This is a genomic window from Prevotella sp. tc2-28 (assembly GCF_900107705.1).
GTDB lineage: Bacteria > Bacteroidota > Bacteroidia > Bacteroidales > Bacteroidaceae > Prevotella.
In genome coordinates this window covers 1-57,671 of record NZ_FNRE01000016.1, presented here as the reverse complement: position 1 = coordinate 57,671, position 57,671 = coordinate 1, and the positions used below count along the sequence as shown (strand labels likewise).

Here is a 57,671-nt window from a genome sequence, read left to right as displayed (position 1 = left end):
TTCAGCGGAGGTATGATAGGGATGATTACCTCGGAACCAGATTCAGAATGATCCTTCGTCTTATGGCGGTAGAAACGGAGCGCCTTATGCTCAGAGAAGTCATAGTAGTCTTCGTAGCGGAGCAAAGCCAAATCATAGAGATTGCAACCATTGCAAAGATATTGGGCAAGGAACATGCCAAGGCTCTGTTTCATCTGCTCAGGATGCTTATAAGTTTTAGGGATTATACCATCCGTATAAAACTCATATAGTTCTGTCATTTGCTCAACCGTCAAGAACTCTGCCTTGCGTGAAGAGCCAGACGGAATCTTCACTTTCATCGGGTCTGTAGCACTGAACGGATAGTCCTTCTCACGCATGTAGCCATTACTGATACAAGCCTTGAAGACCACTCGGATAGCACGGAGGTAGAAACCGATGGTCGTCTGCGTGTACCCCATCTCCTTCATATAGGCAATCCACGCCTTAATCATAGCCACATCTACATTATAGCCATCCTTAGCATCATAGACTTTGCTCTTGATGAAACAGTCTCGTGCATTACGATAGGTCTCTGCCGTACTGGCTTTCTTCTGCGATATAACTTCATTCCACAGTCCAATAAACGAATTGGCATAAGGTGTAGCACCTTCATCCGAATTGCCATAGGAGGAAATACGCCCGGTAATGACGGCACGGATATTATCAACAGATTTCAGTGTTCCCTTGTTATACATATCTCGTACAAGATCAACATACTGGTTGTAAAGCTCGACCAGCCTGTTCCTGTCGATGAAGTTCTGGCTCTGATTGCCACCACGTCCACGACCATCAGCTTTACTGATGGCATCAAATTCATCTACTGTATATTTGTTACCCAAATGGAAGAAGTATCTACTGCCATTCACGGTAAAACGGATGGATGCATGGTATTTGCCATTGTCGTCTCTATATCTTGTATCAAGAGTAAGCGAAATGGTGCAATTTCCCATTGTCAGCGACTCCATGTTGGGTACCTTTTCCCTCTTCTTTCTTTCAGTCATTTCAGTCATTTTTATCAAATCTGAACAAATTTTGGTTATCTCAATTCACTTAAATCTTCTGAAACCCCTTTATTTATTGACAATCCGTCTGAACAAATTTTGGTTATTTATTCTCGTAATTAAGCAAAATCATAGAGTATCATAAGATACCGCAAAATTACTAACTTTCTATGAATCAACCAAATAACTATAAAGTAAATATCACAAAATATTACATTTTTTAACTGTTAATCAGGGGGTCGTTGGTTCAAGCCCATCCTGAAGCGCCAAAAAGAAAAGGAGTTAGACAAAATCTAACTCCTTTTTCTTTGCTATCTAAACAAATTCGGTTATCTTTACTTTTTTTCCTTCTTTGGTTCATAACGTACTGTAAGCGTTGGTGTGTAAGTATTCTCCAGGATGACGGAGATGAAACCGTCTGAGGTATCAAAATTAGCAATCTTATGGTCGTCTTTCAAGATAGGACAGTCAGGCCATGCTCCCAACTCTTTCTCCAATCCGTCACGAATCTGTTGCCAAAGCATACGCGTACTGTCATTGCTACTAGCCAGGTAACTCTCTTGGATAACCTGCAGCTTGTCACCCGTAAAGGCTGCAAGCACACGAATGGGTTCCTGCGAGGTGGCGAAGACCACCGTGCGTCCACTGTCAGAAGCAGCACTGTCGATGGCAAAGCCACGTGCCGTCATGGAATCTACGAACTGAGCTACTGGCATCGTGAATGCCAGGCCGCGATAGTTAAAGGGAGTCTTCTGTTCCTTAGAACAGGCGACAAAGGCCACAAAGGCCAGAAAGAATAATGTAAGGTTCTTCATAACAATAACAATTTGGAGGCAAAGGTACGGAAAAAAAGAAAGAGCCCCAAATTTTCAGGGCTCTTTCTTCTATTTCTCCTCATGGAGATTATTTCTTCTCCTCTTCCTTACACTCGTGAGGTTTGGGCAGTGAGGCCTTGATGCCAGCCTGCTGGAGAGCAGACGACAGCTGTTCTTCAGAGACCGTCTCATGGTGATACTTCACAGCCAATGACTTGCGCAACTTGTTGACATTGGCATCCTGAACACCCTTGATAGCCTTTGTCTTGGCAATCGTCTCCGAGGTAGCCTGCTCTACGGGAATCAAGAAGTAAGCATAGGCCCCCTTTCCACAGCGGCAAGCGTTAACAGGAGTATAGCCAATCTTCGTCACGATGGCGCGAATACTGTCAGCTTTTGTCTGGTCGCCGTCGAAATGCACGGTGATGTTGTGATGACGGATGTCTGCATCCATGCTGTCGATGCCAGGCTTGGCCAGCAGTCTGCCTTGGATGCGGCTGGCACACTTCTTACAGTGCATATCGTCAATATGCAGCATAGCGGTTTCCGGCTTTCCAGAGAGCATGGTAACCTCGACACAGCGTTTGGCATTGAGCATACGCTGAGCCATCTGCTGCACCTGTTGGGGTGTCATAGCCTCGACCATCTTGCAGTAATCCTTGTCGAAGTCAGCATCATCATCCAACTCATGCCAGATGACATAGTCCCAATAGCCGTCATCAATGGTCAACTGGGCATACTGTTTGATAAGGTACTGCTTAACCTTGTCCATGCTGCTGGCTACAGGGCCGTTGTCAGCAATATTCTTCAGTTGCTGGTAGATGATGGGATTCAGTTCCTTGTAGCGGCTGGGGTCAGCATTGTAGGTGATGGTCAGCGTAGCATTAGGTTTCTCGTCTTTATCCAGGTCGGCATTGACACCAACACCATAAGTGCCACCCTTCTCCTCACGCACTGAGTCGGTATAGGCAATAGAGAGACAGCGCTTCAGGAAGTCAAGTTCCAAGTCGCTCTGTGGTGTGAAGGGCACGTCGGCAGTATAGTAGATGCCGACATTAGCCAACGGGGTGGCCTGCTGTTTGCGGAACACATGAGTAGACTCGCCGTCCACAATACGGGGAACATTGTCCCAGTTGGTCTGCTCCTGTTTTTTCGTCGAAGGCAGTGTGGCCAGATACTGACAGAGCAACGGACGCAACTCGTCGAGCGACACATGACCGATGATGACGGTCTTGAAGTTGGCAGCATCGCTGAAACGCTCCTTATATATCTGGAAGATGCGGTCGTAGTCAGCCTTGTCAATCACCTGCTGTGTGACAGGTGCCAAGCGGGGATGATGACCATAGAGGATGGCTCGAATAGAGTCGTTGTAGTCTACCTTGGGCGAGGCATTGCGATTGCTAAGGAACGAGCGCGTGCGGTTGATGAGGCTGTTGAATGCCGTTGTATCACGACGCGGCTGGGTGAAGTACAGATAGGTCAGTTCGAACATCGTCTTGATATCCTTCACAGAACCACTGCCACTGATGCTCTGTCCACGGGAACCGACAGACGGAGAAACGCGAACGGCCTTGCCTGTCAGCATCTTACGCAATGTCATGGCGTCGAAGTCACCCACACCGGCATCGGTGATGCTGCTTGAGATGAGCGAGAAGTTGGGAATGTCCTCGTCGCCGTAGAGCGACGTTCCACCATCGGCTCTCATCTTGAACTGCACCTGATCGGCAGTGAAGTCAGTGGTGCGGGCATAGACTTTCATACCGTTAGAGAGTGTCAACTCGGTGAAGCCGTGCTTATAGGGTTTCTCGCTGACAATCTTACCGGGCTTAGGCAGTTTGCTGATAAGGCGGTCAGCCAATTTCTGCTCCACATAGGGCTCGTACTGCTGTTGCTGGGCCTTCAGTACGGTCTGCTCCAGCTGAGCCTCCGTAGGCAGAGCAACACTCTCCTTGTCAGGAGCATAGAGCACACAAACCTGATTCTTGTCGGTGATGAGTTCGCGGGCAGCACGATTCACCTCATCCAGCGTCACCTCGCGATCCAACTTCTGTGTCATCTGCAGGTCAAACTCCTCCGAAGTCAAAGGCTCTGCCGTCAAGAAGTGGTTGACACATTGGTTGACAAAATAAGAGTTGCGACGGTCGTTGCGTTCCTTATAGTGACGCTCAGCAGCCGTCATAGCCAGTTTCTTGGCACGAGCAAGCTCGCCCTTCGTAAAGCCATGCTGACGCACACGCTCAGCCTCAGCAACTGCAGTTGCCAGACCACCGAGGATGTTGTCCTGCTTACAGCTGACGGACAGTGAGAAAGCCTCCTTGGTACGACTGACGAAGAAGGTGCCGCCACGTCCTGTAGCACTCATGAAAGGCGGATTAGGCAATTGGCGCAGTTCACTGAGACGGACATTCAACATCGATCTGATGAGATCGTCCACATAGTCAGCGCGAACATACTGCTCGTTGTTTTTCTGGTTGTCAGGAGTGGCATCGCGCTTCATGTAGAGATGTGCCATGACGATGGGTTGCTCCTTATCCTTCTGGATGGTGACAATCATCTTATCATTGTCGGGCACGGGATAATAAATGCGCTCAGCAGGATTCACCGCCTTGGGAATCTGCGAAAAGAACGTCTTGATTTTCTGTTCTACCTGGTTGACGTCAATGTCGCCCACCACGACGATAGCCTGCAAGTCGGGACGATACCACTTCTGGTAGTAGTCGCGCAAGTCCTGATAGGGGAAGTGGTCGACGATATCCATCGAACCGATGGGCAGACAGTCCTCATACTTGGAGCCTTTGTAGATGGCAGGCATAGCATCCTCCATCAGTCGCTGCATAGCCATTCCGGCACGACGGGTACGCCACTCCTCGTGAATGACGCCACGCTCTTTGTCTATCTCCTTGTCTTCTAACAGGATGAAATGGCTCCAGTCATTAAGCACCAATAGGCATGAGTCGAGGATGCCCTCGCGTTTCAACGGAGCAGAACCGATGTGATAGACCGTCTGGTCAACAGATGTATACGCATTGAGGTTGGCACCGAACTTAACGCCGATGGTCTCACACCAGGGCACAATACCCAGCTTACCATCCTTGCCAGGGAAGTGCTTCGTTCCATTAAACGCCATATGCTCCAGGAAGTGAGCAAGACCACGCTGGCGGGGTTCTTCCAAGATAGACCCCACACGCTGGGCAATGTAGAAATCGGCCAGTCCTGCCTCCTTGGCATTGTGGCGCAGATAGTAGGTCAGCCCGTTGTCCAAACGACCCACGCGAACCGCCGGATCCTGAGGAAGCGACTGTGCAAACGTGCACAGACCTACCAATGTAAAGAATGTACTTACAAGAATTTTCTTCATAACTATTGTTATTCTATATGATTAAATTGGGTGCAAAAGTACGAAAAATAATCAAAACCCACAAGGCCGTCAAGAAGAATACCTAAATTTGGGTATTGGGCAGAAGAGTGGAAAAGCGTACCTTTGCAGTCAAATTCTTGCGAAGAGAGAAACATTCAAAATGAAGATAAAAAATAGAACTATTCTGACACTATTTTTGTTGATGCTCATCACCCGAGTATCGGCTCAGGTAACCCTGTCCGGAAAAGTGGTGGAAGACAAGAACAATCACCCCATAGAATTTGCCAGTATCTTGATTGCCGAAAGTGGCCAATGGGCCGTTACTGACGGGAAAGGCCAGTTTTCCATCAAGGGTGTCGGGAAAGGTCAGTTGACCATCACCGTTCAGTGTCTCGGCTACCAAAAACGTAGCTGGACGATGAACATCAACAACAGCATCACAAACCTGAATCTGAAACTCAAGGAGGAGAACTTAAAATTGGACGAGGTGACGGTGACTGCCAAACGTAAGATGAACGAAAATACCACTTCGTATACCATCAACCGCTCGACACTTGACCAGCAGCAAATACTCAATATTAGTGATATTAACGCCTTGTTGCCAGGAGGAAAAACGACAAACCCGTCGCTTGTCGACGATAGCCGCATAGCACTTCGCAGCGGGACATCAGAGAAAGGCAATGCCTCGTTCGGTACTGCCGTCGAGGTGGATGGCGTGCGTATGAGCAACAATGCCGAGACAGGTGAGACACTGGCTGCATCAACCCGCACTATCAGCACATCAAACATTGAAAGCATTGAGATTATCACCGGCATACCTTCTGTTGAGTATGGTGACCTGTCGAATGGTGTTGTCAAAGTAAACACTCGCAAAGGCAAATCGCCCTTCATCATTGAAGGAAAGATTAACCAGCACACCCGTCAGATAGCCCTAAACAAAGGTTTCGACTTAGGAGAACAGAAAGGTGTATTGAATGCCTCCTTTGAACATGCACGCTCGTTTAGTAATGCCGTATCACCCCACACGGCCTATCAGCGGAACATCCTCTCGCTGAACTACATAAACATCTTTATGAAGGACCACATGCCCTTGACACTGAACATCGGGCTCAGCGGCAACATCGGAGGCTACAATTCAGAAGCCGACCCAGACGAAGAACTGGATGATTACGCTAAGGTACGCGACAACACCCTACGCGGACACGTTGATTTGCAATGGCTGTTAAACAAGTCGTGGATCACGAACCTGTCACTGAAAGGCTCCTTCACCTATACGGACCGTAAATCGGAAAATTACACGCATACCAGTAGCGCATCAACACAGCCTTATATCCACAGCACGGAAGAAGGCTACTTCATTGCCCAAGACTATGCAGTCAATCCTGATGCGTCCATCATCCTAGGACCTACTGGCTACTGGTACGTTAAAGGATACAACGACTCGAAACCACTTAACTGGTCGCTGAAACTGAAAGGAGACTGGACACACCGTTTCGGTCGTGCGCTCAGCAAATTGATGGTAGGAGCCGACTATACCGGCAATAAGAACAACGGACAAGGCACCTATTATGATGACATGCGCTACGCTCCCACCTGGCGCGAATACCGCTACGACGAGCTACCTGCCCTGAACAACTTAGCCCTCTATGCAGAGGAGAAAGTCAGCATCCCAACGACCAAACGGGCCATCCTGGAACTGACTGCTGGTCTGCGCAACGACCTCACGATGATCAGTGGTTCGGACTATGGTACCGTTAGGAGTCTGTCACCACGTTTTAACGGACGCTATGTATTCTGGCGCAACCAACATAAACGCTGGGTAACAAGCCTCAGCATACATGCCGGTTGGGGAAAGAGTGTCAAGTTGCCGTCATTCCAGGTGCTATACCCCACCCCGTCGTATGCTGACCGACTGGCTTTTGCCTCTACGTCGACAAGCGACAACAAATCATACTATGCCTACCACACCTACCCCTCGAAAGCTCTTTACAACCCCGACCTGCGTTGGCAGTACACCAACCAGACCGACCTGGGTATTGATATGACTATCAAGGGGACACATATCTCACTATCAGCCTTCCACCATAGAACACATAATCCTTACATGTCAACGGATGTATTCAGTCCGATGACCTATAAGTATACACCTCCCTCATCGCTGAACGTGATAGCTATCAGTACTGAGAACCGCCGTTTTGCTGTTGACCAGCAGACGGGCATTGTTACTGTTAGCGATGCTACAGGGGCAGGCACTCCTATCCAGCTGGCTTATCTGGAACGTAACACCTATGCAGTCAACAACCGGTTCATCAATGGCAGTGCTGTAGACCGCTATGGTCTGGAATGGATGATTGACTTTGCTCCCATCAAGCCACTAAGGACCGCTATCCGACTGGATGGCACCTACTATTATTATAAAGGTATAGACGATGTGCTGTTTGCCGACATCCCCCTGGGTGTCAGTTCCACGATGACAGGCAATCAGCCTTATAGCTACATTGGCTATTATCGCGGTTCCAACATTACCAGCACAGGATATAGCGCCAATGCTGCCGTTGCCAACGGTTCGTTATCGAAGAAGATGAACCTGAACGTCACACTGACCACGCATATTCCCAAGATACGAATGATTGTCGCCTTACGCATCGAGACTTCTTTGTACAACTATCAGCGCTCGCTGAGTGAGTTTGAAGACGGCACACGCGGCATTGTACTGAAACAGGCTGGCGACTATTTCGGGACACCTTACGACGGGAGCAGCGAGAACCAGTATCTGGCACTATATCCAGCATACTATTCCACTTGGGACAATCCTGACGAACGTATTCCCTTTGCAGAGAAATTCTTGTGGGCCAAGGACAACGACCCAGCGCTCTACAACGACCTAAGTAAGCTTGTCGTCCGCTCCAACTATCCCTATACCATGAATCCCAACAAGGTGTCAGGCTATTACTCTGCCAATTTAAGCATTACTAAAGAGATTGGCGACCACGTCAGCCTGTCGTTCTATGCCAACAATTTCTTCAACAACATGCGGACCGTGCATGCTTCGCAGACCGATCTGGAAACTTCGCTGTTCAGCAGCGGTTATATTCCCAGCTACTATTATGGATTATCACTTAAACTCAAATTATAAAACAAAAAACAGAATGAAAATGAAAAAGTATTTTGCTATGATGATGATGGCTGTCGTAGGCTTTTGCCTGACAGCTTGCAGTGACAGCGATGACGATGCTGTAAAACTAGTTAAACTGACTGTACAGGTCTCTGGAGTAGACGATTTGGAGGATTTCGATGTAGAACTGACCAATACCACTTCTACTTCCAGCTATACTGCTACCACCAATGCCAATGGCGTTGCGACCTTCTCGGTAACTCCCGGTGTCTATAATGCCACCGTTTCTGAAACTCGGTACGTTGAAGGCTATCGTTTTGTTTACAACGGGACAGCCAGCAATATCACCCTTACCGCTGACAAGGAAGCAACAGCCACGATTGTCCTGAAAGAAGCCATCAGCAGTCAGGTCATCATCAAGGAGGTCTATAACGGCGGATGCCCAAAGGATGAAGGAACAGGAGCGTTCCAGCAGGACAAGTGCATCATCCTTTACAACAACACATCGGAAACTGCATCGCTCAGCAACCTGTGTATTGCCTATGCAGCACCTTACAATGGCCATACGAATAACAAGAACTATGGTGAGAACGGCAAGCTGACCTACGAGAGCGAAGGATTCATCCCTGCCTATAATGGTATGTGGTGGTTCCAGGGCGAGCTCGTCGTTAAGCCCTACTCACAGGTTGTCGTCAACGTTGCCGGTGCTATTGACAACACACAGACCTACAGCCAGTCAGTCAACTATGCCAATGCAGACTACTATGCTATGTATGACCCTGAGAGCGGATTCACCAACTCGTCGTGGTACCCCACTCCCAGCGTTATTCCTACCTCTCATTACCTTAAAGCCAAGAGAATCGGACTGGGTAACGCATGGTCGCTCAGCAACACGTCCCCTGCTATCATTATTTTCCAGACCAACGGCACGACTCCCGCTGCTTTTGCTGAAGATGCAGACCTTTGGTATGATGGTGGCGGAACAGGAGCTGTCAACGCTTGTCATAAAGTAAAGAACGAATGGATTCTTGACGGTATGGAAGTTTATCAGACTGCTAAGATTGCCGACAGCAAGAAACGTCTTACCAGCGATATTGATGCCGGATATGTTGGGCTGACCAACCAAAAAGGCCACGTTCTCTACCGCAACGTAGACAAGGAAGCTACAGAGGCACTGGCTGAGAATGCCGGAAAACTGGTATATAACTATGCACTAGGTTTTGAGAGCTCTACCGATCCGAGCGGTATTGATGCAGAAGCCTCCATGAAAAAGGGTGCCCATATCATCTTCAAAGACACCAACAATTCTACTGTAGACTTCCACGAACGTCAGAAATGTTCTTTACGAGACTAACATACATCCTCTTACTCCTGTGTGCGGCAGTATGCTGTCGCGCACAGGATTCTCTATTGCTTCGCGACTATTCTTTCGTGAAGCAAAGCAATCCGTGGCTGACAAGCAGCAATGCGGCAGGTCTGACAACATATAAGTCAACAAATATAGCAGAAGCAGAATTAGGACTGGCTTATGAAAATGGTGGACTTATTGATTACTGGCAGGCTCCAAAGGTATTTCAGGTCAATGCCAGTGCAGAAGCCATTCAACGTCTTTCTTCACGAACCGTCGTTTTCGGAAGAGTCAGTTACGAAAACTTCTCGGGACGTGACATGGCTGGTTCAGCGTTTATCAATCCGACACGGAAACCTTTCGACATCGTTGAGGAGACAACTGAGAACACAGGCACCAAGCACCAAGACACCTACCAACTCACGGGGGCTATTGGTGTGGACCTATGGAAGGGAATCTCCCTGGGTGGCCGAGTAGACTATACGGCAGCCAATTATGCCAAATACAAGGATTTACGCCACAGCAACAAGCTCATGGACCTCCGTCTGAGTATCGGGTTAATGGCACGCGTATTGAACCAACTTCATTTAGGAGTCAACTACCAATACCACCGTAACACCGAAAGCATTACTTTCAGCAAATACGGAAAGGAAGATAAGGTCTATAAGTCGCTGATAGCCTATGCTGCCTTCATGGGGCGCCTAGAACAGTTGGGAACTTCCGGTTACACGGAGATGGGGCGTGAGATGCCGTTAGTGGAAGACCAACACGGAGGAAGCCTGCAAATAGTCTGGAAGCCCAGCAGTCAATGGTCATTCCATAACGAGTTCAGCTTAGCTCACGGTACGGGCTATTACGGACGCAAGTCCCCTTACACCATCACCTTTACGAATCATGAAAGAGACCTGCTGGCTTATCAGGGCACCCTGCAGTATGCACAGGCCTCAACGATACACCGACTCGACGTACAACTTCGTACAGAGAAACTGATCAACAACAATGAGACCTATCGTGAACTGACGAATAGCACTGGAGCCTACTACTACGAGTACTATGACCCCGTGAAGAGTGCTGACAAGAAGTGGACCAACTTGGGTCTCTGCTATACAGCCTATTTGAAGGTTCGACAAGAAATGCCAACCTGGATGCTGTCGGCTGGTGTCGACTGGATGCAACGTAAAGTTACTGGAATTCTGTATCCCTACTATCGGACCCAGAAGCTCAAAACGACGTTTATCCATGCTTCTGCCACACGAAATTTCCTGTTGCATCAGGGAGTATTGTCAACAACAATGAATGTCGGTTATCAGAAAGGAAGCGGCTCCCCTTATCAAGACGGCATCTACCAAATGCCCTCAAACAACCAACAGACACCACCTACAACCGACTGTTGGCTGTATCAGGAGTATCGTTACCTGACAGCTGCTCAATATCATGTCGGAGCAGAAGTCAAATACAGTTTCCTATTTCCAGGAACTCATCTGAACACCTTTGCACGAGGTGGTTTCAACTATCGAACAACCTCGACTTCCAATGAGTATACTGACGGGAACTACCGTCTTAGCTTACAATTGGCCATCGGTTGTCTGTTCTAGGCAACAGCCAACGAAATAACCCGCCCTTATTGTGCGATAAGGACGGGTTATTGTTTGATAAGGCAGGGTTATTGACCAATAACCCCGGGTTATTTCACATTACCTACTTTTATCAGGTACTCACCAATCTGAACGGCATTCAAGGCCGCACCCTTGCGAATCTGGTCGCCAGAGAGCCAGAAAGTAAGACCGTTCTCATCGCTGAGGTCCTTGCGGACACGTCCTACGAAGACATCGTCCTTGCCGGCAGTCTCCAACGGCATGGGATAAACGAGGTTGGCAGGATCGTCAACCAATGTACAGCCGGGAGCAGCAGCGATAGCCTTCTGAGCCTCCTCTACACTGATAGGACGCTCGGTCTCAATCCAAACGCTCTCGGAGTGAGAACGTAACGAACTGACACGTACACACATAGCTGAGCACTTGGCATCGGTATGCATGATTTTCTGCGTCTCGTTATACATCTTCATCTCTTCCTTGGTATAACCGTTGGGCTGGAAGACGTCAATCTGCGGAATGACGTTGTAAGCCAACTGGTGGGGGAACTTCTTGATGGTCTTCACCTCACCGGTCTCTACCATCTCCTTGTACTGCTGCTGCAGTTCAGCCATAGCAGCGGCACCGGCACCAGAAGCACTCTGATAAGAGCTGACGTGGATACGCTTGATGTGGCTGATGTTCTCCAGCGGCTGGAGCACGACAACCATCATAATGGTCGTACAGTTCGGATTGGCAATGATGCCACGGGGGCGATTCAAGGCATCCTCGGCATTACACTCAGGAACGACCAAGGGCACATCAGCGTCCATACGGAAAGCAGAACTGTTGTCAATCATGACTGCACCGTACTTGGTAATGGTCTCAGCAAACTCTTTTGAAGTGCCTGCACCTGCAGAGGTAAAGGCAATATCAACGTCCTTGAAGTCGTCGTTGTGTTGGAGCAACTTCACAGTAAGCTCCTTACCACGGAAGGTATACTTTGTGCCTGCGCTACGCTCAGAGCCAAACAACACCAGTTCGTCCATGGGGAAATTTCTCTCGTCGAGGAGTCTCAAGAACTCCTGACCTACGGCACCAGAGGCGCCCACAATAGCTACTTTCATAAGTCTAATTTTTCTTGATCATTTAATTTCCGGCTGCAAAGTTAGTAATAATTTTCAGAAAATTGCTAACTTTGCAGACGAAATGCTGATTTTAAGTACATATTTCCCCATCACGAGTCCGACGCTCATCTTCTTCGTCGTACTGCTGATTATCCTGCTAGCCCCCATTATCATGGGTAAGCTGCGCATTCCACATATTATCGGCATGGTTTTGGCGGGTGTGCTGATTGGTGAACACGGACTGAACATCCTTACGCGAGACTCTTCGTTCGAGTTGTTCGGCAAGGTAGGGTTGCTCTACATCATGTTCCTGGCCGGACTGGAGATGGACCTGGAGAGTGTGAAGAAGAACTCCCGGCGTTTCCTGCTTTTCGGTCTGTTGACCTGTCTGATACCACTTATCCTGACTTACGTGATGGCCATGTGGCTGCTGGACTACTCGTCGACAGCCTCGTTCCTATTGGGTTGCATCATGGCATCCAACACGTTGATAGCCTACCCCATCATCTCGCGTTATGGTTTGCAGCGCGACTCCAGCGTTATGCTGAGCGTGGGCTCGTCCATGCTGTCGCTATTCATGGCGCTGCTGATGCTGGCAGCCTTAGCAGCAGCTTACGGAGAAGACGTGGGTATCGGCTTCTGGCTGCTCTTCCTATTGAAATTTATCCTATTCTGTGTAGGCTGTATATGGATTATCCCCAAGGTGACGCGCTATTTCCTGCGCCGTTACAGCGATGCCATCATGCAGTTCATCTATGTCCTGTCGGTGATGTTCCTCTCCGCAGCATGCTCCGAGGCCATTGGCGTGGAAGGCATCGTGGGAGCCTTCATCTCCGGACTTATCCTTAACAGGTACATCCCACACGTGTCACCGCTGATGAACCGTATCGAGTTTATTGGCAACGCACTTTTTATCCCCTATTTCCTGATAGGTGTGGGCATGCTCATTAATGTCGGCACGCTCTTTGAAGGGAAGCGAATGCTGGCCGTAGTAGCCCTGATAGCCTTCTTCGGCACTTTCGGCAAAGCGGTGGCAGCCTACCTGTCCAGTTTACTGTTCCGTCTGCCAAAGGCTGCCGGACACATGATGTTCGGACTAACCTGCGCCCATGCTGCCGGTGCTATCGCCATGGTCATGGTGGGAATGCGCCTGGAAGTGAGCCCAGGCATCTATCTGGTGAACAACGAGATGCTGAACGGTGTAGTTATCATGATTCTGATTACCTGTATCATCAGCACGATGATGACGGAACACGCCTCTAAGCAGATTATATTAAGAGGTGACCGATTAGATGAAAGTAACGAGAAGAATAAGACAGACGACGAGAAGATACTTCTCTGCGTGAAATACCCGGAGATTGCACCACAACTGCTGGAATTAGCACTGATGATGCGCAACGTGAAGTTGAACCGCGAACTGGTAGCCCTGAACGTGGTATATGACGACAACAATGCTGCCAAGCATCGCGAAGAAGGTCTACGCCTATTGGAACGTCTGCAACAGCGAGCCAGTTCGGCTGATGTCACCATGCAGACACAGGTCAGACTAGCTACGAACATTGCCAATGGCATCAAACATGCCTTCCGCGAGTCGGGCACCTCGGAGATTATCATGGGCATGCACGTCCACACGGAGATTAACCCGAAATTCTGGGGTGACTTCATACAAAGCCTCTATAATGGACTGAACCGTCAGATAGTGCTGACACGATTTGTGCAACCATTGAACACGCTGCGCCTGATACAGGTGGTGGTGCCCTCAAGGGCTGAATTCGAGCCAGGCTTCCACCGTTGGCTGGAGCGTATCAGCCGCATGGCAGGGAATCTGGACTGTCGTATCCAGTTCCATGGACGCCACGAGTCTATGGACTTGATCAGAGCATATATCACCAACCATCATCCCAGCGTCAGAGCGGAATACACCTTTATGGCACATTGGAACGAATTACCCCGACTGGCCGAGAATGTCAGCGAGGACCACATGTTTGTGGTCATCACAGCCCGTAAAGGTACCATTTCGTATAAGAATGCGCTCGACAGGCTGCCCAACGAACTGATGCAGCATTTCGCCGGTAAGAACTTGATGATTATCTTCCCCGACCAATATGGTACACAGAAGGAGGAGAGCATGACCTTCACGGCAGCACAACACCAGGAGGAGAACAGTATCTACGACGCTATCCTGCAATGGATTAACAAGCATAAGAAATGATAGAAATCAGAAATATCAAGAAGAGTTTCGGCTCTTTGGAGGTGCTGAAAGGCATTGACCTCACCATCGAAAAAGGTGAGGTGGTAAGTATCGTGGGCCCTAGCGGTGCAGGCAAGACCACCTTGTTACAGATTATGGGTACCTTGGACCGGCCAGACGCTGGTTCAGTACTTATTGACGACATTGACACCACGCAACTCTCGCAGAAGAAGCTTTCAGACTTCCGCAACCGCCACATTGGCTTCGTGTTCCAGTTCCATCAGCTGTTGCCTGAATTCACGGCACTGGAGAACATCATGATACCTGCCTATATCGCAGGAGCCTCCAACAAAGCAGCCAGACAACGGGCCGAAGAACTCCTGCAGTTTATGGGCCTCAGTCAGCGGGCTCAGCATAAACCTAACGAGCTGTCGGGTGGTGAGAAGCAGCGTGTGGCTGTGGCGCGGGCATTGGTCAACAATCCGGCAGTCATCCTGGCTGACGAGCCTAGCGGCTCGCTGGATTCACAGAACAAGGCTGAACTGCACCAGCTGTTCTTCGACCTTCGTGACCAGTTCGGACAGACCTTTGTCATTGTCACACACGATGAGCAACTGGCATCAATTACCGACCGTACTATTCATCTTAAAGACGGACTGATTATATGATAAAGCTAGGTGATTACAACACATTGAAGATAGTCAAGAGCGTCGACTTCGGACTCTATCTGGACGGAGGCAATGCCGGTGAGATACTACTCCCTACCCGCTACGTGCCAAAGAATGCGAAGATTGGCGACGAACTGGAGGTATTTATCTACCTCGACCAAGACGAGAAACTTGTTGCTACCACGCTTCACCCCTTGGCAAAGGTAGGTGACATCGCCTGTCTTGAAGTGGCATGGGTCAACGAATACGGTGCATTCCTGAACTGGGGATTGATGAAAGACCTGTTCTGTCCGTTCCGCGAACAGAAGATGCGGATGCAGAAAGGCTACCATTACGTGGTCTATATTAAGGAAGATGAGGAGAGCCACCGACTGATTGCTACTGCAAAAGTGGACAAATACCTCTATTCAGACCGTCCCCCCTACAAACATGGCGACGCCGTAGACATCCTTATCTGGCAAAAGACAGACTTAGGCTTCAAGGCTATTGTAGACAACCACTATCAGGGGCTCATCTATGAAGACCAGATATTCCAGCCGTTACATACAGGCGACCGGATGACGGCTTATGTAGACCACATCAGACAAGACAACAAGATAGACATCACCCTGCAACCGACAGGACGTCGTCAGACGGAAGAGTTCTCGGAAGTATTGCTGCGCTATCTGCAGGAGAACGACGGCCATTGTGACCTTGGTGACAAGAGTCCGTCGGAACTGATTGCCGACCGTTTCAAGGTTTCCAAGAAAGTATATAAAAAAGCAGTCGGCGACTTATACCGCCGCCGACTGATAACAATTTCCGATAACGGAATCGACCTTGTTTAGAACTCGGCCGATTTCGGAGTACGCGGGAAGGGGATGACGTCGCGGATGTTCTGCATACCTGTTACGAACAGGATGAGACGCTCAAAGCCTAGTCCGAATCCGGCATGAGGACATGAACCCCACTTGCGGGTATCGATATACCACCAGAGATGGGTCTTGTCCATCTCACGGCGATTAATCTCTCCCATCAGTTTGTCATAGCTCTCCTCACGGACTGATCCTCCGATAATCTCACCAATCTGCGGGAACAGCACATCGGTACCTTGCATCGTAGGACCAGGAGCCACGGCTCCCTTGTAGCCTACAGAACCGCCATCGGCAGTATCTTGGTTCTGTTTCATATAGAACGACTTGAAGGCACGAGGATAGTCTGTCATGATGACAGGCTTCTTGAAGTGTTCCTCCACGAGGTAGCGCTCATGCTCACTGGCCAAGTCGTCACCCCAGTTGCAGGGGAACTCAAACTTCTTACCATTCTTGATAGCCTCCTGCAGGATATTGATACCCTCCGTGTAAGGCAGACGGACAAAAGTCTCCTTCAGTACGCCCTCCAGACGTGCAATGAGTGTCTTATCAATCATCTGGTTCAGGAACTGCAGGTCGTCCTTACAGTTATCCAAGGCCCAGCGTACGCAGTACTTGATAAAGTCTTCTTCCAAGTCCATCAATTCTTCCTGATCCAAGAAAGCTACCTCAGGCTCAACCATCCAGAACTCAGCCAGGTGGCGAGGGGTATTGGAGTTCTCTGCACGGAAGGTGGGTCCGAAGGTGTAGATAGCTCCCAGAGCCGTAGCACCCAACTCACCCTCCAACTGACCAGATACGGTCAGCGAGGTCTGTTCACCGAAGAAGTCGTCGTCGTAGATAATCTTGCCGTTCTCGTCTTTCTTCAGGTCATAGAGATTCTTGGTGGTTACCTGGAACATGTTTCCTGCACCTTCACAGTCAGAAGCAGTAATGAGCGGTGTGTGGAAATAGAAGAAGCCATGATCATGGAAATAGGTGTGGATTGCCATTGCCATGTTATGACGGATGCGCATCACGGCACCAAAGGTATTGGTGCGCAGACGCATATGGGCATTCTTACGCATCACTTCGAACGACTGTCCCTTCTTCTGCATAGGATAGGTATTGTCGCAGAGACCATAAACCTCCAGACTGGTGGCCTGAATCTCGCAAGCCTGACCGGCACCCTGGCTCTCTACCAGCGTACCGACAGCACAGATACAAGCTCCTGTAGTGATATCCTTCAGCAACTGCTCATCAAACTTCGTGGGGTCAACGACCACCTGTACATTCTTAATCGTTGAACCGTCGTTCAGCGCAATGAAATCCACTGCCTTTGAGCTGCGATGCGTACGCACCCAACCCTTCACGCAGACTTCTTTTCCAAATTCCGTACTTTTCAGTACATCAACTATCTTTGTTCTTTTCATATTATTAATTATTCATAAGCACCCATGCGGAGACGGTCAACCTCTTCTTCTGTGAGGTAGCGCCAGTCACCACGACGTACATTCTTCTTAGTCAGGCCGGCAAACTGGACACGATCCAACTTGGTAACCTTGTAGCCCAGGCTCTCGAAGATACGACGCACAATACGGTTCTTACCAGAGTGAATCTCAATGCCTACCTGCTTCTTGTCAACGGGGTCAGCGTACTCAATAGCATCTGCCTTGATCTCACCGTCATCCAGCGTGATTCCCTCAGCAATCTGTTGCATGTCATGAGCCGTCACGTTCTTGTCAAGATAAACATGATAAATCTTCTTCTTCAGGAACTTCGGATGAGTCAGCTTAGATGCCAGGTCACCATCGTTGGTGAGCAGGAGCACACCCGTAGTGTTACGGTCTAGACGACCTACAGGGTAGATGCGCTCGGGACAAGCATTCTTAACCAGGTCCATCACGGTCTTACGTTGCTGAGGATCGTCGCTTGTGGTGACATAGTCCTTCGGCTTGTTCAACAGCACATAAACCTTCTTCTCCATGGTAACAGGCTGATCGTGGAACTTCACCTCATCAGTACGCAGTACCTTGGTTCCCAGTTCAGTAACAACCTCACCATTGACGGTAACCACACCTGCCTGGATAAACTCATCGGCTTCACGACGGCTGCAAACACCGGCATTTGCCAAGAACTTGTTCAGACGGATAGGCTCATTAGGATCGTAGTTCTCCTCCTTGTACTCAATACGCTTCTTCAAGCTATACTTTGCATTGGGATCATATCCAGGGGTATGCTGACGATAGCCACCGGGACGCTGTTGATAACCGCCGGGGCGCTGCTGATAGCCGCCACGCTGTTGGTAACCACCCTGCTGACGGGGCTGATAGCCACCCTGGTGACGGGGCTGATAACCGCCCTGCTGACCATACTGCTGGCGAGGACGATAGCCTTGCTGTTGCTGGCCATACTGCTGACGGGGACGGGGCTGATAGCCACCTTCTCCCTCCTGCTGGTTATAGCGTGGACGATAGCCGCCTTCCTGCTGACCATACTGAGGACGAGGGCGGTAGCCTTGCTGTTGCTGGCCATACTGCTGACGGGGACGGGGCTGATAGCCGCCCTCACTATTATAATTGTTACGGGGACGATAGCCGCCACGCTGAGGAGCACCGCTTTGTAAACCGGCACCGAAACCCTCTGGACGGAAACCGCCATCCTCCTGATTCTGACTGCGATTGTAGCCTCCTTGGGGACTATAAGGCTTTGGCTGATGAATACGCGGACGTGGTGAACGTCCGGGGCGATAGCCCTGATAACCACTTCGTGCCTGACCGTTATCGTCAGCGTGGTTCATGTTCTGCTGTTCTGATGACAGCTCCTCGTGTTTCTGTTCGTTTTCAAATTCCATACTTTTCAATTCTTTAATTCTTCAATTTTTTAATTCTTCAATTCTCTCCGCGCCTCACGGCTCTCATCTTGTTTTGTAGTTAGTTAAATTCCTGTATAACTCATTGGCGTGATAGCCATCAGTTCTTCTTTTACCTCGTCGCTGACCTCCAAGCCTTGAATGAACTCGTGGATGGTCTGCTCCGTCATCTTCTGGTTGGTACGTGTCAAAGCCTTCAGAGCCTCATAGGGATGTGGATAGGCCTCACGGCGCAGGATGGTTTGGATAGCCTCAGCCACTACAGCCCATGTATTGTCAAGGTCTTCTTGCAACTTATTCTCGTTGAGTATCAGTTTGCGCAGACCTTTCAAGGTGCTCTGGATGGCAATTAGGGCATGACCCATGGGAACGCCCACATTACGCAACACCGTAGAGTCGGTCAAGTCGCGCTGCAGTCGGCTTACAGGCAATTTCTGTGCCAAAAATCCAAGAATGGCATTAGCCATACCCATATTCCCCTCAGAATTTTCAAAATCAATGGGGTTTACCTTATGGGGCATCGCACTGCTTCCTACCTCGCCGGCCTTGATCTTCTGCTTGAAATACTCCATAGAGATATACATCCAGAAGTCGCGGTCAAGGTCGATGATAATGGTATTGATACGTCGCATGGCGTCGAAGATGGCACCCAGCCAGTCGTAGTTCGAAATCTGGGTAGTCCATTGTTCACGCTCCAGTCCAAGTTTCTCGCTGACAAAGCTGTTTCCGAACTCACGCCAGTCATACTGCGGATAAGCCACATGGTGTGCATTGTAATTACCTGTAGCACCACCAAACTTAGCGGTGATAGGTGTATCCTTCAGTCCGCGGAGCTGTTCTTCCAAACGATAGACATAGACCATCACTTCCTTACCCAGACGGGTAGGAGAAGCTGGCTGTCCGTGGGTCTTGGCCAGCATCGGCACGTTTTTCCACTGCTCGGCATAGTCGTTCAGCTGTTCAATCAACTCTTCCACGATAGGATAATACACCTCTTCCAACGCCTCCTTGATGCTCAAGGGCACGCTGGTATTGTTGATATCCTGCGAAGTCAGTCCAAAATGGATGAATTCCTTTGCGCCTGCGGGGAAACCGCTTAGCACATCAATTTTCTCCTTGATGAAATACTCCACAGCCTTCACGTCGTGGTTGGTGGTCTTCTCTATCTCCTTCACACGGGCAGCATCCTGCTCGGTGAACTGGCGATAGATATCGCGCAACGGTTCAAACAGGTCGTGGTTAAAGTTCTCCAGTTGAGGCAAAGGCAATTCACAGAGGGTGATGAAGTATTCAATCTCCACACGAACGCGATAGCGAATTAAAGCATATTCTGAGAAATATCCTGCCAGTTGTTCGGTTTTGTTTCTGTAGCGGCCATCAATAGGCGAGATGGCGGTTAGTGCGTCCAGTTCCATTTTCTTTTATACCTTATTTATTATATAGCTATACTTTCTCTCATTTAACAAAAAAAGTCCCTCTCGGGACTTCTCATGGAGTGGGCGCTGAGGGATTCGAACCCCCGACCCTCTGCTTGTAAGGCAGATGCTCTAAACCAGCTGAGCTAAGCGCCCCTTTCTTTTCAAAAGCGAGTGCAAAGGTAATAAGAATAAACGAGAAAAGTGAAATGAGAGGTGAGAAATGTTTATCCTGTTAGCACTATTTAACAGTCGACCTTCTCACCTCTCACCTCTTACCTCTCACCTCTATAATCTATACAGGTCATTAGCTGCCATCAGTTCCACCTTCTTCTCCGAGAGGATGCGCTCACAGGCCTCCAGATCAGTCGGACGAATGACGACAGTAGCCACATCACCATTGGCGAAAGAGTACATATACTCAATAAACACGCCATTCTCCGACAGGTGTTTCAATACCTTGGCGAGCGAACCGCTGATGTTCGGACAGGTAAATCCGATGACATCCGTAATCTTTACGGCGAAATGGGCTGCCTTCAGCACTTGATAGGCTTTGTCCGGATCGCTTACAATGCAACGCAGGATACCAAAGTCTGAGTTGTCGGCAATACTCATGGCTGAGAGGTTGACACCTGCCTCACCCAACACGTCGGTGACCTCAGTCAGTCGGCCCGACTTATTCTCCAAGAAAATAGATAATTGTTTTGCTAGCATAATGATATTTACTATTTAACTATTTACAATTTACGCTTATCGTTCACGCGCTTGGCTTTACCCTCTGAGCGCTCAATGGCCTTTGGTTCAACCAGTTTAACCTTGAATCCCAATCCGATGACGCTGCGCAGCTCGCCTTCCAGTTTCTTCTGCAAGCCTACCATCGTAGCCATATCGTCGGTGAAGTACTCTTCCTTCACCTCCACCTTCAACTCGGAGGTATCCGTATTGTTCACTCGATCGACAGTCAGGAAGAAGTGTGGTTCGAACTCCTCTTGTTTCAGGATGACATCCTCTATCTGCGATGGGAATACATTGACACCACGAATAATCAACATATCGTCGCAGCGACCCAGAATGCGGTCCATACGTACCAAGGTGCGTCCACACTTACACTTGTCATAGTGCAATGCCGTCAGGTCGTGCGTACGATAGCGCAACAGGGGCATGCCTTCCTTGGTGAGATGGGTAAAGGTTAACTCACCGAGTTGTCCTTCAGGCATCGGCTCTCCCGTTTCAGGATTCAATATCTCGGGATAGAAATAATCTTCGTTCAGGTGCGTACCACACTGATGTTCACATTCGAAGCCCACACCAGGTCCGGCAATCTCTGACAGGCCATAGATGTCGTATGCCTTAATACCCAGGGTATGCTCCAACTTCTTGCGCATCTCTTCTGTCCAAGGCTCAGCACCGAAAGCACCTATCTTCAACTTAAACTCGTCTCTGCTCCACTCGCTCTCCTGCATGGCTTCTCCCAGGAAGAGACCATAGCTGGGTGTACAGCAGAGCACGGTGGTACCAAAGTCGTGCATGAGCGTCATCTGCTTCTGCGTATTACCGCTGGAGATGGGGATAACAGAGGCACCGATATTCGTGGCACCGTCATGTGCGCCCAGACCACCAGTAAACAGACCATAGCCATAGGCTACCTGGAAGATATCATCCTTCGTAGCACCATAGGCAGTAAAGGCGCGCGAAATAGCCTCTGCCCACATCGCCAGGTCTTTTCGGGTGTATAACACAACAACGGGTTTGCCGGTTGTACCACTCGAGGCATGGATGCGAACAATTTGTGACATCGGCACAGCAGCCAACCCAAAAGGATAGTTGTCACGCAAGTCGAGTTTATTGGTAAACGGCAACTTAGTGATATCGTCTATTGTCTTGATATCACCTGGTTCCAGCCCCATTTCCTGGAACTTCTTACGATAAAACGGCGTGTTATGATATACATACTCCGCCATCTTCTTCAGTCGGATGCTTTGGATGTCGCGCAGTTGCTCGCGATCCATGCATTCCATAGTCTCATTCCAAATCATTTTTCTTTTCTGTTTTTGTTTTCGTTTTATGCTAGTTGTTGTGTTGATGCAAAGGTAGGGATTTTTTCTGAAATATAAAAATTTATTCCCATAAAAAATTAACGGGCTTTTTGAGCTGAGTTAACTCGATTCATCGTTTGAGTTAACTCGATCAATCCATCGAGTTAACTCAACGTTTGGGGAGGCATTTTTGAAACAAAAAAAAGTTCCGGAAATTTCGGAACTTCATTTCTTTGTGGGCGCTGAGGGATTCGAACCCCCGACCCTCTGCTTGTAAGGCAGATGCTCTAAACCAGCTGAGCTAAGCGCCCTTGCTTTTCAAAAGCGAGTGCAAAGGTACGGCATTTTTTTGAAACCACCAAACTTTTGCACCACTTTTTTCATTATTTCTGTTTTTTCGCCTCTTCCAACTCTTTGCGCAGTTGTTCATTCTCAGCTTCCATATCGGCCAACTGGGCATTTAAGGCATCAATTTCACCCTGCGACAACGATTCGATGGCATCAGCGTCAGCCTTCTTGCTGGCTTTGGAAGTGCCAAAGCACCAAGTCAAACCGAACTCAAAGGTTATCTGCTGCTTACGATCCTTCAAGGCTATTCCGCCATTCCCCTCATAACTGTTCCAGCCTATCTCAAAGTTTGCAGCCAGCTTGGGAGTCAGTCGGAAAGTATTCAGGATACCAAAACTGAGGTCGCTGGTATAATGGGCTTCCGACATGTTACGGGAGAGACCGGCTCCGATATAGGGTATGCAGTTCCACAGGCGATATGGATTGTGTCCCATAAACAGACTGCTCACATTAAACATCACCTGCTCGTTCAACGTCCAGTATTTATCCGCTGCCAGTCCATCATCCGACTTCGTTCCCATCTGCCATAGGTTCAGTTTGGTGCGTAGTGCCATCACTGAAGTCATCCATCGGCCACCTGCCAATGAGATACCCCAGCCCGTGTAGCCCTTGCCACCACCGCCAGGAAACTTATGAAGAGGTGCCACCAGTGACTTCTCCCCCACTCCATACCAGGCATTCCACACGAAGTTGCCCTGAACAAACCACTGGCTGTCCTGAGCCACCATATTCATTGTCAGACAGGCAAAAGCCCCTATTAAGAACAATCGTTTCATCATCAAGTTATCGTTAGTGTTAACGTTCCCGTTAATTATGACTGCAAAAATAAACAAATAAATCAGAAATTCAAAGTATTTTATTGGTTATTTCCTTTTTTTCTCCTAATTTTGCACCGTCATATTACCTATTATATTATGAAGACAATGAAAAGAATCATTTATTCCATAGCCCTTTTGTGTGCAACAACCTTCTCGGCTACGGCTCAAGACACCAAACCGTTTGGCAACCTCGACCTCGGCGTTACACTGGGAACAACGGGTATTGGTTTCGATGTTGCAATGCCCGTCCACGAGCTGGTGAAACTGCGGGCAGGCTTTGAGGCGATGCCTCGCTTTAACTACGACATGCACTTTAATGTAGAATCGTTTGGTGGACAAGAAACACCTACTGAGAGCACACTCGACCATATGTCGGAGGCGCTGTATGGACTGACGGGATTCAAGGTCGACCAGAATGTCACTATGAAAGGAAAGCCCACCATGTGGAATTTCAAATTTCTTGTGGATGTCTATCCTTTCAAGAACAAGCACTGGCACGTAACTGCCGGCTTCCATTGGGGCCCATCGAAAATTGCCGAGGCAGTCAATGCGCAAGAAGATTCCCCCTCCTTGTTTGCTGTAGGCATGTATAACCATCTGTATGATGTATCCTATCAAGATATGGTTCTTGGAATTCCCACCCCAATCATTGACTTAGAGAGTACTGGCCCTGTCTACTTGAATCCAGATATTGAAAATCAATTACTTAGCTTTGGGCAGATGGGTATTCCTTTGGGAACATTTACTCACGACATGACGGATGCCAACGGTATTGCGCACAAGCAGGGCGATACCTACTACATGGAACCCAACGAAAACAGTATGGTGTATGCTGACGCTACAACCAACAGCTTTAAACCTTACGTTGGTTTTGGTTACGAAGGCCGATTGATTAAGGGTAACGATGACTACCACATTGGTTTCGACGCTGGAGTGATGTTTTGGGGTGGTACGCCAAGCATCATCACTCACGAGGGCGTTAATCTGTCGAAAGACGTTGAGAACATTGGTGGCAAAGTTGGCGACTACGTCAAATTCGTGAAAGGTGTCAAGGCATTCCCCGTCCTGAACCTTCGCATCACGCGCCGCATCTTCTAATGCTTAGGATTGCTACTATTAAATGTAGCAATTGCGAGCATTAATGGTAGCAATTGTAACTATTAATAGAAAAAAAAGCGCTCCCGTAAAGGAGCGCTTTAATTTGTTATGATGTGTGACGATTACTTAATTACTATCTTCTTGCCATTGACAATATAAAGACCCTTTGAGGGAGCAGCAATACGACGACCTTGCAAGTCATAAACAACTTTCTTACCAGCTGTCGTTACAGCAGGAAGTTCATCAATTCCAGTGATGTATTCCTCGTACTCCTCTTCTGTTAATATCGGAAGTACATCAGGCAATGAACTGCTATCCGTCAGATCAAGATAAGCCTTATTGGCAGGCAAATAATCAATATTAGTCTTGACAAAAGCCGGCTTACCATCTGCTGTTGTGCCGAGCACACGCATGGTCGATGCTTTATAGTCCATTCTATTCCTGTGTTCATAATAGCAACCATCATCATCATCAAAATAATGATTGCTGTTATAGAAACAGCCTATCAGCTGATTTCCTGCCACAGCAGCATCGTAATTCTTTAATGTCAATTTATTATCCGAAGGCTGAGGGCCAGTACATTTTACCAAAACAGGTGAGTTTTTGGGTACTATACCCGTTATTGGCTTAATAATAGCACACCCATTCTTAACACTCGAGACATAATACACTTTGGTTGTTTCTGCAGATGGCGTAAAACCGAAACCTGCATATAGGGTAGCCCAGTAAGCATTATCATTCGTGGTATGAATGTCAGGCTTGACACCAAAATAACCAGTTTCACTTTGATCCACAGGTATAAAATTCCAATGTTGATCACCTTTCATCTTTGAATCTGGATTTGGGCTATCAATATCATCAGCCAAGTATCTAGTTGCTTGACTTGATGATGCGCCCATGCGATAAGTACCAACACCATAAGGAAAAATCTGTAAATAAATAGATGTTCTCTGATAGAGGTCCATATCCTGACCACTCAGATTGCAATTAGACCCGCCAATATGAGTAATATAACAAACTGTAGCGGGATTGAAAGAGATCGTATCCTCAAAACCTGTTAACATCCGAAGCATTTCAATATCCACATCGAGATCAACTACGCCTGCACTCTTATTGTCAATAACAGAGAGAAAACGGGATGTTCCTGCGTTCTGTACACGATAAAATCCCGTCTGAATCTGAGCACAGATGGCTAAGGGCAATAAGGCTAAAACACTAAGTAAAACTTTCTTCATAAGTTTATTGATAAAAAGAGCCTGGCCTACAAACCGTAAAGCCAGGCTCTATATTAATTGTTATTTTTGATTACTCAGCAATGCAGATTGCAACACGGTTCTCAACATCCTTAGCGAACGGCTGGATGGTGTCACCCTTGAAGTCAACCTTGATGCGAGAAGCATCAATCTTGTGAGTCTTAGTCAAAGAGGTGAAGACAGCTTCAGCACGCTGCTTAGACAGACGGTTGTTGATAGTGGGGTTACCAGTACCACGGTCTGCATAACCAGTTACCTCAACCTTTGCATTGGGGTTAGCCTTCAGGTAGTCAGCAACTTCCTTTACCTTCTGAGCCTCTTCAGGACGGATGTTAACAGTACCGATCTTGAAGAATACGTCGCGACGGAAAGGCTCAGCCTTTGCCTCTACGATAGGAGCAGCAGGAGCAGGAGCGGGCTTCTCAACAACGCGCTCGATAACCTTCTCAACGACACGCTCAACGGGCTTCGGAGCCTCGATGGTGCGAGTGGTGTAGGTCTTACCGAGGTTGATCTTGATACCTGCCAGTGCGTTGAAGTACCAGTCCCAGTTAGAAGCCTTCTTACCATTGTAGTGGTCGCTCAGGGTGTTGGCGTTTGCCTCAAGACCCAGGCTTACAGCGTCGCTCAGACGGAAGTCAGCAGCGATACCGGCACGACCGAAACCGCGAACCTTTGTACCAGTCCAAGCATACTGCCAGTTCTGGTTGCCAGCTGCAGTGTGCTGATTCATCAGATCCTTATTGTCCCAGTTGCTGTCCTTGTCGAAGTTCCAACCGATGTTCACACCACCACCAGCGAATACGCTGAAGTTGAAGACACGGTTAGGATTGAAGCCACAGAACAGGTTTGACAGGTTGAATGTCAAATCGATGCCAGGAGCAACGTACATCCACTTAACCTTAGTAGTTCCAGCAGGGATAACCGGACCGGCAACGACCGTACCTGTACCAGTAGGACCAGCGACCCAAGTCTGAGTAGCGTTGTAGTCAACACCGGCACGGCTCTGCCAAGCGTTTACAGCCAGACGCATACCGAATACGGGATTGAACTGACGACCTACAGTAACCTGTACGTTAGGAGAGATCAGATCCTTGAAGTTGATCTCACCAAGTGTGTACTGGGCACCGCCCTGAAGCTGGATGTACCAATACGGATTGGGTACATACTCTGTCTTAGCCTCCTGTGCAGATGCGTTGAGGGCACCAGCCAGCATCAGGCAAGACAACAATACATTCTTGATTTTCATAATTGTATCTTATTTTTTCGTTTTACTTTCCGTGAAATTAATTGAGTACCTCGATATAGAACTTCTTAGCTGAAGAAACTCCTTCATAGTCCAACATTACATAAGTAATCTCAATGATCATACCCTTCATGTCGTCGGAAATCTTGAAGCCCATCATCGGATTATACATGTTGTAAGCAGTACCATCAACAACATGGTTGAAGTCAGCAACAGCATTGTTCAGGGTAGCCTGAACTTTCTTACAAGCATCATCACCCTTAACGGCACTTGCATCACCCTTGAATACGTTAGATACACCAATGAACTTCTTGTAGGCAGGAGCCAACAACTCGTTGGTTACAGAGGTGGGATAGAAAGCAAGCTCGGTACCAGCCTTCACATAAGTAGGACCATCGATAACACGGCTCAAGTGTACAAGATTCTCTGCATCAGATGTTGCATAGAGAGCAGGCATGAAGAAACGGTAAGGCTCAGCCAACCAAAGGTTAATCTTGTTGAAGATCTTGTTCATGCGAGAGCTGTAACGCTCCAGGATGTCATCCAAAGCATTGCGAATCTCAGTAGTCTTATTGTCAATTTTCCCCTGAAGACCATTTACAATATTCAGCAGACGATTGTAACCTTCAACAACTGACTTATTCTCATCATCATTCAAAGTAATAGTGTGAAGGACTTTACCAGTTTTTTTGTCGAGAATATCTAAATCGCTTTTACCGTTTTCCTGGAAAGTATAATTATTCAGGATCTCCTGCATCTTTTTATAATCACCGTCAGCGAGCTGGAATGCAATCAGAGGCCAAAGCTCAGTGCGGACATTCTGAACCTTCTGATTCCATGTATCCTGAGCCATCTTAGACCACTTAGAGAAGTCTGTACCAGTAGTCGTACCAACACCAAAAGGCTTAACACTAACAGCAGCAAGCTCATACTTAGAAGCCCAGAACTTCCAACCAGTGGTATCCTTCCACTGAGCCTGGACGTTAAGACGAGGAGCCTGAATCATCAGAGCCTTAGCCAGAACGTTATTGATATTACCGATGTTCAGTACACCAGGATTAGCCCAATCGGTGAAAACATCACTGATAGCATTGTTCAGAGACTTATAGTCGAAGCTAGTACCCAGCTTAACATCGTCGAAATCGGCCTTAGCAATAGAAGCCTTAGCTGAATAGAAACCGTTAGCAGAGTTCTCGTTGGCTGCAGCACGCTTGTAACCCCAAACGAGTTGCTCATTGCAAGGCTGAAGATCAGACAGAGTAACCTTAGAAAGCTTGTTGTCACTTGTGCGAAGTGTGAAGTCTTTGCCAACCAATACTACATTTGAAGGATTAATGGTCAGATACAAAGTACCAGCATTACCTTCTGTGTCGTCACAGATAATACCTCTCTTCAAATCATAAGGCTTGATAGCCTTAGAAGCAGCCATACCTGCCAACTCAGCTTCAGTCAATACAGACTGGCCATTGAGCCACTTGTTATCCTCAGTTGTTGGGAAAGTGTAACCAACATCAGCCTTACCATAGTAAGCTGCGAGCACGTTGCTCTGAGCGCCGAAAGGATAAGCGAAGGTACCATAGATAGGATTCTTGGTAGCCTGGATCTCGATACCAGTAATATCCTTCTTGATGGTTGCAAGCAGATTGTCAATATGCTGATTCAGCTCATCAATCTCCTCCTGAAGAGCCTGGTCTGCAGCCTTATAAGCATCAATCATCTCCTGCAAGTTCTTGAACTCTGTCTGAGAAGTAACGAACTTATAAGCAGAGTCAGCAAGAACCACAGCTCTATTCCACTCGGCGCTATCATGAGAAACAGTATTGAATACATTGGCAGCATTTTCCATTGCAGTCTGAAGGTCAGGACCCCAGCAATAAATGAATGGCTTCAGCGTGTCATTTGAAAGCTTAGCAATCCACTTGTTGTTGTCGGCAATGCGCTTAGCCAAAGAAGCTGTATCAGTCTCCAAATCAATCAGACGCTGCTGGATAGCCTTTGCGTGATCATAAGAAGTACCGCCCAGAACTTCTTTGTTGTAACGTGAAGTCAGGACATAGTCTTTCATAGCCTGCACCTGAGCATTGTAAGCTTCTTGAAGTGTAGCATACTTTTCCTGAAATTCAGCATAGTTGTCACCTTCGTAATCCTTACAAGATACGAAAGAGCTCGTAGCAGCTACCAATGCAACTGCGAAGAGCAAACCATTAATGATTTTCTTTTTCATTGAACTTAAAAATTAAATTAATATTAAAACTTTATGTATTTCTTATTGTTTTATTCCGTTTTTTCTTTACTCTCTCTCTAACATTAGCACACAAAATGCGGGGTCACACCCTACAAATCGCGACAAAATTAGGTATTTTTTTTTAATTAAACAAGAAATTATTGTTTTTTCTTAATAAAAAATGTAAAATTCTTGATTTCATGCACTCTTCTACCCTAAAAGATGCTCAATATCTTGTTGTGGTAGTATACACAAAATAGCGCGACCATCTGGCGTGTAGTTCACATTTTCGCACGCAAAAAGATCATTGACGAGGATATCCATCTCGGCATTGGACAATAATTGTCCATAGGGGATGGCAGCATGGCGCGCCATTGTAAGTGCCAAGGTGGTATTTGCAGTCATCGTATCACGTCCCACAGAGGAAGGAGCCGCCAACAGCTCTTGCAAGAGCGTGGTTGGCTGTAATCCCTCGATGCCTGCCGGAACCCCATTGACGGCATAACTGGCAGGACCCAACGACGTAAGTTCGAAGCCCAAGTTGGTAAGTGATGGCATCAAGTCTGCCATCAGCGCAGCCTCAGCAGGTGACAGTTCCAACACCTCTGGAAACAGCAGCCGCTGACTCTGGGCGGGTGCCTCAGCCAACTGATGGAGATAGCGTTCATATCGTATACGGATATCAGCACGGTGTTGGTCAACAATCATTAAGCCTGACTTGACCGCTGTCATCACATACCGCCCCTTATACTGGTAGTGAGAAGGAGCAATGTCTGTGATATCAGAACGAGAGTTATCTGTCATCACTTCGTCAAAAAGTGCCGGCTGTTCAATGGGCTCCTCCTTGGGAAGCCCTTCATAAAGCCGCTGCCAGTCTTGTGACGGCTTCTGTCGGAAAGGATTGTACTGAGGACTAGTTGAACTAGTTAAACTTGTCGGACTCGAAGGATTGGAACCTATCAAAGTAGGATCATACACCGGGATGTCAGGCTTACCCTCAGTATCGAAATCTATCTGGGGTATTTCACAGAACTGCCCGATAGCGTCCTTGATGGCTGCTGCAAGGATTTGCCAGATAGCCTGCTCGTTCTCGAACTTAATTTCCGTCTTAGTAGGATGGATATTAACATCGATATCAGCAGGATTGACATCGAAATATATAAAATAAGGTACGTGCGTACCTATTTGTATAAGTCTGTCGTAGGCTTGAAGTACTGCTTTATGAAAATAAGCATGTTTCATAAAGCGCCCATTGACGAAGAAGTACTCGTGGGCGCCTTTCTTACGAGCCGACTCCGGCTTACCCGTGAAACCTGTTATCTTACACATCGCCGTTTCAACACTGACGGGTAATAAGTCTTGACCGTAGCGACGACCATAGACATCAGTGATGCGTTGACGAAGTGAGCCTCCACGCAGGTTCATCAATTCCTGTCCATTGCTATGAAGTGTAAAATTAATAGCAGGATATACCAACACAATGCGTTCGAATGCCGTCAGGATATTGTTCAGTTCGGTTGCATTGGTCTTCAGAAACTTACGACGAGCCGGTACATTGAAGAACAGGTTGCTTACCGTAAAGCTACATCCTGCGGAACAAGCACAAGGTTCCTGACTATCTACGCGGGAACCAGAGAGCTGAAGACATGTGCCAATTTCATCCACGGCACGACGAGTGCGCAGTTCTACCTGGGAAACAGCAGCAATAGAAGGCAAAGCCTCTCCACGGAAACCCATCGTATGAAGTGAGAAAAGGTCATCAGCCTTGCGAATCTTAGATGTTGCATGTCGTTCAAAAGCCAAGCGGGCATCGGTTTCCGACATACCACAGCCGTCGTCAATAACCTGTATTGAGGTACGTCCTGCATCAACCACTAACACGTTAATGGTCGTAGCACCAGCATCCACGGCATTCTCAACCAACTCCTTGATCACAGAAGCCGGCCGCTGTATAACCTCACCAGCAGCAATCTGGTTGGCAACACTATCGGGAAGAAGCTGTATTACGTCTGTCATTTCTTCGTGCGTTTAGGGATTTCACGACGTTTCTGCTCCTTCATCTCTGACCCTGCCTTCTTTGGACGCCAGTTGAATATGTCATTCTTGTCAAGTGGACGCACATAATCGAACCACGCATACTGAGGCAAGAAATATTTATCAGTTGGGATCTGCGACATGGGATAGAGCACCCCACTCGGTTTCTCCATCCATATCTTCTTCATCTTACGATTCTCCAAGAACATCTTCATCAACGGAGTCTCAGTGTAGTTCAGACCAATAAGTGTACTGTCGGACTCATCAATGGGATAATAGACAATCAGCACGTTGTCAATCGCCTGTGTCTCACGAATCTCGCCTTTCTGGAAAAAGGCCTTCATCTCCTTAGATGATACCTGGTTAAAGTGCACAGAGTCAGCCATCTGCTCAGCAGAGAAAGCCTGATTAACAACATGAGCATAGTCGATGGTGGAGTCTTTCATATAGACTCGAATCTCCTCACCGAACAGCTGCTGGTTCATATTCCAGACTATTGGATCACGATACATCGTCATACAGGAGTCCAAAGAATTGTAGACCAAGGAATCGCACACAGCCTGTACGTCACGACGGTAGGCCCTCACTTTGTTATAAGCATGTATCTTACGATAGACAGAATCGGTACGGATATTGAAAGTGAATATCTTAAAGGTGTCAGCATGCATAAACAACGAGTCCTTCTGGGAATAGTCTATGGTAACTGCTCGCTTCGTAGCCATCGCGTAACCTGTAGAATCATTATATTCACAATAGTCACCCGTCATCATATTCTTGTTGACAGAGTCTTTAAAAATAACATTACGATAAGCATAGTTCGTGCCGTCACTCGCATTATGATACACGCTGTCACCTACCAGTGTCTTTCCCCCATCCTTGATGATGGAACGTCCATATAGCTCCGAATGTTCCGTCTTGGTATTGTAATAGCCGTTCTCACTATAGATATGGCTAGTGCCAGAGGTGATATTCGATGGTCCCACAATATGCGCCATAGAGGTACGCGTGTCGTAGTAGAGTGAGTCAGTAGTTAGATAGAGCTTCTTGTCTTTCAAGCGTACATCATAGTAGAACATCGCCATCTTCGTGTCGGTGTGATATTCACCCCAGTCGGAAGAAAGCACAGAAGAGCCATCAACCATTTTTCCACCTTCAAAGAAGTTACCGAAGTTATACATGCGGTCGTAGTCAAGCGAATCAGTATAAAGAGTCGTCTTGCGATGCTTTAGAACCACATTATAACGAGCTTGTGCCAACTGGTCATTACCATCATAATAGGCATAGTCGCTAGTTAGGCGAAGGGTGTCACCCTGTTGCATCTTCACATGCCCGAAAGCCTCAAAGGAGTTGGATGTTTCATAGAAATGAGCGCTGTCACAATAGAGATTGGCTCCATTATGACGGAAATGCACATTACCATGTAGCACTTGAGCGTCTCCATTTCGATACTGGTCGTAGTGGAGATTATCAGAATGAACAAGATAGACTCTTTTATCCTCGACCTTCTTACGAGGAGTACGCTTACGGGCTGGCGTCACAGCAAACACCATGACCAGCATCATTAGACCTAATATGGCAAACAGTAATCTTTTCAATGCTTACCTCTTACTTCAAACCACTATCTCACCCAACCTTCATATTCAAATTGGCAGTCACGATAGCGGTCGTTGATACGGACATAAGTAGACTTGATTCGCTTGACCACCCAATCGTGCAGCACTTGATTGCGACGCTTGTTCAGCACCAAGTTCTTCATCACCTGAAAATCCTCGGTAATGGTGGCTTTGTGACCATCAATACGGTTCTTCAACTTCGCAATAGCACAAACTGTTTTACCACGTTCGTTAATCATCATAAACGGTTTTGAGATAGCCCCAACGCTCAATGTATCAACAGCCTTGGCAACTTCCGCAGGCAAATCAGCCATTTTAAACCTTGAGGTACGTCCTTCTTGCGTGACATTCGCCATCAAACCATGGTTGTTACGGGTATCTTTATCATCGGAGATAATAGAAGCTCCGGCATCAAAGGTGAATTTTCCATCCACAATATCTGTACGGATAGAGTCCAGACGAGCCAATGCCTTCGTGACAGCATCATCACTGACTACTGGCTTACGCAGGATATGGCGCACCTTGATCTTGTCACCACGTTTATCAATAAGCTGGATAATATGGAAACCAAACTCTGACTCGACAATCTTAGAGACACGCTTAGGGTCTGTCAAGCCAAAAGCGACATTAGCAAAAGCAGGATCAAGCATGCCACGACCGGTATAGTCCAGTTCTCCACCACGACGAGCCGTACCAGGATCCTCGGAATACAGGCGTGCCAATGTCTGGAACGAAGCCTCTCCTTTATTAATACGATCGGTATAGTTACGCAGCTCATCCTTCACACGATTGATTTCCTCCTGTTCTACCTTAGGCTGCTGAGTAAGAATCTGCACCTCAACTTCTGTAGGGACAAAAGGAAGACTGTCTTGAGGAAGGTCTTTGAAATAACGACGCACCTCGGCAGGTGACACCGTGATATTCTGAACCAGTTTCTGTTGCATGCCCTGTACCAACTGACGCTCACGATAGGACTCACGCAGGTCGGCACGTATCTGACTGATATTCTTCTTGTGGTATTCCTCCAGCTTCTCACGTGAGCCGATAGCATTAATCATGTTATCCAGATACTGCTCCACAGCTTGTGCTATTTCCGCATCCGTCACCTGAATACTGTCAATGATGGCTTGGTTCAGATACAATTTCTGTACGGCAATCTGCTCGGGTATAGAACAGTCTGGGTTACCAGACCAGTGTAAACCCTCTTGCTGCCCCTGAATACGCATAGCCTCAACATCAGACATCAAGATAGCTTCATCACCAACCACCCAAATGACCTCATCAACAACGGTTCCTGTCGGATTGGCTGCTACCGTACTGTCTGCAGGCTGTTGTGCCTTAACCAGTGAAACCAGTGAAATCAGCTGGACTAGTAAAACTAGTATTCTCTTATTCATGCTTATTGACTGTCTTTAGAATTTCATTATTAATGACTACCGGATACATAGAACGCAGGTCCTCAATCCAAATGCGCTCCATGGCATCCTGCAGGTCTGCGACAACCAAAGGACGTACATCGGTGTAATCCTCCGGTTTCTTCAGCAGTTTTCCGTAGGTAGCATCTATGGGATAACCTTTGACAGGTTTTACCTCTGCATTGTGTACTTTAAAGACTTCACGATCTACCAAAGGGTTGTCACCTTTCTTAAAAAGTCCCTTCTCTGCACGTATGCGAAGTACTGAATCATTGTTAAACGTAGTACGCAGCGCTTCGTTCCACTCGTCGAACTTCAACTTCTTTACGCACTTGGCTACGGCCTTCACATCCGACTGATCCTTTACATGATAGGCTATACCCTTGAAACGAGGCTCGTCCCACTTGTATTTTTTCTTATTCTTCTTAAAATAAGAGGCCAGCGCATCCTCATCCTTGGCAGCTTTATCCCAAATCAGGCGGTTGCTTATCTCATAAAGCAACAATCCGTCATGATATTCCTTCAGCAAGTAACGCATATCAGCATCTGCTTCTGATAAAGAATCCGCCCGTTCGGCCAGCAACTGATCTTTCGTTACCGTACCGCCAGCAGCCTTGACCATAGCGTCAAGCTTCTTCTCCATGATACTATTGCGGATGTCACGCTTCTCCAAGAACTTCAAGATACTCTCACGATGTACCTCAAACGGCTCCAATTGCTTACGTTCCTTCATCTGAATGACATGCCATCCGAAAGGAGAGAGCACAGGCCGACTCATCTCACCAGTTTGCAATGCGAAGGCTGCATCCTCAAACTCCTTCACCAATTGGTTCTGACTGCACCAGCCAACAATACCACCTTGGTTTGCAGTGCCAGGATCCTGAGACACCTTCTTGGCTAGTTCGGCAAAATCGGCTCCGTCCTGCAAAGCCTGATAGGCTGAGTCAATACGGCGTTTTGCCTCATCCTGCTGTTGTTGTGTTGCCTTTTGAGGTATCATTATCAAGATATGAGCTGGCCGGATCAGTCCACGAGGACCTATATTTGCCTTAGTCTGATCATACACCTGATGGGCCTCAGCCAACATATCAGCATCTGTCACATAAGTTGGACTCACCTGCTGATTACGATACTCGGCATACTCCTTCAAAAACGCTTGGGTAGTATCAATATGAGCATCTAATGCTGCCCGAACCTTCAACTTGTAATTAACGAAAAGGTCAACATACTCCTCAACCGTTTTCTTATCAATCACTCCATCGGTATTGTTTTTATTATACGAGTATTCGAACTCTGACCGAGGAACAGGAACACCAGCCACCGTCATCACGATGGGATCATCCTGAGGCTGCGCAAGAAGTGCAGAACACGGAATAACGGAAAGAAGGAGTGCTACAATAGTCTTAATCATTGGGACGGGAATAGTTTGGAGCTTCACTGGTAATGGTAATATCATGCGGATGACTCTCATTAACACCTGCATTCGTAATGCGGGTGAATTTAGCATCATGCAATTTCTCAATAGTGGCAGCACCACAATAGCCCATACCTGAACGCAGACCGCCAACCATCTGGTAGATGACCTCCTGGACTGTACCCTTATACGGAACACGTCCGGCAATTCCCTCAGGAACCAGTTTCTTTACATCCTTTGTATCTGCCTGGAAATAGCGATCCTTTGAGCCGTGTTCCATAGCTTCTAATGAACCCATTCCACGATAGCTCTTAAACTTACGACCATTATAGATGATGGTATCGCCAGGGCTCTCCTCTGTTCCAGCTACCAATGAACCTATCATCACGCATGAACCGCCAGCAGCCAAGGCTTTCACAATATCTCCAGAATAACGAAGTCCACCGTCAGCTATCAAGGGGACTCCAGTTCCCTTTAGTGCGCTATATACATCATAGACAGCGCTCAACTGAGGAACGCCTACACCGGCTACAACACGAGTGGTGCAGATAGAGCCAGGGCCAATACCCACCTTTACAGCATCAGCGCCATTTTCAACAAGCATCTTGGCGGCTTCACCTGTAGCGATGTTACCAACTACAATATCTATATTGGGGAAAGAAGCCTTCGCCTCACGCAGTTTCTCAATCACACTCTTTGAATGACCATGAGCCGTATCAATAACGATGGCATCAACGCCAGCATTCACCAAGGCCTGCATACGATCGAGCGTATCAAATGTCACGCCAACGCCGGCAGCCACACGCAAACGACCTTTCTCATCCTTACAAGCCATTGGCTTATCTTTGGCCTTGGTAATATCCTTATAGGTAATCAAACCAACCAAGCGATTGTCCTTATCGACAACAGGTAGTTTTTCAATTTTATTCTCCTGAAGAATCTGGGCTGCAGCTGTCAGGTCTGTCTGCTGATGAGTAGTCACCAGATGGTCTTTAGACATTACATCATCTATTTTACGGTCCAAGCGGCGTTCAAAACGAAGGTCACGATTGGTCACGATACCAACCAGACGATTCTCCTCGTCGACAACAGGGATTCCACCGATATGATATTCCGCCATGATATCCAAGGCATCCCTCACGGTAGAGCCTCTGCGAATGGTCACGGGATCGTAAATCATACCATTTTCCGCACGTTTCACAATAGCAACCTGGCGAGCCTGATCCTCTATTGACATATTCTTATGAATCACGCCGATACCACCTTCACGGGCAATAGCAATAGCCATCTGGCTTTCCGTAACTGTGTCCATCGCAGCTGTCACAAAAGGTACGTTCAACTCGATATTACGAGAAAAGCGGGTTCGCAACTCTACCGTCTTGGGCAGTACTTCAGAATAAGCGGGAATCAAGAGGACATCGTCAAAAGTCAGTCCATCCATAACGATTTTGTCTGCAATAAATGATGACATAAAAATACTCTTTTAATTTTATTGCGTGCAAAGATAGTGATTTCCCGTGAGAAAACGCCATCTTTGCACGCAATATTAACACGTTTTAATGCAAAAAGCCACCCCCTAAAAAGTCAGCAGCTAATTAGCCATTTCTGAGATAAACTTTATACGGACCAAACGAATCTCATCTTCCGAGCATTCCTGACCTAACTCATCTATTGCAGCTTCCAGCGAATCGGTTTCACTGTCGGCAAAATAATCATAGATGTCGTCAATATGATCCTCGTCCATCACTTCATCCAAAAAGTAGTCAATATTCAGTTTGGTGCCACTATAAACAATAGCCTCTACCTCGTCCAGCAGTTCTTCAAACTCAAGTCCTTGCGCTGTAGCAATATCATCAAGGGCTATCTGACGATCTATGGCCTGAATGATCTTCACTTTCAATATCGACTTCTTGGCAACCGTTCGGACACGGAGGTCTGCATGACGGACTATTTCATTCTCCTCACAATATTGTTTGATTAAATCAACGAATGCCTTGGCATAAGGCTGTTTCACCTTTCCTTCTCCTACTCCCTGAATATTTTTCAACTCCTCCAGGGTCATGGGGTAGTCAGTAGCCATTTGCTCAATAGACACATCTTGGAAAATAACATAGGGGGGACGGTCCAACTGCCGACTGACCTTCTTTCGCAAATCTTTAAGCATCGCACTTAAGGTGGGGTCAAGGGCACTCGTTCCTCCTTCATGCTCAGTACTGGACTCATAATCCTCTGCAAACTCATTGTCCTCAACAATTTGGAATGTCGTCGGATTTTTCAGGAATTTCTTCCCGGCAGATGTCAGTTTCAGCAGTCCATAATTTTCCACGTCTTTCTTCAAATAACCGGCAATCAAGGCTTGACGGATGACTGGATTCCAGTGTTTCTCTTCATAGTCCTCACCCGCTCCGAAGAGTTCGTGATTCTGGTGTTTATGAGCGAGAATTTCCTCAGTTTCGCGACCAATCACAAAGTCAACAATATAGTCAGAGCGGAAGTTCTCCTTTAGGGCTTGTATGGCGCCCAATACGATAACAAGCTGTTTCTCCGCATCAATTTTAGTCTTGGGATGCAGGCAATTATCACAGTTATGACAGTTCTCCTGTGTATATTCCTCGCCAAAATAATGGAGAAGCATCTTACGTCTGCACACAGAGGTCTCCGCATAAGCAGCCGTCTCAGCCAATAGTTGCCGACCGATATCCTGTTCAGCGACGGGTTTGCCTTCCATAAATTTATCCAGCTTCTGCAAATCCTTTTGAGCATAGAAAGTAATGCACAGTCCCTCACCACCATCACGTCCTGCACGTCCTGTTTCCTGATAGTATCCTTCCAGAGACTTAGGGATGTCATAGTGAATCACAAAACGCACATCTGGTTTATCTATACCCATTCCAAAAGCTATCGTCGCAACGATCACATCAATGCGTTCCATTAGAAAATCATCTTGTGTCTGCGAACGAAGCGCCGATTCCAGACCTGCATGGTATGCAGCCGCCCGAATGTCATTAGCCTTAAGAATCTCAGCCAATTCTTCTACTTTCTTACGTGAAAGACAGTAGATAATGCCACTCTTGCCGGAATGTTGCTTAATGAACTTAATAATATCCTTATCGACCTCACGTGTCTTCGGGCGCACCTCGTAATACAGATTCGGACGGTTAAAGGAACTCTTGAATTCGACAGCGTCCAAAATGCCGAGGTTCTTCTTGATATCCGTACGTACTTTATCAGTAGCCGTTGCTGTCAGAGCGATCACTGGAGCAACGCCTATCTCATTGATTATCGGGCGGATGCGACGATATTCGGGGCGGAAATCATGCCCCCACTCAGAAATACAATGCGCTTCATCCACAGCATAGAATGAAATCTTTGCCTGCTTCAGGAATTCCACATTTTCCTCTTTCGTCAACGACTCCGGAGCAACATACAACAGTTTAGTTCTCCCTGCCAGTATGTCTGCCTTCACTTGATCAATAGCTGCCTTGTTAAGCGAGGAATTGAGATAATGGGCCGTTCCCTCGTCACTCATCGAACTAATGATATCCACCTGATTCTTCATCAAGGCTATCAACGGGGAAATAACAATGGCCGTGCCTTCCATCAACAAAGAGGGTAACTGATAGCATAGCGACTTACCGCCACCAGTAGGCATCAGCACAAAGGTATCTTTACCATCCAGGACATTTTGGACAATGGCCTCTTGATCGCCCTTGAACTTATCAAAGCCGAAATATTTCTTCAGGGCCTCCGTCAGATTTTGTTTATTATTTGCCATAGACTCTTATTGAGGTGCTTCCACACCTTAGTTTAAATGTGACTTATCAAGCTGCTTCTGAGCATACTCCGCCGTCACGTCAAAGGATTTCGTTCTTTTTGATGGTATCTCAAACATCGCATCCATCATGATACTTTCAACTATGGAGCGTAGTCCACGAGCACCAAGTTTATACTCCATAGCCTTATCAACAATCAGCTTTAATGCTTCGGGAGTAAACGTCAACTTGATGCCATCCATTTCAAACAGTTTCTCATATTGTTTGACTATAGAATTCTTCGGTTCCGTCAAAATTTTGGTCAGTGCGTCACGATCCAACGGATTCAAATAGGTCAGCACAGGCAGACGGCCGATAATTTCAGGGATAAGTCCAAACGACTTCAAGTCCTGCGGCAAGATATATTGCATCAAGTCGTTCTTGTCTATCTTGCGCACATTCTGCACGGAATTATAACCTACCACATGTGTATTCATACGCTGGGCTATCTTGCGTTCTATTCCGTCAAAGGCGCCACCACAGATAAACAGTATATTACGCGTATCCACATGAATATACTCCTGATCAGGATGCTTACGACCTCCCTGCGGCGGTACATTAACTATCGTGCCCTCCAACAATTTCAACAATCCCTGCTGTACGCCTTCACCACTCACGTCACGGGTAATGCTAGGGTTGTCAGACTTACGAGCTATCTTGTCAATCTCGTCAATAAAGACGATGCCTCGTTGCGTAGCTTCCACATTATAATCTGCCACTTGCAACAAACGGGAAAGGATACTCTCGACGTCCTCACCAACGTAGCCTGCCTCTGTGAATACGGTAGCATCTACTATCGTAAACGGCACATCCAGCATCTTCGCAATAGTACGAGCAAGCAAGGTCTTACCCGTTCCCGTAGAACCGACCATGATAATGTTCGATTTCTCTATCTCAACACCATTTTCGTCTGCAGGTTGCTGCAATCGTTTGTAATGGTTATAAACTGCTACGGAAAGGAAACGTTTTGCCTCATCCTGACCTATCACATACTGATCAAGGTGTTCTTTGATTTCTTTAGGTTTTGGCAAACGTTTCATTTTAAAGGGGGCAGCAGCCTTCTTTGCATCAGGGCCATAGCCATTAGCAGTTGCCACCTGATAAGCCTGCACTGCACAGTCTTCACAGATACAACCATTCACTCCAGTTATCAAGAGCTTAACCTCTTTTTCTGACCGTCCGCAAAAGTTACACTGTTTCCTCATTACTTCTTTATCAATACCTGGTCAATCATACCATACTCTTTTGCCTCTTCTGCCGTCATCCAATAGTTACGGTCAGAGTCATTCCACACCTTATCATATGGTGTATGCGAATGCTCGGAGATAATCGTATAGAGTTCTTTCTTAAACTTCATGATCTCCTTTGCTTCGATTTCTATATCCGAAGCCTGTCCTTGTACGCCGCCCAGAGGCTGGTGAATCATTACGCGACTGTGAGGCAAGGCAGAGCGTTTGCCTTCTGTACCAGCCACAAGCAGAACAGCAGCCATAGAAGCGGCCATTCCAGTACAAATAGTTGCCACATCGCTAGAGATGAACTGCATAGTATCATAGATACCCAGTCCCGCCGTAACACTACCACCAGGAGAGTTCAGATAGATGCTGATGTCCTTGCCGGAGTCAACAGAGTCCAAATACAACAGTTGAGCCTGCAGTGTATTGGCGGTATAATCATCAATCTGAGTACCGAGGAAGATAATGCGGTCCATCATCAAACGTGAGAAAACATCCATCTGTGTCACGTTCAATTGACGTTCTTCAAGGATGTAAGGGTTCAGATACTGTGCCTGTGCACTCATCACTTCATCAAGTACAAGGCCATTAATGCCAAGATGCTTAGTAGCGTATTTTCTAAAATCGTTGTTCATATTCATTGTGATTAGTAAATACAAAATTACACAAAAAAGTCGGAATGCCATACATTCCGACTTTATTTTTTGGTTAAAGAACTTTAAAGTGTCCTTTTTTACTTATTTTTCCTGAAGCATCTCCTGGAATTTATCCAATGTGATGTCTTTCTCTTCAAGCTTAACTACACTCTTTAGGGCTGCAGTGAGTTTCACGTCAACGGCACGGTCAACCAATCCGTCTACATTCTCGCGCTTCTTCAGCATCTCCTGAGCATAGTTTTCCAAATACTCATCAGGAACATTCGACATACCATACTGAGCAAACTGCGCACGGGCGGCCTCTTTGGCAACGTTCTTCAGATCGTCATCTCCAACCTTAATCTCCTGAGCAGCAACCAGCTGTTCCTTAATCAAGTGCCAGCCAAGTTCCTTGATGCTGGCGTCAAAGTTCTTCTCAACGAAATCTGCGCCTTTATCCTTGTTATTGTTTAGCATGACGCGCTTCAACAGAGCCTCGGGGAACTCCAATTTCCCAACCTTCTTCTCCATATGTGCACGAACATCCAACAGGAACTTATAGTCAGAGTCAGACTTGAATTGCTGGCTGATAGTGTCGGCAATCTTCTGGCGGAACTCCTTCTCATCCTTCACAGTACCTTCACCAAAAGTCTGATCGAACAGCTCCTGATTAACCTCTGCCTTTACGAAGCGGCTGATTTCTGTAATCTGGAACGTGAAGTCGCCTTCGTGGTCTTTCACTTCCTCCTTCTGAATCTTCATCAATGAGCTAACCTCTACATCACTCTCCGGGTATGCCTTGCGGGGATTCCATGTGATAATATCACCCAGCTTAGAACCTTCGAAGAGTTTCTTCTGGTCGTCAACCTTGATGTATTGAGGCATCAGCACAGCATCAGCTACCGTAATACCGCCTTCTTTAACATTTCCTGCTGCATCAAGTTCACGGAGGTCACCCTTCAGCATGTCACGCTGCTCCATATCGAAATTCTCAACCTTCTCATAGTGACCACTACGACTCTGATACATCTCAACCTGTTGATCAATGAGCTTGTCTTCAACAGTGATGTTATAATAAGGAATCTTATCCTTACCACTCAGCTTTGCTTCGAACTCTGGGGCAACAGCAATGTCAAACTTGAAAGTCAGGGGTTTGTCACTCTCAAAATCGAGCTGCTCCTGCTGCTCGCTGGGCAATGGCTCACCCAGCATCTGAATCTTATTCTCACGAACATACTCGTACAACTTCTCTCCAAGCAGTTTGTTGACGGCATCAACTTTGACAGAAGGTCCGAACTGGCGCTTAATCATTCCCATGGGAGCCTGTCCAGGACGGAATCCAGGAATGTTTGCACGTTTACGATAGTCTTTCAATGTCTTATCGACCTCTGGCTGATAATCAGCCGTCTCCAATGTAATGGTCATCAGACCATTGATTTTGTCTGGAGCTTCAAATGAAATATTCATCTCTTTATACCTTATTTATATTATATAATCAGTTTTGAGCGTGCAAAGGTACGAAAAATCTCCGTAATCACCTAATAATAATGATGAAAATTAGCTTTTTTAACGGGGAATCACTCACCCATAAGGCTATTCATGTATACTTCTAAAGCGGTATAGCCTTCTTTGGAGAACTGCACATTACGGTCTTCTGCGTTCATTGGATCAAGTCCGTTCTTCAGTTCCCAGGCATCGTCCATACCGTCATGGTCTCTATCTACAACGGGCTGAGCATCAGCATACTGCGGCCACCCTTCCGCATCAGCAGGAGAGTCGATGATTCCTTGACGATGAGCCTGGAAACCACTATAGCGGGGCTGACCGCTTTTGACATCCTCAATAATGCGACGTTCTACAGCGTCACGCCGAATGGTACCTGCCCGTTGAAGTACATGCCGATAGGCCTTCTTGGCTGACTCTGCAGGGGTTAGATAGTCAGTATACTCCTGTCGGCTAAGGGGCTGAAGGGCTTTCAACTGGTTAATCGCATACCCTGTTTTATTGCTAACAAGAAGCCAGTCGTCACTTGTTTTCTGACCTTCCATGACATTGTCGGCAAAATACCACAACGATGGTCCGGTAAGTGTTTTCCCTTTTCGTGCAGCAGAGAGTTCTATCAGGACATTATCCTGCGGATGGGCTGGACCTGGTTTGTAATAGTTTCCTATGAAATTACACTCATGACTACTTCCTTCTCCTGCCTCATTCTCACCACCGTAGCAGGAATTACGTCGTCCCCAATTGAAGTTTACATTGTTTTGGTATTCAAGAAAAACATTCTTGTCGCCTTTGGGATTTGTAGCACCATTAATACGCGCGCTACGACTATCGTTGCTGGCCAACAGATTATGATGGAATGTCGCCGGCGAGCCATCCCATTGGGCTCCATAGCCACGGGCACCCTTATGATGACCTGCATCGTAGAGTCCTTCATGGATAATACACCACTGAACTGTCGTAAACTGGTTATCATACATCGTCATGTTCTCCTCACCGCTCCATCCGAAACAACAGTGGTCAATGATGATGTTCCGCCCATTCTCAATGCCAATAGCTCCACCCTCAATGAAGTTCTCCTTCTTTGTCTTTGTCGGATCACCTTTTGTTCCCAGACGCGAACGGATGTTACGAATAATCACGTTTTCAGAACCGCCTAAGTTCAGTTTGCCTCCACGCAACAGGATTCCTTTGCCCGGAGCTGTCTGACCGGCTATGGTCACGTTCTTCAACTTTGCGCGTATAGAATGCTCTCCCTTACGTTGCGGATTCGGACCTATGGTGATGATACCACTAACGCGGAATACAATGGTTGCATTTTCCTTACCTGCCTCTGTCAGCGCCCAGCGCAACGAACCTTCCCCCGTATCGTTGAGGTTCGTCACCTCCACCACCTTTCCTCCTCGGCCACCCGAGGCATACTTACCAAAACCTTCTGCCGTTGGGAATGCCTTTAAGGACTGTGCAAGTAATGTCCATGGACATAACAGGACTGTCAAGGATACAATCAGTCTATTCATCGTTTGTGTTTTGCTACTGTATAAAACTACTCTTCCAGACCCCACTTGTGGGCACGTAACTCTGCCATCTTGGCAAAGTCTTTCTTTTGAAGAACAAAATTCGAGCCTAGATATTTTTCCTTTACGATAGGATTAACAGCAAGCTCATCGGGAGTTCCCTTGAACAGGATACGTCCTTCAAACAACAGGTATGCACGATCGGTGATATTCAGTGTTTCATGCACATTATGGTCGGTTATCAGAATACCTATATTACGATATTTCAACTGCCACACAATCTGCTGAATATCTTCTACCGCAATAGGGTCTACTCCGGCAAAAGGCTCGTCAAGCATGATGAACTTCGGTTCTATAGCCAAACAACGGGCTATCTCTGTTCGACGGCGCTCACCACCAGAGAGTTGGTCACCTTTGTTCTTGCGCACTTTCTGCAATCGGAACTCGGCAATCAAGCTTTCCAGCTTCTCCAACTGATACTCGCGGGGCTTACCGGTCATTTCCAATACAGAAAGGATATTGTCCTCTACCGACATCTTACGGAACACCGATGCTTCCTGGGCTAGATATCCGATTCCTGCACGAGCACGCTTAAAGACAGGATAGCTCGTTACTTCTTCGTCACCAAGATAAATATGTCCGCCATTAGGGACTATCAGACCTGTAGTCATGTAAAATGAAGTTGTCTTGCCAGCGCCATTAGGTCCTAACAATCCAACAATCTCGCCCTGCTTAACATCAAAGCTCACATTGTTGACTACCGTACGCTTTCCATAGCGCTTGATGAGTCCTTCTGTCCGCAGCACCAGTTGTCCCTGCTCTGCTACCTGTACATTCGTTATATCGTCCATAGTGGCTGCAAAGATACAATTTTTTTTCATAACCCATTTAACTTTTACGATTTTTATGTATCATAAAAAAAAGAGCTGACCTCTTGGCTGACTCATTTTTTCTTCGTACCTTCGCAGCCGATATGACGAAGTTACTATATAATTGGCTGACGACATTCGGCAAGTTCATCATTTTGATGGGACGGACCTTTTCTGTGCCGGAACGCTTTCGCATGTTCTGGAAACAGTATGTCAAGGAGATGGCCCAACTGGGCATCAACTCTATCGGCATTGTTTTGCTCATCTCATTTTTTATCGGTGCGGTTATCTGCATTCAAATGAAACTGAACATCCAGAGTCCATGGATGCCACGATGGGTAAGCGGATACACCACCCGTGAAATCATGCTGCTCGAGTTTTCCAGTTCTATCATGTGTTTGATCCTCGCAGGTAAGGTAGGCTCAAACATTGCATCAGAGATAGGAACCATGCGTGTCACCCAGCAGATTGACGCCCTTGACATCATGGGAGTCAACTCAGCCTGTTATCTGATATTACCGAAAATCCTCGGTATGATAACCATCATGCCATTACTGGTTATCTTCTCGTCGGCCATGGGTATCATTGGAGCTTACGGCACCGCGTACATCGCTCATATCATCGTACCTGACGACTTAACGCTGGGATTGCAACATTCTTTCCAGCCTTGGTTTGTGTGGATGAGTATCATTAAAAGTCTCTTCTTTGCTTTTATCATTTCCGCCGTACCTTCTTATTTCGGCTATACGGTAGAAGGGGGATCGGTCAATGTGGGCAAGGCTTCTACGGATGCTGTTGTATCATCCAGTGTGCTGATTCTTTGTAGCGACGTATTCCTAACGCAGTTATTATCATGATTGAAGTAAAGAATCTATATAAGAGTTTTGACGGCAGAGAAGTGCTCAAAAACATCAATACGGTGTTTGAAGACGGTAAGACCAATCTTATCATCGGACAAAGTGGTAGTGGAAAGACCGTGCTAATGAAAAACCTGGTGGGGCTCTTCGAGCCTACCAGTGGGCAGATTCTTTATGACGGACGCGATTTTGTATGCATGTCGAAGAACGAGAAGGTACATATGCGGCGTGAAATGGGTATGATTTTCCAGTCGGCTGCCCTTTTCGACTCGCTTACCGTATTGGAAAATGTGATGTTCCCGCTTGACATGTTTTCTTCCATGAATCTGCGCGAACGCCAGAAACGGGCTATGGACTGTCTGGACCGTGTGAATCTGGTAGGAGCTGAGGATAAATACCCTGGTGAGATTTCTGGTGGTATGCAAAAACGTGTAGCTATTGCCCGTGCCATCGCCCTCAACCCCAAATATCTCTTCTGTGACGAGCCTAACTCCGGACTGGACCCCAAAACGTCGCTGATTATTGACGACCTGTTACACTCCATCACACAGGAATTCAATATGACAACCATCATCAACACCCACGACATGAATTCTGTGATGGGTATTGGCGAGAACATCATCTTCATCTACGAAGGCAATAAGGAGTGGCAAGGGGTAAGCAGCCAGATCATGAACTCCACCAACAAGAAACTGACAGACTTCATCTTTGCCAGTGACCTATTGAAGGAGATGCGTGAAGCCGTTACTCACCAGAAACCACACGATTGATTAAGGTCAAATAATCGACTGTGTGCGCAAACAATTTGGTTTTTCTCTTGCACGGACCCCAAAAAGACCGTACCTTTGCATCGTCAAAAGGACAAAAAAAGGATAACAATTTAAAGTAAAGAAAGGTAAAAGATGATGAAAAGATTAATTAACAAATGGCTGAGAAGTGAAGCTTATAGCGAGTATTGCTTGAATATGGCAAGAATGTATAACTTCAGAGCTGCAAACTAAATAAACGGATTGATTCTTCAGAATTCAATCCGTTTTTCTTTTTCTTCACCGCTCGTTTCTCCTATTTCATTTTCCACTCGCCACTTACATTCAGCATCGGCACGGTAACTTCCTCCTGAGTGGAGTCGTTGAAACAAAGCATCAAGAATACATAGGTCAGATTTTGCGTGGTATCACGATATCCTGTGTTTTCCGAGACGCGTACTTCACGGATGCCTCCGTGGGTTTCCACCATTTCTTCCATATACTGCTGGTAATTTTTCAGCAACTGGGCTTTATAGGCTTCTGGCAGACTATCTGCGCCAACCCTACCCTTCAGGAAATCCTCAGGGCTGTTGTCTAACAGACGTGCATAATAGCCCTGAGCTGCTTTGGCTGCCTCTTCCTCGGGTGACGCCTGAGAACAGGCAGACAATACCAGGAAGGCTATTGCTAGATATAACAGGTTCTTCACTTCTGACGGATAAAAACATTAATCGGTGTACCTGTCAATGTCCAGTTCTCACGCATCTTGTTCTCCAAGAAACGGCGATAGGGCTCCTTGACATACTGTGGCAGGTTTGCATAGAACACAAAAGTGGGAATCTGCGTATCCGGCACCTGCGATACATACTTGATCTTAATATATTTTCCTTTGATGCTAGGGGGTGGTGTAGCCTCGATAATGGGCAACAGCACCTCATTCAACTTAGACGTGCCTATCTTTATCTTACGATTCAGATAAACTTGCTTGGCTGTCTCAAGCACCTTAAAGATGCGCTGCTTAGTCACTGCTGAAGCAAAGATGATAGGGAAGTCGACAAATGGAGCCATGCGGTTGCGAATAGCTGTCTCGAATGTCTTGATAGCCTCCTGCGACTTGTCTTCTACCAAATCCCACTTGTTCACGACAACCACCAACGACTTATTGTTCTTCTGTATCAGCTGGAAGATATTCATGTCCTGGGCCTCGATGCCACGCGTAGCGTCAATCATCAAGATACATACGTCGGAATTCTCGATGGCACGGATACTACGCATCACGCTATAAAACTCCAGGTCTTCAGTAACCTTGTTCTTGCGGCGGATACCTGCTGTGTCTACCAAGTAGAAGTCGAAACCGAACTTGTCATATTTCGTATAGATGCTGTCACGTGTAGTGCCGGCAATATCGGTTACAATATTACGGTCCTCACCAATGAAGGCGTTGATGATACTCGACTTACCGGCATTCGGTCGACCTACCACAGCGAAGCGAGGCGTTCCGTCCATTGCGTCATCGGCTTCATCGGTATTCAACTTGGATACCACCAAATCGAGCAAGTCGCCAGTACCGGAGCCTGTGGCAGCGCTAATACAATAAGGGTCACCCAGTCCCAACTTGTAGAACTCATATTGCCCGTAAAGGTCCTTCCCGTCGTCGGCTTTGTTAGCAACCAACACAACGGGCAACTTCGAACGTCGAAGGATTAGTGCTACGTCCTGATCGAGATCAGTCAGTCCATTCTTGATATCCACTAGGAACAACACAAGATCTGCCTCTTCCGTAGCAACAATGACTTGCTTCCGAATCTCCTCCTCAAAGACATCATCACTGTTAACTACCCATCCACCCGTGTCAACAACGGAGAACTCACGGCCGTTCCATTCGCACTTGCCGTATTGGCGATCGCGAGTAGTGCCAGCTTCGTCACTTACGATAGCGCGACGGCTGTTTGTCAATCTGTTAAACAAGGTGGACTTTCCTACATTCGGACGTCCTACTATTGCTACTAAGTTTCCCATATATGTATTTATTCTGGATTATAGCCAAAGCTATCTAATTCTCGCTGGCTGGAGCGCCAGTCTTTGTCAACCTTCACAAAGGTTTCCAGGAAAATAGGCTTGTCAAAGAACTTCTCCAATGCTTTGCGAGCCTCAGTGCTTACCTTCTTCAGTGCCACACCTTGATGTCCTATGATGATTCCCTTTTGAGAGTCACGTTCTACGTAGATAATGGCATTGATATGTATATTCTTCTCGGTTTCCTTGAAACGCTCCACGCGTACTTCCACAGAGTAAGGTATCTCCTTGTCGTAGTAGAGCAGAATCTTCTCACGGATAATCTCTGACACGAAGAATCGGGCAGGCTTATCCGTCAACTGGTCTTTATCGAAATACGCAGGACTCTCAGGAAGCAGTTCCTTAATACGTTTCAGCAACATGTCTATGCCGAACTTATTCTTGGCAGAGATAGGCAGAATCTCGGCATTAGGCAACAGCGTATGCCACTTCTCAACAATTGCTGCCAGCAATTGTTGAGCCCCATTGGCCCCATTGGCCCCATTAGCCCCAAGCTCATCAATCTTGTTAATGAGCAGAAGCACAGGGATTGTCATTTTCTGCACCTTTTCCAGAAAATCCATATTCTTCTCCGGATTCTCTACCACATCCGTCACATAAAGCAACACATCAGCATCTTGCAGTGCGGACACAGAGAAAGCCAACATGGACTCCTGTAACTTGTAGTTGGGTTTCAGTACACCGGGGGTGTCAGAGAACACAATCTGCATGTCATCAGTATTAACGATGCCCATGATGCGATGACGCGTTGTCTGCGCCTTGAACGTCGCAATCGAAATACGCTCACCAACCAACTGGTTCATGAGCGTACTTTTACCTACATTGGGGTTACCAACGATATTTACGAACCCTGCCTTATGAGTCATTTCTCATTACTCATTACACATTTCTCATTTGGTGCTTGCACCATCATACGCCCACTTGTAATAGCTTGCTCCATGAACGAAACCAGCTCCGAAAGCGGTCATGATGACATTGTCACCCTTCTTCAGCAAATGCTCGTTTTCCCATAATGCCAATGGAATCGTTGCTGCTGACGTATTACCAAAATGCTCGATGTTAACCATGACTTGCTCCATCGGGAGCTCAAGGCGCTTGGCAACAGCTTCAATGATACGCATATTAGCCTGATGGGGGACAACCCATTGGATGTTTTCCTTGTTCAGACCATTGCGCTCAGCTATCAGCGCACAGTCGTCACTCATGTTCGTTACGGCATAACGGAACACGGTGCGTCCTTCTTGATAAAGGTAGTGCAGACGATGATCAACGGTGAAGTGGCTTGGCGGACATACAGAACCGCCTGCCTTCAGATGAAGAAAAGGAAGTCCCTTTCCGTCAGCTCGGAAATAAGAGTCTATCACACCGACATTCTCTTCTTCCGTACCTTCTACGAGAACAGCAGCGGCACCATCACCGAACAACGGACAGGTAGCACGGTCTTTATAATCAATGACCGATGACATCTTGTCTGCTCCAATAACGATGATTTTCTTATAACGGCCACACTGTATCATCGATGCAGCTACATCGAGCGTGTAGAGGAATCCACAGCATGCAGCCCAGAAATCAAATGCAAAGGCATTCTTCAGTCCGAGCTTGCCCAGCACGATGCTGGCTGTAGAAGGGAACTTATAATCAGCCGTTGAGGTGGTGACGATGACGGCGTCAATAGTATCAGGGTCTACTCCCGTCTTATGTATCAGTTGCTTGGCAGCCTTACGCGCCATATAACTGGTACCGAGACCTTCTTCGGTCAGGATACGGCGTTCCTTGATACCGACACGCGTCATAATCCACTCATCATTGGTGTCTACCATGCGGGCCAGTTCTTCGTTGTTCAGAACATAGTCAGGCACGTAGCCACCAATGCCGGTGATTATCGCATTGATTTTGCTCATTATTCAGCAGCTTCGTCCATTATAATGGCAATCTTGCCACGATAGTAGCCACATGTCGGGCATACTGTGTGATAAACATGGTATGCGCCACAGTTGGGACATACTGCCAATGTGGGAGCTACTGCCTTGTCATGGGTACGACGCTTTGCGGTACGAGTGTTTGATTGTCTTCTTTTAGGATGTGCCATAATTCTATAACTTTTTAATTTTTAAACTTTTAAATTTTTCAAAATCTCCCAGCGCGGGTCTGTTGTCTCTGCCTCCTCTTCGCCGCTTCGGACAGCGCCGCTCAACTCTTCCAGTTTCTGCGTCATCACACTATTGCATTTTCCAGGTGCATGAACGTGCTTGATGGGTATGGCCAACATGACAAACTCGTAGATGAACCACGACACGTCGAGTATTCCTTCGTTCTCGTCTACGGTCACGGCATCATCATCTTCACTGTATGTGTCGCCTAGTTTAACCAGCAACTGGTTGTCAGTCTCTATGGGCTGATCCATATCGTCTAAACAGCGATCACAGCTGATGACGACAGTGCCGGTGGTATGGAACTGAAACTCAAAAAAGCCGGCCATCTTGCGTATAGACACCGACACGTGCAAGGCTCCATGTTCCAACTGTGCACCATCTAAAGCCTCGAAAAACTGGTCGTCCAAGTCGTATTCTACAGTGGTTTCTGCAGCAGTCAACGCTTTCAAATCAATCTTATAAGACTCTAACGTACACATGACAACACTTCATTTGGGGTGCAAAGGTACAAAGATTTGAGGAAATATCCAAAAAAAATGCTTATTTTTTCAATTCTATACGGAACGTAGTACCCTTCCCTACTTCTGATTGTTTTACAAAAATACGACCGTGATGGTATTCTTCCACGATGCGTCGTGCCAGCGACAGTCCGAGTCCCCAGCCTCTTTTCTTGGTGGTAAAACCTGGAGTAAAGACATTTGCCAGGTCTTTCTTCTTGATACCCTTTCCCGTATCTTGTACCTCTACAATAATGTCGGAAGGGGTTTCTACCAGGCTCAATGTGATAGAACCCTTTCCTTCCATCGCGTCCACAGCATTCTTACATAGGTTCTCGATAACCCATTCAAACAAGGAGGCATTCATGCGGACCTTTACATCATGGTCTGGTAACAGGTTTATCATCTTCACCTGACTGGACGTACGACGATCCATATAGTCAACGACATGCTTCAAGACCTCATTCATCGAGGCTTCTACCGGCTCTGGCAACGAGCCTATCTTAGAGAAGCGCTCTGCTATCAACTGCAGGCGTTTGACGTCCTTGTCCATCTCCGGCAACAAGGCATCGTCGGGATACTGTTCCTTCAGCATTTCCACCCATGCCATCAGGCTCGACACGGGTGTTCCCAACTGGTGAGCTGTCTCTTTGGAAAGCCCCACCCATACCTTGTTCTGTTCAGCACGTTTCGAGGACAGCAAGGCAAAAATGGCCACAACCACAAACACGAGCACAATACCCAACTGGATATAAGGCCATGCCGACAACCGTTTCAACATGATAGACTCGTCGTAGCACACTAGCTGACCGTCCACACGAATCGTATCGCCCGCACGAATCATACTTTGTACATAGCTGTCAATGCTTGTAGTGTCTTCAATATTACGATAGTCGGTAATCTCGCCCTCGTCATTCATCACAATAACGGGAATGGTGTTGTTGCCCTCCATCACGCTCAGCACCAGCGACAGGTCCGTTGTCTCGTCAGCAGCATTTAAGGCATGCAATGCCTGTGCCCACACCTCCATGCGGTTATGCTCCTCTTTTGATAAGTCGCGCACCAAGAAGTGGGATATCAACAAAGATGCCACAGCGATTAACACCGCTGCAACCACCAAGACAATCTTGATTCGTCGTATCTGGTCAGTCCACTGCATACCTTATTATAACGCATACGCGGGAGGATTATTGCATCAGGTGGGGGATTACACAGTTTGCAAAAAAATATTTTCGAAAATTGCAAAATAGCCTACATGCCTACACAGAATCGCACTCAAATGCCGATAAACAAAGGAAAGTAGCGTTCGCCGAGCCTACACTGAACCTACACTAAGCCTACACTGAACCTACATAAAGTCTACACAAAGCCTACACTGAACCTACATAAAGTCTAGATAGGCTTCCCGCAAAATGTAAATCCTAAACCAGGAAAATCTCCCTTTAGTCCTTCCTCCTAAATTCTCTAGAGAATTTGAGCATTCCCTCGCCTACCAGCAAAAGCCACATCGTATAGCAAGCCGAAAATTCTCTAGAGAATTTCATCATTACCCTTCATGCTAATCCTTCCGATCCTTTGTTTCCATTTCTGCTCCCTCGTATAGTAGTCCTTCCTATTTCGAGTGTTTTTTGCCGAAAAAACTCAAAATCATGTAGGCTTTGTGTAGGTTCAGTGTAGGCTTTGTGTAGGCTTTGTGTAGGCTTTGTGTAGGCTTAGTGTAGGCTTGCTTTTCTGCAATCAACTAAAAACCAAATAATTACACAAAATCCGTGTAGGCATGTAGGCTATTTCCTGTTTTTAAAAAAATATTTTTTGCAAAATATGTTATGGACTCATCGGTGTTTTGTCAAAAGTAAATACAACCGAATTATTTACTGGGATTATTGAGAATCCATCTAATGGTTGCTAATGTAGAAGATATGCCTATCAGTGGTAATATGATTAACGACACATCGCTTTGTAGGCATTTAATCAAGATGACAACCAAGAAGATTAATACCATTATTAAAACCAAACATACTAAGTTCTTTAATATTAGCATCATTATTAACGTTAGATGTTATTAATTATAAATCAGGGGACTCTGATCTGTTCTCCACCTGTTGCTTCTTCACTTCATCGTTGGCCCTCACCTCGTGCGACCCTTTGATGTTCTGGGCATTGGCAATGGTAGTAAGCAATGCCAGTGCTATGATTATTAATATTTGTTTCATATTTTACATTTCTTTGATGAGTAATTGATATGGATTCCCTCCTGCATTCTTCCCGTAGATCAGAGTAATCGACGAAGTCGCTTGCCAAAGCAAGAACCGTCCCCTGATCTACCTAACCCTAACTCTTTTCTAGTCTGTAATCACAGAAAATATAACAAGCGATACGCTTTATCTCAAACAAATAGAGAGTGGGGCATTCTTCCTTCTCTCTATACTTGATCTTAAACCGATACTTTTTCTTTCCCTTTCTTTCTCTTTTATCAAATATAATTGTCAACACATCATCCTTAAGATTCCAACTACCTAGGCAAACTTCTCCCCAAGGATATGTCTTTTTAAACCGATGATTACTTAAAAATTCTATTTTTCTACATCCTGCATAGCCACATGCGATACCTGTATCCTCTATCATAGGACCTTCTCCTATGGAATCCATTTCTTCTTCATTGTAAAATATGGTACGCCTTTCTGTCCAGATTTTATCAATAAGGATAGAGTCATTGCCATATACACCTACATAGATCAGGGGACGGTTCTCTGATCTGTTCTCCACCTGTTGCTTCTTCACTTCATCGTTGACCCTCACCTGGTGCGACCCTTTGATGTTCTGGGCATTGGCAATGGTTGTAAGCAATGCTAAGGCTATTGTTATTGATATTTGTTTCATGTTTTACATTTCTTTGATGAGTAATTGATATGGATTCCCTCCTACATTCTTCCCGTAGATCAGAGTCCCCTGAACAGATCAGAGTAATCGACGTAGTCGCTTGCCAAAGCAAGAACCGTCCCCTGATCTACTCTTTTTGTTTTTCGCTCAACCATTTCTTGAATTCATCATCACGAATAACATAATAGTCCAATTGATTGAAATAGGTTTCAAGTTCATCATAAGATTCGAAACAATATACACGTGTCGCTATATAGAAACGCTTTAGGACATCCAAAGATATACTTTTTTGGTTACGGACATACCAAAGATGCATATTGGTAATATCGTCAAAATTTATCTTTGTAGGCATATAACAATGTGTTTTCACAAAGTCAATTCCGGACATCATAGAGATTACTGCAATAAACTCTAAAGCGTGATTATTATGTATTTCAGTATCTTTATTAGTTTCGACAATAGTATATAGCCTTTTAAAGTTTGTCTTGAAAACCGAATCTACATTTGTAACATCTTTTGTCACCTCCATATATTTGAATGGAAGTTGACCCTCCAGTGTCTGGCTATTTATAGTTGGATAGGTCAGGGGACGGTTCTCCGATCTGTTCTCCACCTGTTGCTTCTTCACTTCATCGTTGGCTCTCACCTCGTGCGAGCCGGTGATGTTCTGGGCATTGGCAATGGTAGTAAGCAATGCCAGTGCTATGATTATTGATATTTGTTTCATGTTTTACATTTCTTTGATGAGTAATTGATATGGATTCCCTCCTGCATTCTTCCGATAGACCAGAGAGAGCCTGATCAACCATAATTATTGTAATATGTCATCATACTTCGTAAACCTTTAATGTTTTATAACAGATCAGGGAACCCCTGATCTACCCATCTTGCCCTCGCGCTCGCAAAACTCGCGCAGCGCCTCAATGTCTATACTGTTTTTCCCGTATTTCTGTTCCATTGTTCATGCCCAAAGATTGGAAGAGGTTATGGTCTGTTTTATCAAAAGCATGCTGCCATCATTTCCTCACCCAACTTGTGGATGTGTGCGAGGATCTCATTTTCACGCTCGGCAGAAGGCTTCTTAAAACCATTGATGTAGTTGCGTAGCAGAGTGGCATTCATGCCAAGGGAGCGGGCAAATTCTGCCACATTGATTTCCTTGTGGGTAAGGAAGAATCGCTGTAGGGGCGTTGGCTCAGAATCGTCATAGGTAAAACTCTCGAAACTGATGTCCTCGTCAAGTCCGCGCCAGTGGATGCCATCGAAACCGAAAGTGTATGCAGCCCTTTCTTCGTCGGTAGCCGTCCGCAATTTTGGATACCAGAGGAGGGACTGGCTGTACTCATGCCCTTCCTCGTCACAACCATATATGTGTTCGGCATCGAACCAAATTTCCTTAATCTTCATAAGCTTGTCCTCCTTTATTTATTAAAATGTTCGTTCCAACGTTTGATAATGATGTCTGCGTTCTCGTCAATTATAGTCTTAATCTTGCGGAAATCGTTCGATTTAATGCCCTGCTTATCAGTGAGGACAAACTCCGTGCCGTTCCACTCGAACTTGGCCATGCCACCATTGCCCTCCACGTGGATGTGTAGTGGCTCATGTTCTTTGCTGTAGAAAAAGAACGAGAATCCAAAAAATCTGAATACTTCTGGCATAATCCTTTCGTTTTATTGTTTATCCGCCACAAAGATAGGAATTATTTTTAATACCATGATTATTTTGGCCAATTATTTGCAATGATTTAACAATTCAACGAAAAAAAACCGACAAGACCGAAAATCGGATGCCGAGGGTGAAAGCTTTAAACTAGTTAAAGTGTTTTGCCCTATTTTTTGCTATTCTTGAGCCTTCAAAGAGAAATTCTTAAACGGCCACGTTCAATTTATCTTTGCAGATTATTTGTTCTTATCAGAAAAATATTGTAGTTTTGCACTGTAAATTCATCAGGGTAAAGCAAGACTAAGATTCTATATGATGAAGCACGACGAGATATATTCAGCAGCCCAACTGACGGCATTCATTCAAGAGGTGGGATTCCTACCCCTGTTAGACAGTGGCATACAAGGCTATTCTGCAGAAGAGATGGTAGCTGACGACTGCCGCTATGTGGTATTCGACGATGGCGGGTGGGACTGGCCGCTGTGGAAGTGGAAAGGTCCCATCGTGTCGGACGGCAGTTGCGTTTATGGCAAGTTCTTCAATAAGAAAGCCGGGTTCGTCAGCCGCGAGTGGTGGCCCGACTTCTACAACTACCGTCGCAGCAAGTATCCTGTGCCTGCCGAAGGAACCATTGACGACATCATCCTGACTACGCTTCGCGAACACGGCAGTCTCATTACTCGTGAACTGCGTGCGGCCTGTGGCTTCGACGGCCCCAAGATGCGTAGTAAGTTTGACGGTTACGTGACCCGCCTGCAAATGGCCTGCCTGATAGTCACCGAGAACTTCGTATATCCCACTGACAAGCATGGATGTGAATATGGTTGGGGCTGGTCGCTGCTCACCACTCCCGAGACGCTCATGGGACGTGATGGATTCCATTGTCCACGGACCCCTGAGGAGTCTTATCAACTCATTATTTCCCATTTCCGAACGTTTCTGCCAATGGCTTCCGATAAACAACTGCGACGGTTGATAGGATGATTTTCATGGATGCAAAGTTACGAAAATAATACGATATCCGCGACAGTTAAGGCATGGAACAAAGAAAGCACCCTGTCTCATTGCTGAAACAGGGTGCTTCAAGAAAAAAGTGGCGGCCTCCTACTCTCCCGCATTGCATTGCAGTACCATCGGCGCAAGCGGGCTTAACTTCTCTGTTCGGAATGGGAAGAGGTGGGACCCCGCCGCAATAACCACCTGATGTAATTTACTATTTGACAATTTACAATCTTACTATTGGAATGCCAAACGTATAAGGTGACAATCTTCACAAGCAAGCCAGAGATGTCGATTCGTTACCAACACCTGAAAAGATGACTGCGGCAAAAGCTCTCGGGCAATTAGTAAGGCTCGGCTTTGACGTCACCGTCTTTACACCTGCCTCCTATCAACGTC

46 protein-coding genes, 2 tRNA genes, 1 rRNA gene and 1 pseudogene (1 of these 50 running past the window's edge) are annotated in these 57,671 nt (G+C 46.7%); 10 read left to right on the top strand and 40 right to left on the bottom strand.

The genetic code is table 11. The features are described 5' to 3' along the window. The 4 genes and pseudogenes from BLU47_RS12890 to BLU47_RS12880 all read right to left on the bottom strand — a co-directional run. Nucleotides 1–1,022 carry the 5' portion of a tyrosine-type recombinase/integrase gene (locus BLU47_RS12890; RefSeq protein ID WP_091963591.1) on the bottom strand. The gene continues 472 nt to the left of window position 1, outside the view, so only the first 1,022 of its 1,494 coding nucleotides appear in the window; its start codon is at nucleotides 1,020–1,022; the stop codon falls past the left edge of the window. Between the two features lie 335 nt (nucleotides 1,023–1,357). Then, nucleotides 1,358–1,837: a hypothetical protein gene (locus BLU47_RS12885; RefSeq protein WP_091963589.1), complete on the bottom strand. Its 480-nt coding sequence runs from the start codon at nucleotides 1,835–1,837 to the stop codon at nucleotides 1,358–1,360. 88 nt (nucleotides 1,838–1,925) lie between these two features. After that, entirely contained in the window at nucleotides 1,926–2,375 is a 450-nt protein-coding gene (locus BLU47_RS15205) for a heavy-metal-associated domain-containing protein (RefSeq protein ID WP_369796988.1), read from the bottom strand. Between the two features lie 18 nt (nucleotides 2,376–2,393). Beyond that, nucleotides 2,394–5,195, bottom strand: a pseudogene (locus BLU47_RS12880) (M16 family metallopeptidase); the annotation flags it as partial. A gap of 160 nt (nucleotides 5,196–5,355) precedes the next feature. On the opposite strand from BLU47_RS12880, the gene BLU47_RS12875 reads away from it, so the two are divergent. The 3 genes from BLU47_RS12875 to BLU47_RS12865 are packed head-to-tail and all read left to right on the top strand — an operon-like array spanning nucleotide 5,356 to nucleotide 11,253. Further along, complete coding sequence (locus tag BLU47_RS12875) at nucleotides 5,356–8,331, top strand: TonB-dependent receptor domain-containing protein (protein ID WP_091963586.1); 2,976 nt, start codon at nucleotides 5,356–5,358, stop codon at nucleotides 8,329–8,331. A gap of 19 nt (nucleotides 8,332–8,350) precedes the next feature. Then, nucleotides 8,351–9,664 carry a DUF4876 domain-containing protein gene (locus tag BLU47_RS12870; protein ID WP_369796987.1) on the top strand — a complete coding sequence of 438 codons (1,314 nt, stop codon included), beginning with the start codon at nucleotides 8,351–8,353 and terminating at the stop codon, nucleotides 9,662–9,664. Further along, nucleotides 9,646–11,253, top strand: coding sequence for a DUF6850 family outer membrane beta-barrel protein (locus BLU47_RS12865; RefSeq protein ID WP_143025574.1), 1,608 nt, complete (start codon nucleotides 9,646–9,648; stop codon nucleotides 11,251–11,253). Before BLU47_RS12870 ends, BLU47_RS12865 begins: the two co-directional genes overlap by 19 nt. An 89-nt stretch (nucleotides 11,254–11,342) precedes the next feature. Here the strand turns inward: BLU47_RS12865 and BLU47_RS12860 are convergent, their stop codons facing one another. Then, nucleotides 11,343–12,356 carry an aspartate-semialdehyde dehydrogenase gene (locus tag BLU47_RS12860; protein WP_091963576.1) on the bottom strand — a complete coding sequence of 338 codons (1,014 nt, stop codon included), beginning with the start codon at nucleotides 12,354–12,356 and terminating at the stop codon, nucleotides 11,343–11,345. Between the two features lie 82 nt (nucleotides 12,357–12,438). On the opposite strand from BLU47_RS12860, the gene BLU47_RS12855 reads away from it, so the two are divergent. From BLU47_RS12855 to BLU47_RS12845, 3 genes are read left to right on the top strand one after another with little or no spacing between them, the layout of a single operon-like run. Beyond that, on the top strand, nucleotides 12,439–14,568 hold the full coding sequence (locus BLU47_RS12855) for a cation:proton antiporter (protein ID WP_091963572.1): 2,130 nt from the start codon (nucleotides 12,439–12,441) through the stop codon (nucleotides 14,566–14,568). Continuing rightward, the gene (locus BLU47_RS12850; protein ID WP_091963570.1) at nucleotides 14,565–15,215 is read left to right on the top strand and encodes an ABC transporter ATP-binding protein; all 651 of its coding nucleotides are present in this window, start codon (nucleotides 14,565–14,567) and stop codon (nucleotides 15,213–15,215) included. Before BLU47_RS12855 ends, BLU47_RS12850 begins: the two co-directional genes overlap by 4 nt. Beyond that, nucleotides 15,212–16,042 carry a CvfB family protein gene (locus tag BLU47_RS12845; protein ID WP_091963567.1) on the top strand — a complete coding sequence of 277 codons (831 nt, stop codon included), beginning with the start codon at nucleotides 15,212–15,214 and terminating at the stop codon, nucleotides 16,040–16,042. Before BLU47_RS12850 ends, BLU47_RS12845 begins: the two co-directional genes overlap by 4 nt. Here the strand turns inward: BLU47_RS12845 and asnS are convergent. From asnS to BLU47_RS12805, 8 genes are all read right to left on the bottom strand, one after another. Next, complete coding sequence (gene asnS, locus BLU47_RS12840) at nucleotides 16,039–17,478, bottom strand: asparagine--tRNA ligase (RefSeq protein WP_091963564.1); 1,440 nt, start codon at nucleotides 17,476–17,478, stop codon at nucleotides 16,039–16,041. The two genes, BLU47_RS12845 and asnS, sit on opposite strands and share 4 nt — an antisense overlap. Nucleotides 17,479–17,486: 8 nt before the next feature. Further along, complete coding sequence (locus BLU47_RS12835) at nucleotides 17,487–18,899, bottom strand: pseudouridine synthase (RefSeq protein ID WP_091963546.1); 1,413 nt, start codon at nucleotides 18,897–18,899, stop codon at nucleotides 17,487–17,489. An 83-nt stretch (nucleotides 18,900–18,982) separates the two neighbouring features. Further along, nucleotides 18,983–20,332, bottom strand: a complete 1,350-nt coding sequence (purB, locus tag BLU47_RS12830) for an adenylosuccinate lyase (protein ID WP_091963543.1) — start codon at nucleotides 20,330–20,332, stop codon at nucleotides 18,983–18,985. A gap of 81 nt (nucleotides 20,333–20,413) precedes the next feature. Next, a tRNA-Val gene (locus BLU47_RS12825) sits at nucleotides 20,414–20,488 on the bottom strand. A 132-nt stretch (nucleotides 20,489–20,620) separates the two neighbouring features. After that, on the bottom strand, nucleotides 20,621–21,046 hold the full coding sequence (locus BLU47_RS12820) for an ACT domain-containing protein (protein WP_091963540.1): 426 nt from the start codon (nucleotides 21,044–21,046) through the stop codon (nucleotides 20,621–20,623). Nucleotides 21,047–21,069: 23 nt separating this feature from the next. Continuing rightward, entirely contained in the window at nucleotides 21,070–22,368 is a 1,299-nt protein-coding gene (locus BLU47_RS12815; protein ID WP_091963537.1) for a phenylacetate--CoA ligase family protein, read from the bottom strand. Nucleotides 22,369–22,604: 236 nt separating this feature from the next. Then, a tRNA-Val gene (locus tag BLU47_RS12810) sits at nucleotides 22,605–22,679 on the bottom strand. Between the two features lie 72 nt (nucleotides 22,680–22,751). Then, nucleotides 22,752–23,495: a hypothetical protein gene (locus tag BLU47_RS12805; RefSeq protein ID WP_143025573.1), complete on the bottom strand. Its 744-nt coding sequence runs from the start codon at nucleotides 23,493–23,495 to the stop codon at nucleotides 22,752–22,754. 144 nt (nucleotides 23,496–23,639) lie between these two features. Between BLU47_RS12805 and BLU47_RS12800 the strand changes: the two genes are divergently transcribed. Beyond that, nucleotides 23,640–24,632 (top strand): hypothetical protein, encoded by a 993-nt coding sequence (locus BLU47_RS12800; protein WP_143025572.1) that lies wholly within the window; start codon nucleotides 23,640–23,642, stop codon nucleotides 24,630–24,632. A 122-nt stretch (nucleotides 24,633–24,754) separates the two neighbouring features. Here the strand turns inward: BLU47_RS12800 and BLU47_RS12795 are convergent, their stop codons facing one another. The 14 genes from BLU47_RS12795 to lptB form a co-directional block, all read right to left on the bottom strand. Beyond that, a complete protein-coding gene (locus BLU47_RS12795; protein ID WP_091963529.1) occupies nucleotides 24,755–25,867 on the bottom strand; it encodes a hypothetical protein in 1,113 nt (370 codons plus the stop codon). 70 nt (nucleotides 25,868–25,937) lie between these two features. Then, nucleotides 25,938–27,134 carry an OmpA family protein gene (locus BLU47_RS12790; RefSeq protein ID WP_091963527.1) on the bottom strand — a complete coding sequence of 399 codons (1,197 nt, stop codon included), beginning with the start codon at nucleotides 27,132–27,134 and terminating at the stop codon, nucleotides 25,938–25,940. A gap of 37 nt (nucleotides 27,135–27,171) precedes the next feature. After that, nucleotides 27,172–29,355, bottom strand: coding sequence for a hypothetical protein (locus tag BLU47_RS12785; protein ID WP_091963523.1), 2,184 nt, complete (start codon nucleotides 29,353–29,355; stop codon nucleotides 27,172–27,174). Nucleotides 29,356–29,565: 210 nt separating this feature from the next. Beyond that, a complete protein-coding gene (mutL, locus tag BLU47_RS12780; RefSeq protein ID WP_091963520.1) occupies nucleotides 29,566–31,371 on the bottom strand; it encodes a DNA mismatch repair endonuclease MutL in 1,806 nt (601 codons plus the stop codon). Continuing rightward, nucleotides 31,368–32,951: an OstA-like protein gene (locus BLU47_RS12775; protein ID WP_091963517.1), complete on the bottom strand. Its 1,584-nt coding sequence runs from the start codon at nucleotides 32,949–32,951 to the stop codon at nucleotides 31,368–31,370. The genes mutL and BLU47_RS12775 overlap by 4 nt, the downstream gene beginning before the upstream one ends. 56 nt (nucleotides 32,952–33,007) lie before the next feature. Then, complete coding sequence (locus BLU47_RS12770) at nucleotides 33,008–34,399, bottom strand: peptidylprolyl isomerase (protein ID WP_091963514.1); 1,392 nt, start codon at nucleotides 34,397–34,399, stop codon at nucleotides 33,008–33,010. Next, complete coding sequence (locus BLU47_RS12765; RefSeq protein WP_091963511.1) at nucleotides 34,392–35,828, bottom strand: peptidylprolyl isomerase; 1,437 nt, start codon at nucleotides 35,826–35,828, stop codon at nucleotides 34,392–34,394. Before BLU47_RS12765 ends, BLU47_RS12770 begins: the two co-directional genes overlap by 8 nt. After that, nucleotides 35,821–37,302 (bottom strand): IMP dehydrogenase, encoded by a 1,482-nt coding sequence (guaB, locus tag BLU47_RS12760; protein ID WP_091963508.1) that lies wholly within the window; start codon nucleotides 37,300–37,302, stop codon nucleotides 35,821–35,823. The genes BLU47_RS12765 and guaB overlap by 8 nt, the downstream gene beginning before the upstream one ends. Before the next feature lie 120 nt (nucleotides 37,303–37,422). Further along, nucleotides 37,423–39,606: a DNA helicase RecQ gene (gene recQ, locus BLU47_RS12755; RefSeq protein WP_091963506.1), complete on the bottom strand. Its 2,184-nt coding sequence runs from the start codon at nucleotides 39,604–39,606 to the stop codon at nucleotides 37,423–37,425. A gap of 27 nt (nucleotides 39,607–39,633) precedes the next feature. Continuing rightward, a complete protein-coding gene (gene clpX, locus BLU47_RS12750; protein ID WP_091963503.1) occupies nucleotides 39,634–40,848 on the bottom strand; it encodes an ATP-dependent Clp protease ATP-binding subunit ClpX in 1,215 nt (404 codons plus the stop codon). Further along, nucleotides 40,848–41,513 carry an ATP-dependent Clp endopeptidase proteolytic subunit ClpP gene (clpP, locus tag BLU47_RS12745; protein ID WP_091963624.1) on the bottom strand — a complete coding sequence of 222 codons (666 nt, stop codon included), beginning with the start codon at nucleotides 41,511–41,513 and terminating at the stop codon, nucleotides 40,848–40,850. Before clpP ends, clpX begins: the two co-directional genes overlap by 1 nt. A gap of 102 nt (nucleotides 41,514–41,615) precedes the next feature. Beyond that, a complete protein-coding gene (gene tig, locus BLU47_RS12740; protein WP_091963500.1) occupies nucleotides 41,616–42,980 on the bottom strand; it encodes a trigger factor in 1,365 nt (454 codons plus the stop codon). Between the two features lie 110 nt (nucleotides 42,981–43,090). Then, nucleotides 43,091–44,533, bottom strand: coding sequence for a pectate lyase family protein (locus tag BLU47_RS12735; RefSeq protein WP_091963497.1), 1,443 nt, complete (start codon nucleotides 44,531–44,533; stop codon nucleotides 43,091–43,093). 26 nt (nucleotides 44,534–44,559) lie between these two features. After that, nucleotides 44,560–45,381 (bottom strand): LPS export ABC transporter ATP-binding protein, encoded by an 822-nt coding sequence (gene lptB / locus BLU47_RS12730; protein ID WP_091963494.1) that lies wholly within the window; start codon nucleotides 45,379–45,381, stop codon nucleotides 44,560–44,562. Between the two features lie 122 nt (nucleotides 45,382–45,503). Here lptB and BLU47_RS12725 point away from each other — a divergent pair, with 122 nt between their 5' ends. Then, a complete protein-coding gene (locus BLU47_RS12725) occupies nucleotides 45,504–46,256 on the top strand; it encodes an MlaE family ABC transporter permease (RefSeq protein WP_091963491.1) in 753 nt (250 codons plus the stop codon). After that, nucleotides 46,253–47,026, top strand: coding sequence for an ABC transporter ATP-binding protein (locus tag BLU47_RS12720; protein ID WP_091963488.1), 774 nt, complete (start codon nucleotides 46,253–46,255; stop codon nucleotides 47,024–47,026). Before BLU47_RS12725 ends, BLU47_RS12720 begins: the two co-directional genes overlap by 4 nt. Nucleotides 47,027–47,318: 292 nt before the next feature. Here BLU47_RS12720 and BLU47_RS12715 read toward each other — a convergent pair whose 3' ends face one another. The 12 genes from BLU47_RS12715 to BLU47_RS12665 form a co-directional block, all read right to left on the bottom strand. Further along, nucleotides 47,319–47,711, bottom strand: coding sequence for a hypothetical protein (locus BLU47_RS12715; RefSeq protein ID WP_091963485.1), 393 nt, complete (start codon nucleotides 47,709–47,711; stop codon nucleotides 47,319–47,321). Beyond that, a complete protein-coding gene (gene der / locus BLU47_RS12710) occupies nucleotides 47,708–49,021 on the bottom strand; it encodes a ribosome biogenesis GTPase Der (RefSeq protein WP_091963482.1) in 1,314 nt (437 codons plus the stop codon). The genes BLU47_RS12715 and der overlap by 4 nt, the downstream gene beginning before the upstream one ends. Nucleotides 49,022–49,029: 8 nt before the next feature. Then, nucleotides 49,030–49,944: a GTPase Era gene (era, locus tag BLU47_RS12705; protein ID WP_091963479.1), complete on the bottom strand. Its 915-nt coding sequence runs from the start codon at nucleotides 49,942–49,944 to the stop codon at nucleotides 49,030–49,032. Nucleotides 49,945–49,968: 24 nt separating this feature from the next. Next, nucleotides 49,969–50,979 (bottom strand): beta-ketoacyl-ACP synthase III, encoded by a 1,011-nt coding sequence (locus BLU47_RS12700; protein ID WP_091963476.1) that lies wholly within the window; start codon nucleotides 50,977–50,979, stop codon nucleotides 49,969–49,971. Next, the gene (rpmF, locus tag BLU47_RS12695) at nucleotides 50,979–51,167 is read right to left on the bottom strand and encodes a 50S ribosomal protein L32 (protein WP_091963473.1); all 189 of its coding nucleotides are present in this window, start codon (nucleotides 51,165–51,167) and stop codon (nucleotides 50,979–50,981) included. Before rpmF ends, BLU47_RS12700 begins: the two co-directional genes overlap by 1 nt. 21 nt (nucleotides 51,168–51,188) lie before the next feature. Beyond that, the gene (locus tag BLU47_RS12690) at nucleotides 51,189–51,710 is read right to left on the bottom strand and encodes a YceD family protein (protein ID WP_091963468.1); all 522 of its coding nucleotides are present in this window, start codon (nucleotides 51,708–51,710) and stop codon (nucleotides 51,189–51,191) included. Between the two features lie 61 nt (nucleotides 51,711–51,771). Beyond that, nucleotides 51,772–52,887 carry a sensor histidine kinase gene (locus tag BLU47_RS12685; protein WP_091963465.1) on the bottom strand — a complete coding sequence of 372 codons (1,116 nt, stop codon included), beginning with the start codon at nucleotides 52,885–52,887 and terminating at the stop codon, nucleotides 51,772–51,774. A gap of 907 nt (nucleotides 52,888–53,794) precedes the next feature. Next, the gene (locus BLU47_RS14880) at nucleotides 53,795–53,941 is read right to left on the bottom strand and encodes a hypothetical protein (RefSeq protein WP_176780586.1); all 147 of its coding nucleotides are present in this window, start codon (nucleotides 53,939–53,941) and stop codon (nucleotides 53,795–53,797) included. Nucleotides 53,942–54,059: 118 nt separating this feature from the next. Then, nucleotides 54,060–54,608 (bottom strand): hypothetical protein, encoded by a 549-nt coding sequence (locus tag BLU47_RS12680; RefSeq protein WP_091963462.1) that lies wholly within the window; start codon nucleotides 54,606–54,608, stop codon nucleotides 54,060–54,062. Nucleotides 54,609–54,735: 127 nt separating this feature from the next. After that, nucleotides 54,736–55,335, bottom strand: a complete 600-nt coding sequence (locus tag BLU47_RS12675; RefSeq protein ID WP_091963459.1) for a hypothetical protein — start codon at nucleotides 55,333–55,335, stop codon at nucleotides 54,736–54,738. 272 nt (nucleotides 55,336–55,607) lie between these two features. Beyond that, nucleotides 55,608–56,015, bottom strand: a complete 408-nt coding sequence (locus BLU47_RS12670; protein WP_091963456.1) for a DUF2442 domain-containing protein — start codon at nucleotides 56,013–56,015, stop codon at nucleotides 55,608–55,610. A gap of 14 nt (nucleotides 56,016–56,029) precedes the next feature. After that, the gene (locus BLU47_RS12665; RefSeq protein WP_091963453.1) at nucleotides 56,030–56,269 is read right to left on the bottom strand and encodes a DUF4160 domain-containing protein; all 240 of its coding nucleotides are present in this window, start codon (nucleotides 56,267–56,269) and stop codon (nucleotides 56,030–56,032) included. A gap of 316 nt (nucleotides 56,270–56,585) precedes the next feature. On the opposite strand from BLU47_RS12665, the gene BLU47_RS12660 reads away from it, so the two are divergent. Continuing rightward, nucleotides 56,586–57,257, top strand: coding sequence for an AlkZ-related protein (locus BLU47_RS12660; protein ID WP_369796986.1), 672 nt, complete (start codon nucleotides 56,586–56,588; stop codon nucleotides 57,255–57,257). 107 nt (nucleotides 57,258–57,364) lie between these two features. Here the strand turns inward: BLU47_RS12660 and rrf are convergent. After that, nucleotides 57,365–57,477, bottom strand: a 5S ribosomal RNA gene (gene rrf, locus BLU47_RS12655). Nucleotides 57,478–57,671 lie beyond the last annotated feature (194 nt).

Bases quoted from the DNA above. Each gene is read 5' to 3' on its own strand.
- BLU47_RS12885 (WP_091963589.1), bottom strand. From the start codon at position 1,837: ATGAAGAACCTTACATTATTCTTTCTGGCCTTTGTGGCCTTTGTCGCC.
- BLU47_RS15205 (WP_369796988.1), bottom strand. From the start codon at position 2,375: ATGCTGCATATTGACGATATGCACTGTAAGAAGTGTGCCAGCCGCATC.
- BLU47_RS12875 (WP_091963586.1), top strand. From the start codon at position 5,356: ATGAAGATAAAAAATAGAACTATTCTGACACTATTTTTGTTGATGCTC.
- BLU47_RS12870 (WP_369796987.1), top strand. From the start codon at position 8,351: ATGAAAAAGTATTTTGCTATGATGATGATGGCTGTCGTAGGCTTTTGC.
- BLU47_RS12865 (WP_143025574.1), top strand. From the start codon at position 9,646: ATGTTCTTTACGAGACTAACATACATCCTCTTACTCCTGTGTGCGGCA.
- BLU47_RS12860 (WP_091963576.1), bottom strand. From the start codon at position 12,356: ATGAAAGTAGCTATTGTGGGCGCCTCTGGTGCCGTAGGTCAGGAGTTC.
- BLU47_RS12855 (WP_091963572.1), top strand. From the start codon at position 12,439: ATGCTGATTTTAAGTACATATTTCCCCATCACGAGTCCGACGCTCATC.
- BLU47_RS12850 (WP_091963570.1), top strand. From the start codon at position 14,565: ATGATAGAAATCAGAAATATCAAGAAGAGTTTCGGCTCTTTGGAGGTG.
- BLU47_RS12845 (WP_091963567.1), top strand. From the start codon at position 15,212: ATGATAAAGCTAGGTGATTACAACACATTGAAGATAGTCAAGAGCGTC.
- asnS (WP_091963564.1), bottom strand. From the start codon at position 17,478: ATGAAAAGAACAAAGATAGTTGATGTACTGAAAAGTACGGAATTTGGA.
- BLU47_RS12835 (WP_091963546.1), bottom strand. From the start codon at position 18,899: ATGGAATTTGAAAACGAACAGAAACACGAGGAGCTGTCATCAGAACAG.
- purB (WP_091963543.1), bottom strand. From the start codon at position 20,332: ATGGAACTGGACGCACTAACCGCCATCTCGCCTATTGATGGCCGCTAC.
- BLU47_RS12820 (WP_091963540.1), bottom strand. From the start codon at position 21,046: ATGCTAGCAAAACAATTATCTATTTTCTTGGAGAATAAGTCGGGCCGA.
- BLU47_RS12815 (WP_091963537.1), bottom strand. From the start codon at position 22,368: ATGATTTGGAATGAGACTATGGAATGCATGGATCGCGAGCAACTGCGC.
- BLU47_RS12805 (WP_143025573.1), bottom strand. From the start codon at position 23,495: ATGATGAAACGATTGTTCTTAATAGGGGCTTTTGCCTGTCTGACAATG.
- BLU47_RS12800 (WP_143025572.1), top strand. From the start codon at position 23,640: ATGAAAAGAATCATTTATTCCATAGCCCTTTTGTGTGCAACAACCTTC.
- BLU47_RS12795 (WP_091963529.1), bottom strand. From the start codon at position 25,867: ATGAAGAAAGTTTTACTTAGTGTTTTAGCCTTATTGCCCTTAGCCATC.
- BLU47_RS12790 (WP_091963527.1), bottom strand. From the start codon at position 27,134: ATGAAAATCAAGAATGTATTGTTGTCTTGCCTGATGCTGGCTGGTGCC.
- BLU47_RS12785 (WP_091963523.1), bottom strand. From the start codon at position 29,355: ATGAAAAAGAAAATCATTAATGGTTTGCTCTTCGCAGTTGCATTGGTA.
- mutL (WP_091963520.1), bottom strand. From the start codon at position 31,371: ATGACAGACGTAATACAGCTTCTTCCCGATAGTGTTGCCAACCAGATT.
- BLU47_RS12775 (WP_091963517.1), bottom strand. From the start codon at position 32,951: ATGATGCTGGTCATGGTGTTTGCTGTGACGCCAGCCCGTAAGCGTACT.
- BLU47_RS12770 (WP_091963514.1), bottom strand. From the start codon at position 34,399: ATGAATAAGAGAATACTAGTTTTACTAGTCCAGCTGATTTCACTGGTT.
- BLU47_RS12765 (WP_091963511.1), bottom strand. From the start codon at position 35,828: ATGATTAAGACTATTGTAGCACTCCTTCTTTCCGTTATTCCGTGTTCT.
- guaB (WP_091963508.1), bottom strand. From the start codon at position 37,302: ATGTCATCATTTATTGCAGACAAAATCGTTATGGATGGACTGACTTTT.
- recQ (WP_091963506.1), bottom strand. From the start codon at position 39,606: ATGGCAAATAATAAACAAAATCTGACGGAGGCCCTGAAGAAATATTTC.
- clpX (WP_091963503.1), bottom strand. From the start codon at position 40,848: ATGAGGAAACAGTGTAACTTTTGCGGACGGTCAGAAAAAGAGGTTAAG.
- clpP (WP_091963624.1), bottom strand. From the start codon at position 41,513: ATGAACAACGATTTTAGAAAATACGCTACTAAGCATCTTGGCATTAAT.
- tig (WP_091963500.1), bottom strand. From the start codon at position 42,980: ATGAATATTTCATTTGAAGCTCCAGACAAAATCAATGGTCTGATGACC.
- BLU47_RS12735 (WP_091963497.1), bottom strand. From the start codon at position 44,533: ATGAATAGACTGATTGTATCCTTGACAGTCCTGTTATGTCCATGGACA.
- lptB (WP_091963494.1), bottom strand. From the start codon at position 45,381: ATGGACGATATAACGAATGTACAGGTAGCAGAGCAGGGACAACTGGTG.
- BLU47_RS12725 (WP_091963491.1), top strand. From the start codon at position 45,504: ATGACGAAGTTACTATATAATTGGCTGACGACATTCGGCAAGTTCATC.
- BLU47_RS12720 (WP_091963488.1), top strand. From the start codon at position 46,253: ATGATTGAAGTAAAGAATCTATATAAGAGTTTTGACGGCAGAGAAGTG.
- der (WP_091963482.1), bottom strand. From the start codon at position 49,021: ATGGGAAACTTAGTAGCAATAGTAGGACGTCCGAATGTAGGAAAGTCC.
- era (WP_091963479.1), bottom strand. From the start codon at position 49,944: ATGACTCATAAGGCAGGGTTCGTAAATATCGTTGGTAACCCCAATGTA.
- BLU47_RS12700 (WP_091963476.1), bottom strand. From the start codon at position 50,979: ATGAGCAAAATCAATGCGATAATCACCGGCATTGGTGGCTACGTGCCT.
- rpmF (WP_091963473.1), bottom strand. From the start codon at position 51,167: ATGGCACATCCTAAAAGAAGACAATCAAACACTCGTACCGCAAAGCGT.
- BLU47_RS12690 (WP_091963468.1), bottom strand. From the start codon at position 51,710: ATGTGTACGTTAGAGTCTTATAAGATTGATTTGAAAGCGTTGACTGCT.
- BLU47_RS12685 (WP_091963465.1), bottom strand. From the start codon at position 52,887: ATGCAGTGGACTGACCAGATACGACGAATCAAGATTGTCTTGGTGGTT.
- BLU47_RS14880 (WP_176780586.1), bottom strand. From the start codon at position 53,941: ATGAAACAAATATTAATAATCATAGCACTGGCATTGCTTACTACCATT.
- BLU47_RS12680 (WP_091963462.1), bottom strand. From the start codon at position 54,608: ATGAAACAAATATCAATAACAATAGCCTTAGCATTGCTTACAACCATT.
- BLU47_RS12675 (WP_091963459.1), bottom strand. From the start codon at position 55,335: ATGAAACAAATATCAATAATCATAGCACTGGCATTGCTTACTACCATT.
- BLU47_RS12670 (WP_091963456.1), bottom strand. From the start codon at position 56,015: ATGAAGATTAAGGAAATTTGGTTCGATGCCGAACACATATATGGTTGT.
- BLU47_RS12665 (WP_091963453.1), bottom strand. From the start codon at position 56,269: ATGCCAGAAGTATTCAGATTTTTTGGATTCTCGTTCTTTTTCTACAGC.
- BLU47_RS12660 (WP_369796986.1), top strand. From the start codon at position 56,586: ATGATGAAGCACGACGAGATATATTCAGCAGCCCAACTGACGGCATTC.